Origin of the sequence: Lysobacter niastensis, assembly GCF_015453285.1 — a bacterium.
Classification (GTDB): domain Bacteria; phylum Pseudomonadota; class Gammaproteobacteria; order Xanthomonadales; family Xanthomonadaceae; genus Lysobacter_J; species Lysobacter_J niastensis.
Genome location: NZ_JADLZT010000010.1, coordinates 112,373 through 166,207, shown reverse-complemented (window position 1 = coordinate 166,207; position 53,835 = coordinate 112,373). Strand labels below are relative to the sequence as shown.

The following is a 53,835-nucleotide window of genomic DNA, read 5'->3' as shown; positions in this document are numbered from 1 at the left end:
ACGTACCCGCCCTGAACCCACCCCCTCCCATGACTTCCGCCACGCCCCTGCAGGCCACCGTCCCCGATAGCGCCGCCGGGCGCCGCTTCGATGCCGTCCTGGCCGAGCTGTTCCCTGATTTCTCACGTTCGCGGCTGGCGACCTGGATCAAGTCGGGCGACGCCCGGCTGGACGGACGCGAGGTCCGCCCGCGCGATCCGGTCCGTGGCGGCGAGATCGTCACCCTGAATGCCGCCCTCGAGGTCCAGACGCATTCCGAGCCCGAGGACATCGCGCTCGACGTGCTCTACGAGGACGAGCACGTCATCGTCATCAACAAGCCGCCGGGCCTGGTCGTCCACCCCGGCGCCGGCAATCCGGCCGGCACGCTGGTCAACGCGCTGCTGCATCGCGATCCCTCGCTCAACACCTTGCCGCGCGCCGGCATCGTGCACCGGCTGGACAAGGACACGTCCGGCGTCATGGTGGTCGCGCGCACGCTGCAGGCCCACACGGCGCTTGTCGAGCAGTTGTCTTCGCGCGAAGTGCACCGCCAGTACCTTGCAATCGTGGTCGGTTCGCTGGTCTCGGGCGGCACCGCCAATGCGCCGATCGACCGCCATCCGCGCGACCGCATCCGCATGGCCGTGCGCGAGGATGGCCGCGATGCGGTGACCCACTTCCGCCTGCGCGAGCGCTTCCGCGCGCACACGCTGCTGGAATGCCGACTCGAAACCGGCCGCACCCACCAGATCCGCGTGCACATGGCGCATCTGAAGCATCCCATCGTCGGCGATCCGCTGTACGGCGGTCCGCTGAAGCTCCCCAAGGGCGCGACCGAGGAACTGATCGCCGAACTGCGTGGCTTCAAACGCCAGGCGCTGCATGCCGAGACGCTGGAGTTCCAGCATCCGGTCAGCGGCGAGGCGATCCGCTGCAGCGCGCCGGTGCCAGCGGACATGCTGCGCCTGGTCCAGGTGCTGCACGACGACACGCGCGCGGCCGCCGAGCGGGAGCGTTGAGGATGACCGCGTCCTGGCGACTGGACGCGCAGTGGCCCGTGCCAACGGGCGTACACGGCTTCACCACGCTGCGGCACGGGCTGGGTATCTCGAAGGCCCCGTTCGACGGCCTCAACCTGGGATTGCGCGCGGGCGACGAAGCAGGCGATGTGCTGCGCAATCGCGAATTGCTGGTCGAGCATGCCGCGCTTCCATCGTCACCGCGGTGGTTGAAGCAGGTGCATGGTGTTGCGGTCCGCCGCTTCGACGACGCCACCAGTATCGACGCCGACGAGCCGGAGGCCGACGCCTCGGTGACCTCCACGCCCGGCACCGTGCTGGCGATCCTCACCGCCGACTGCATGCCGGTCCTGTTCTGCGCCGCTGACGGCAGCGAAGTCGGCGCCGCGCACGCAGGCTGGCGCGGATTGGCCGGCGGCGTGCTCGAGAACACCGTGAAGGCGATGCGCACCGCACCGGATCGCCTTCATGTGTGGCTTGGGCCCTCTGCAGGCCCTGAAAACTACGAGATCGGCGAGGAGGTCTACGACGCCTTCGTTTCGCAGGACTGGGGCGCGGGTTCCGCCTTCGTCACGACTCGGCCGCACCACTGGCGCGTCGATCTGTATGCACTGGCGCGCCGACGCCTGCAGGCCCTCGGCATCGCGCCGGATCGCATCCACGGCGGTGGGCTGTGCACGATCGCAGATCCGCAGCGCTTCTTCTCCCACCGCCGCGACCAGCGCACCGGTCGCATGGCGTCGCTGGTCTGGATCGAGCCGCGCGGATGACCCGCCCGCCGCCGCCCGCAACGCTGTTCCAGCGGCTGCTCGCGGCGCGATTCGACGCACTCCCGCCCAGCGTGCGCGCGCTGCATCAAGGCCACGGCCGCCGCCGCTACCACGGCAAGGTCGAGGTCGATCGCGGCCGCGGCGTGCTGGCCTGTCTGTGCGCGTGGGGCGCACGGCTGCCTCGGGCCGGACGGGGCGCGATCCAGGTCGACATCGACGCGGACGAGTCCCTCGAACGCTGGTCGCGTGCGTTTCCCGGCAGCGTCATGCGATCCCGATTGTGGATGCGCGACCGGCGCTTGTGCGAGCGCCTCGGTCTGGCGCGTCTGGCCTTCGATCTCGGCGTGGAAGAGCTGCCAGGCACCGGCAATGCCATCGTCTGGCGAGTGGCGAGCGTGCGTGTGCTGGGCCTGCCGCTGCCGCGACATTGGTTCCGCGGCGTCGTGGCGCGTGAGTACGAGCGCGACAGGCGCTATCGTTTCGATGTCGCCGCGACGCTGCCGGTGGTGGGGCTGCTGGTGCATTACCGGGGGTGGCTCGATGTCCACTGAAAGCACGCAAACGGAAGGCGCGATCATCGTCTTCGACGGCATCTGCGTGCTGTGCAACGGATGGGTGCGGCTCCTGCTACGGCACGACCGTCGCGGGCGCTACCGCTTTGCCGCGATGCAGAGCGAGCCTGGCCGCCAGTTGCTGGCCGCGCACGGACTGGATCCGCTGGACCCGGTGTCCTTCCTGCTGGTTGAAGGCGAACGCGCATGGACCGATACGGATGCGATCGCGCGCGTCCTGGCCGGACTGGGCGGCGCCTGGCGGCTGTCAGGAATCGTCTCGGTCATCCCGCGCACGATCCGCGATTCGCTGTATCGCCTGGGGGCGCGCAATCGATATCGCTGGTTCGGCCGTCATGAGCAGTGCACGGTGCCGTCGCCGGAACAGGCGTCGCGCTTCCTGACATGAGCAGCGTGCGCGCGATCCGCCACGGGGTCCTGGCCGCGCTGCTGGCATTGCTCGCGGGCTGCGCGACAGCGCCTGTGACGCCCGCCATGCGCGGCGATGCCGAGCGTCCGGCGCAGGCATCGGGCTGGATGCGCAGCGAACTGTACTTCGCGGTCGGCAACGAAGACGGCAACGGTACGATCGACGATGCGCGCTGGCGCGACTTTCTCGATCGCGAAGTGACGCCGCGCTTTCCCGATGGCCTGACCGTGCTCGATGGCTACGGCCAATGGCGCTTCCGCGAACAGGGACGGCTGGTGCGACAGCGCTGCAAGGTGCTGGTGCTGCTGCACGAGGACACCGCGCAACGCCGCACCGATATCGATGCCATCCGCCAGGCGTGGAAGCGCGAGACCGCGCACGAGTCGGTGCTGTGGGCGCGGCAGACGGTGGAAGTCTCGTTCTGACAATCCAACGAAAAGCCGGCCCGAAAGCCGGCTTTTCGCATCGACGCCTTATGGCGCGCGTCACTTCATCACGTTGAACTCGATGCGCCGGTTCTTGGCGCGGCCTTCCTCGGTGTTGTTGTCGGCGATGGGCTTGTCCTGCCCGTAGCCCTTGGCGGTCAGCGTGCCGCCGGCGACACCGAGTTCGCCCAGCTTGGCGGCGACGGCATCGGCGCGTTGCTGGCTCAGCGTCACGTTGGAGGCGGCATCGCCGGTGTTGTCGGTGTGGCCACCGATTTCGATCCGCGTGCCGGCTGGCGCCGCCTTGATCGCCTCGGACGCGCGCTGCAGCACTTCCATGCTGTCGGCGGTGATCCTGGCCGATCCGGTCTCGAAGTAGATGTTCATCAGGTTCAACGCCTTGACCAGGTCGCCGGCGCTGAATCCGCTCTTCAATCCCGCCAGTGCCGCGGTCGCGCGATCCCACAAACCGGTGATCGCATAACCGCCGAACACCGAGCGCAGCTTTTCGGTGATGGTGAAGCGCTGGTCTTCGGGCAACGCGGAGGTGTCGATCGACAGCTTGTCGCCATCGAAGCTGAACTTCAGCCCCGCCGCCTTCAGGTCGGGCAGCACGCTGATCAGTTTGTCGATCCATCCGGCCGGCAGGGTGTTGGCGTCGACGGTGACGTCGCCCGAGACGTTGCCTGCGCCGAACGCGGCGGTCAGCGCGTCCATCAGGCGTTTCTTGTCGGCATCGCTGGCGAGCTGTCCACTGATCGCCACCTTGCCACCCGCGTTCTCGAAAGCGAAGCGCGCGTTGGCCTGTGCGGCGGGCGCCGGTTGCGGTGCGGTTTCTGTCGCGGCTGGCGGTGGCGTCGGCACCGGTTCTTCACGGCGGCAACTGCGGAACAGGAAGATGAGTCCGAGCACGATCAGCAGCGGAATCAGCCATTTCAGCCAGCCGGGCATGCCGGATGGACGGGCCATCTCGGGGGCGCGTGCCTGCGGGGCCGGACCGAGCAGCGACGTGAACTCGGCGGGCATCGACGTGGGAATGCGTCCGCCGGGCGTCAGGAAGCCGATGATCTTGGGCAGGATCGCTGCGCCGACCAGGTTGATCATCGCCGGCGGCACGCCGAGCAGGTTGGCGATGCGGCCACTTTCCTGCTGGCCGAAGCCTGCGCTGAACTGATCGGGTTGCAGCACGTTGTCGCCCGGTGTTCCGCCGACCCAGCCCTTCAGCAGCGCTCCAAGGCCCGCCTGGTCGAAGCGTTGGCCGAAGCCGGCAAAGCCGCCCGTGCGGGGATTGAAGATGGATTCGACGAGAAGCCCGATGAAGCGCCGGGCATTGCTTCCCAAACCAAGCTGTTCGGCCTGGCGGATGAGTGCGTCTAGCATGGCAACCTCCTGACGTGGGGAGTGCGTGGGGTCTGCCGTCGTCGGCGAGGCCCGGGGTCTGCGCGCATTCGCAGCGTGCTCCGGGCGGGGGCGTGAAGGCGCGGAAGGGTCCGGCGCAGGGCCTCGAAGCGCGGGAATTGTGCGTTCGCAGGGCGTTAGCAGACCGTGAGCCGCCAGTGCAGGCTCGGCAGCCCTTGAAAGACGGCGGGCTGGAACGCCTTCATGCTGCGCTGCGATATCCTCCCGGCCCAAAGCGCCGCAATTCGCGGCAGCGGAGAGATCGGCATGGCAGCGGTATCGACGCGGCGCTGGTTCGTCGCCGGCGACCTCAACGGATTCTTCGGGCTGGTGGTCGACAACCTGTCGATCCTGGGCTTCATCGCCGCCGCGCTGATCGGCATCTTCGGCTTTCCCGCCGACGTGGTGTACACACGCATGTTCCCCGGCACCGCGTTCGGCGTGCTCGTGGGCAACCTGATCTACACGTGGATGGGACGCCGGCTCGCGCAGCGCACCGGGCGCGACGATGTCACTTCGATGCCGCTGGGCCTGGACGCGCCGACCAGCATCGGCATGGCGCTGCTGGTGCTCGGCCCGTCTTTCGTCGCATACAAGCAACAGGGCATGGACGAGCAGGCCGCGGCGATCGCGACGTGGCAGCTCGGCATGGCCTCACTGATGGTCATGGGCACGCTGAAGCTCGTGCTGTCGTTCTTCGGCGATGCGATCACGCGTGCGGTGCCGCGCGCAGCGCTGCTGGGTTCGATTGGCGGTGCGGCGCTGACGTTGCTCGGCTTCCTGCCTTTGATCGAAACGTTGCGCTCGCCGGTGGTCGGCTTCGTCACGTTCGGCCTGCTGCTGTACGTGCTGGTGGCGAAGGGCCGCCTCCCGATCCGCATCCCGGGCGTGCTGCTGGCCTTCATCGTCGGCACGCTGCTGTACTACGGGCTCGGCCTGGCCGGGCTGGGCACGCCGGGCTTCAAGATGCCCGAGGCCGCGCCGATGCGCTTCACGCTGCCGCTGCCGACGCTGGGCTTCCTGGAAGGCCTGCCGCAGACGGTGCCGTACCTGCCGCTGCTGCTGCCGTTCGGCCTGCTGATGGTGGTGGGCGGCATCAACGTCAGCGAAAGCGCGCGCGCCGCGGGCGACGACTACCGCACGCGAGACGTGCTGCTGGCGGAAGCCGTGTCCACGCTCGCTGCGGGCCTGTGCGGCGGCGTCGCGCAGACCACGCCCTACATCGGCCAGCCCGCCTACAAGCACATGGGCGCGCGCATCGGCTACACGCTGCTGACCGGTTTGTTCATCGGTCTGGGTGGCGTGCTCGGCTACGTCTCGGGCCTGGTGCAGTGGCTCCCGATCGCGGTGCTGGCACCGATCATCGTCTACGTCGGCATGGACATCACCGTGCAGGCGTTCCACGACAGCCCGCGCCGGCACGCGCCGGCGGTGGCGCTGGCGTTCCTGCCGTCGGTTGCCTACCTGCTGGTGATCAAGCTCGGCAATCCGGCGTGGATCGCACCGGACCGCTTCGCTGCGCTTTACAGCGCCGTCGACGGCCACGGTCTGCCGGACTTGGCGGCCATCGTCACGCTCGGCAACGGCTTCATCATCACCGCGATGATCTGGTCCAGCGCGCTGGTGGCGATGATCGACCAGCGCTTCCGTCGCGCCGCGGCGGTGCTGCTGGTGGGTGCGGGGCTCACGCTGTTCGGCTTCATCCACTCGGTGGATCCGCGCGGCAGCATCTACCTGCCGTGGACGCTGGAGGGTCTCCCTCGTGCCATCGCCTGGCAGTTCGCCGGCGCCTACGTCGCGCTGGCGTTGCTGCTGGGCCTGCTGTCGTTGCAGCGCCATGCCGATCCTGCCGGAACGGAGACCGGGGCGCGCCCGGACCATTGATCCGGGCGCAGGCGACCGCATTGTTGTCCTGATCCCACACGTGAACATTCCGATGTCCCTGCAGGAACAGCTCAACGCCATCCCCGGCGTCGCCACCGGCCGCGATGCCGCCACTCTGGGCTTCGTGTTCAACCACACGATGCTGCGCGTCAAGGATGTGGCGAAGTCGCTGGACTTCTACACCCGCGTGCTCGGCTTCACACCGGTGCGCAGGCGCGATTTCGACGAGGCCAGGTTCAGCCTCTACTTCCTGGTGCTGGTCGACGATCCCTCGGCGATCCCGGCCGACGAGCCGGCACGCGGCGAATGGCTGCTGAGCCAGCGCGGCGTGCTGGAGCTGACCCACAACCATGGCACCGAGAACGATCCGGACTTCGCCTACCACGATGGCAACAGCGAGCCGCGCGGCTTTGGCCACATCTGCGTGTCGGTACCGGACGTCGAAGCCGCGTGCGCGCGCTTCGAGCAACTCGGCGTGCCGTTCCAGAAGCGCCTGACCGACGGACGCATGAAGAACATCGCCTTCATCAAGGATCCGGACGGCTACTGGGTGGAGATCCTGCAGGCGACGGCGCGGGTCTGAGACCCCACCGTCAGCCCTCCCGCAAAGCAGCAAGATAGCTGCGCCGCCACGCAGTGATGTCGTGCGCGCGCAGCAGCGCCATCATCGCCTCCCAGCGCTCGCGCCGTTCCTCCAGCGGCATCGACAGCGCGGTCGAGAGCGCATCGGCGACGCCGTCCAGGTCGTAGGGATTGACCAGCAGCGCGCTGTCGAGCTCGCGCGCGGCGCCGGCGAAGGTCGACAGGACCAGCACGCCGGGATCCTCCTGCGCCTGCGCGGCGACGAACTCCTTGGCGACCAGGTTCATGCCGTCGCGCAGCGGCGTGACCAGGCCGATGCGGGCCAGACGGTAGTAGCCGGTGAGCAGCGGGTGCGGATAGTTGCGGTTGACGTAACGAACCGGCGTCCAGTCGGGTTCGGCGTGCACACCGTTGATGTGGCCGGCGAGCTGTTCCAGCTCATGGCGAAGATGCTGGTATTCGGCGACCTCGCCGCGCGACACCGGAGCGATCTGCAGGAACGTCAGCTTGCCGCGATGCTCGTGATGGCGCTTGAGGAAGCGCTCGAACGCGCGAAAGCGTTCCGGCAGGCCCTTGGAGTAATCGAGCCGGTCGGCGCCGATCGCCAGCGACCGTCCGGACAAGCTCGCCGCCAGCCGCTTCACACCGGGCCTGGCCGCCGATGAGGCCGCCTGTTGGGCGATGCGCGCCGTATCGATGCTGATCGGGAACGCGCCGGCCCGCAGGCGGCGGCCGCGCTGTGTCTCCAGCACGCCGTGTTCGATCACGCGGCCACGCCCGAAGAGGCGCACGTAATCCTGGAACCGCTCCAGGTCGCGCTCGGTCTGGAAGCCGATCAGGTCGTAGGACGACAGGCCTTCGAACAGACGCGCGTGCTGCGGAAGCGCCGCAAGCAGGTCCGACGAGGGCATCGGCACGTGCAGGAAGAAACCGATCCGGCTGCGCACGCCCAGTTCGCGCAGCAGCTTGGCCATCGGGATAAGGTGATAGTCGTGCACCCAGATCAGGTCGTCTTCGCGCAACAGCGGCGCCAGCTTTTCGGCGAACAGCGCGTTGACGCGGCGATAGCCTGCGTAGGTTTCGCGGCTGTAGTCGACCAGGTCGACGCGGAAGTGCAACAGCGGCCATAGCGTGCGGTTGGCGAAGCCGTTGTAGTAGTCGTCGTGGTCGCGCTTGGACAGGTCGACGGTGACGTACCGGATGTTGCCGGAGACCTCGTCGTGCAGGCGGCCCGAATCGTTCGGGTCGATGTTGCCGCTCCAGCCGAACCAGAGTCCGCCGGTTTCTTCCAATGCTCCCTGCAGCGCCACGGCCAGCCCGCCCGGCTGGGCGATGCCGGGCAGGGCGACGCGGTTGGAAACGATCACGAGGCGCTTCATCGGTGCTCCGCACCCGGCAGGCGGGCCTCCGCGGCAAGCGTCACGTCGCGTCCTGCCACGGACGCGACAGGCGCATGGCGGCGTTGATCAGCCCGACGTGCGAGTAGGTCTGGGGGAAGTTGCCCCACGCCTCGCCGTCGCCGAACTCCAGGTCCTCCGACAGCAGGCCGAGCGGGTTGCGCCGGTTGAGGATGCGTTCGAACAGCGCGCGCGCCTCCTCGGTGCGCCCGATCGAGGCGAGTGCATCGATGTACCAGAACGTGCAGATCGTGAAGCTGGTTTCCGGCGAGCCGAAATCATCAGGGGCGATGTAGCGGAACAGCGCGTCGCCGCGCTTGAGGCCCTTGCCGATCGCTTCGACGGTGCTGACGAAGCGCGGGTCGTCGGCCTTGATGAAGCCCAGGTCGGCAAGCAGCAGCAGCGACGCATCGAGGCGATTGCCGTCGAGCGCTTCGACGAAATGCCCGAGTTCCGAGTTGTACGCATGTTCGGTGATGCGGGCATGCATCTCGTCGGCACGGCCGCGCCAGTACGTCACCTTGTCCGGCAGTTTCAGATGCGCGGCGATCCTGGCGAGCCGGTCGCAGGCTGCCCAGCACATCACGCTGGAATAGGTATGTACTTCGGCGCGCCCGCGGAACTCCCACAAGCCGGCATCGGGCTGGTCGTGGAGTTCGTAGGCGCGTTCGCCCAGCGGTTCGATGCGCGCGAAGATCGCTTCGTCGCCCACGCGCGCCAGGCGCTGGTCGAAGAACAGCTGGGTCGCGGCCAGCACCACGCTGCCGTAAACGTCGTGCTGCTGTTGCAGCCATGCCAGATTGCCGCGCCGGACCGGTCCCATGCCGCGGTAGCCGGCCAGCGAGGCCACTTCCTCCTCGGCCAGTTCCTTCTCGAAACCGATGCCGTACAACGGCTGCAACAGGCCCTCGTCGGAGGCGACATTCGCGACGTAGCGCAGGTACTCCTCCATCGTGCGCGTGGCGCCGAGGCGGTTCAGCGCGCGCACGACGAACGCCGAATCGCGCAGCCAGCAGAAGCGGTAGTCCCAGTTGCGCACGGTGTTGGCCGCTTCCGGAATGGACGTGGTGATCGCGGCGACTATCGCGCCGGTCTCGTCGTACTGGCACAGCTTCAGCGTGATCGCGCTTCGAATCACGGCCTCCTGCCATTCCAGTGGGATCGACAGGTTGCGCACCCAGTCGCGCCAGTATGCGATGGTCTTCTCCTCGGACTGGCGCACGAAGGTCGCCACCGGCTGCGTCAGCGTCTCGTCCGGGCCCACGATCAGATGAAGCTCGCGGGTCAGCAGAAATGGCAATGCTTCGCGCACCATCCGCACCGGCGCATCGCTGGTCAGACGCAGCGTGAAGCCGGGCACGAGGAAGCGGACGTGATTGCTGCCCCAGGTGATCTCCGGCTTCGCGGCGCCGTACTCGGCCAGCGGACGCAGCACGATGCGGATGCGTGGCATGCCCTGCAGCGGGCGCACGCGCCGCAGCAGCATCAGCGGCCGGTAGAAGCGCTCGTGCTGGTGCCAGCGTGGCGCGCAGTCGGTGATCTCGACGGCGCCGCCGTTGCCGTCGCGCAGCACCGTGCGCAGCACCGCGGTATTGGGCAGGTAGGACTGCTCGGAGGACACCATGCCCTCCAGTTCGATCGCGTAGTCGCCGCCTTCGTGCATGCGCGGCGAAAGCAGCGCGCAGAAGATCGGATCGCCATCGAAGGCCGGCACGCAGCCCCAGACGACCCGTCCGCGGGCGTCGACCAGGGCCGCGATGCTGCCGTTGCCGATGAGGCCGAGGTCGAGGCTGGCCTGGGGTTGGGCGCTATGGGTCATCCCGTCTCCTTTGTTCGTCGCCGGCAATGGCCACCGCGTCGTCCAGCCAGGCGCGCACCGCTTCCGGGTCGTGCAGCGCATACCGCGCCGCACTCGGCTGGCGCCGGCCGACCAGCACGCCGAATCCGCCGTGACTGGCGACGGCCGCGAAGCCGTGTTCGTCGGTGAGGTCGTCGCCGACGAATACCGGTCGGCGGCCCTGGAAGGGTGGATGGGCCAGCAGCGACAGCACCGCGGCGCCCTTGTGCGCGCCGTCGGGTCGCAGCTCGATCACGCTGTTGCCGGGTTGCAGGTGATAGCCGGGCAGATCGATCAGCGCCGACGTGGCGAACTCGTGCAGCGGCTCCTCGGCCGCGGGGGCACCGCGCCAGTGCAGCGCGATGGTCGTTCCCTTGTCCTCGGCCAGCGCGCCGGGGTACTTGGCGGCCAATGCCTGCGCGGCGGCCAGCACCGCGTCCAGCGCGGGTGCGCGGCGATGCAGGTCGAGGTGGCCGTTGTCACGCTGCTCCAGGCCGTGCAATCCGACGGCCGGCAGCTTCAATGGCGAGAACAGCCTGTCCAGCTGCGCCAGCGTGCGTCCGCTGATCAACGCCAGCGCGCCGTCGAGGCGGCGATGCAGGACGGCCAGGGCATCGACCAGGCCGGGCTCGACGTGGACGTCGGCCGGCGCGGCGGCGAAATCGAGCAGTGTCCCGTCCACGTCGAGGAACAAGGCCCAATCCGGGGCGACACACGGCGGCTGCGGGAGCGGGGGGGTCTCGGCGGCCATGCACGCGATTGTGAACACCCCCATGTAAGCATCAGGTGGACGTTGTTGAACGCGCTTGAAACAAGGCCTCCCCAGCCGCATTTCGTGGGCATTGCGGCCGGGGCCGCCACAGTATCCGAGGTCAATCTCCATGCGAATGGACAAACTCACCTCGCGCTTCCAGCAGGCGATCGCCGATGCGCAATCGCTGGCCGTGGGGCGCGATCACAACGTCATCGAGCCGGTGCACCTGATGACCGCATTGCTCGAACAAAGCGGCGGCAGCACGCGGCCATTGCTCGCGCAGTCTGGCGTCAACGTGCCGCTGCTGCGCGAACGTCTCGGCGAAACGCTCGAGCGCCTGCCCAAGGTCACCGGACAGGCCGGCAACATCAGCATCGGCAACGACCTGGCGCGGCTGCTCAACGTCACCGACAAGCTGGCGCAGCAGCGTGGTGATGCGTTCATCGCCAGCGAGCTATTCGTGCTGGCCGCGCTGGACGATAGCGGCGACGTCGGGCGGGCGCTCAAGGCTGCCGGTGCCAGCAAGCAGAAGCTCGAGGCGGCCATCGACAAGGTGCGCGGAGGCGAGAGCGTGCAATCGGAAAACGCGGAAGATCAGCGCCAGGCGCTGGAGAAGTACACCATCGACCTGACCGCGCGCGCCGAGCTGGGCAAGCTCGATCCGGTCATCGGCCGCGACGAGGAGATCCGCCGCACCGTGCAGGTGCTGCAGCGCCGGACCAAGAACAATCCGGTGCTGATCGGCGAACCCGGTGTCGGCAAGACCGCCATCGTCGAGGGGCTGGCGCAGCGCATCGTGAACGGTGAAGTGCCCGAAGGCCTGCGCGGCAAGCGCGTGCTCTCGCTCGACATGGGCGCGCTGATCGCCGGCGCCAAGTTCCGCGGCGAGTTCGAGGAGCGCCTGAAGGCGGTGCTCAACGACCTGGCCAAGAACGAAGGCCAGATCATCCTCTTCATCGACGAGCTGCACACGATGGTCGGCGCCGGCAAGGCCGAGGGCGCCATGGACGCGGGCAACATGCTCAAGCCCGCGCTGGCGCGCGGCGAGCTGCACTGCATCGGCGCGACCACGCTCGACGAGTACCGCCAGTACATCGAGAAGGATGCCGCGCTGGAGCGCCGCTTCCAGAAAGTCCTGGTCGGCGAGCCGAGCGTGGAGGACACCATCGCGATCCTGCGCGGTCTGAAGGAGAAATACGCCGTGCACCATGGCGTGGAGATCACCGATCCCGCCATCGTCGCCGCTGCAACGCTCTCCAACCGCTACATCACCGATCGCCAGCTGCCCGACAAGGCCATCGACCTGATGGACGAGGCCGCGTCGCGCATCCGCATGGAGATCGATTCCAAGCCGGAGGAGCTCGACCGCAAGGAGCGCCGCCTGATCCAGCTCAAGATCCAGCGCGAGGCGCTGAAGAAAGAGAAGGACGAGGCCAGCAAGCAGCGGCTGGCCGACCTGGAAAGCGAGATCGCCACGCTCGAGCGCGAATACAACGACCTCGAGGAAGTGTGGAAAGCCGAGAAGGCGACATTGCAGGGCGCGACGAAGATCAAGGAACAGATCGAGGCCGCCAAGCTCGAACTCGAGGCCGCGCAGCGCAAGCAGGACTTCGCGAAGATGAGCGAGATCCAGTACGGAAGGCTGCCGGAGCTGGAGAAGCAGCTCCAGGTCGCGCAGGAGGCCGAGACCAAGGGGTTCACGCTGCTGCAGGACAAGGTCACCGACGAGGAAATCGCCGAGGTGGTGGCGCGCTGGACCGGCATCCCGGTCAGCAAGATGCTCGAAGGTGAGCGCGAGAAACTGTTGCGCATGGAAGACCAGCTGCACACGCGGGTGGTCGGGCAGGAAGAGGCGATCAAGGTCGTGTCGGATGCGGTGCGCCGCTCGCGTGCGGGCCTGGCCGATCCGAACCGCCCGTCCGGGTCCTTCCTGTTCCTCGGTCCCACCGGCGTCGGCAAGACCGAGCTGTGCAAGGCATTGGCGGAGTTCCTGTTCGACTCATCCGACGCGATGGTGCGCATCGACATGAGCGAGTTCATGGAGAAGCACTCGGTCAGCCGCCTGGTCGGAGCGCCTCCGGGCTATGTCGGCTACGAGGAGGGCGGCTATCTCACCGAGGCGGTGCGCCGTCGCCCGTACAGCGTGATCCTGCTCGATGAGGTCGAGAAGGCGCATCCGGACGTGTTCAACATCCTGCTGCAGGTGCTCGACGACGGTCGTCTGACCGATGGCCAGGGCCGCACGGTCGACTTCCGCAACACCGTGATCGTGATGACCTCGAATCTGGGCAGCCAGATGATCCAGGACATGGCGGCCGACGACACGCCGGAGGGCTACACGCAAATGAAGGCGGCGGTGATGGGCGTGGTGCAGTCGCACTTCCGTCCTGAGTTCATCAACCGCCTCGACGACATCGTCGTGTTCCATCCGCTGGACAAGGCGCAGATCCGCCAGATCGCGGGCATCCAGCTCAAGGGACTGGATAAGCGCCTGGGTGAGCGCGGCATGAAGCTGTCGGTATCGGACAAGGCCATGGAGCTGCTCGGCAACGTCGGCTTCGACCCGGTCTACGGCGCGCGGCCGCTCAAGCGTGCGATCCAGCAGCAACTGGAGAATCCGCTGGCACAGAAGATTCTCGCCGGCGAGTTCGCCAGCGGCGATGTCGTGCAGGTCGAGGCCGAAGGCGGGCACCTGGTGTTCCGCAAGGGCTGACCGCGCGCTTCAGCCTCAAAGCTCCCTCACCCCAACCCCTCTCCCGCGCTTGCGGGAGAGGGGCTCAGGAAGTGGCGAACTGGTTGATTGCGGCCGGGGCTCAGTACTGAGGCGGCTTGATGGGGTGAGTTCCCTTCTCCCGCCTCGCGGGAGAAGGTGGCCCGAAGGGCCGGATGAGGGCCGCTTTGCCTCAGGTGTTTCGCTCGTCCGACAGGCGCGACAGTCTCGCCTCCAGTTCCGCGACGCGTGCTTCCAGCGCCTCGATGCGTTCCTCCAGCGCCGATGCGCTGGACGTGGAGCGTGTGCTGGCCTCGTAGGCCGGCACGACCGGTTCGCCGCTCAGCAGGTGCGCATAGCGATCCTCGCGCTGGCCGCCCTGTCGTGGAATCTCGCGCACCAGTGACGGCTCACGCTGCGCCAGCCGTTCCAGCGCGTACTTCACGTCTTCGGCGCCGTTGAAAGTGGCCATCCGATCGCTGCGGCTCAGCAGCTCGTTGACGGTCTGCGGGCCACGCAGCATCAGCAGGGCAAGCAAGGTCGCCTGCGCACGGGTGACGCCGAGCTGGGCGTCGAGCCGGTGCTCGTAGCGATCGGCGCGGCTGCCGTGCTGCGACTTCACCCAGCCACGCCCTTCCAGTTGCCGGAGGGCGTGGCCGACGTCGCCGGTTTCCAGCTGCATCACCGGTTCGCGCGAGGTCTTCTGGTTGCATGCCAGCACGACGGCATTGAGCGTGAGCGGATAGACGTCCGGCGTGGTGGCCTGCTTTTCCAGCAGGCTTCCGACGATGCGGGCCTCGATGGCGCTGAGTTGTGCGGCCGGTGCGGTGTCTTCGGGATCGTTCATGGCATTCGACTCAGACGGTGGCCGGCGGCAGGTGGCGGCTGCCGCGATAGAGCGGCGTCGCCATCACCATCTCGGCCAGGCTGTGCGCCAGCTCGCGTTCGGCCATCACCGCGCCATCGGCGCCGTGGTCGAGCAGGTGGCGCACTTCGGTGTCGCTGTGGGCACGCGCGACGATGGTCAGCGCGGGGTTGATCGTCCGCAGCTTGGCGATGATCTCGCCAGCCTCGAGCGCGTTGGGGATCGCCAGCATGACGGTGTGCGCGCTGTCCGGCATGGCCTCCTTCAGCGCGCGCTCGTCGGCGGCGTGGCCGCGCACGGTCGGGATGCCGGCGGCGCGCGCGCGATCGACGCGGTCGTCCTCTTCCTCGATGACCACCACCGGCACGCCGTGCTCGGTGAGCAGGCGGCCGAGCTCGCTGCCGACGCGGCCGTAGCCGACCAGGATGACGTGGTCGCGCAGGCCGTCGGGAATCGGCGGCACCGCATGGTCCTCGGCCTCGCGCCGGGCGGCGAGCTCGCGCGCTTCGCGCCGGTCGAGCCACGCGAACAGAAGCGGATTGACGATGATCGACAGCAGTGCGCCGGCAAGAATCAGGTCGTGTCCTTCCTTGGGCAGGACCTTCAACTCCATGCCGAGGCCGGCGAGGATGAAGGAGAACTCGCCGATCTGCGCCAGGCTGGCCGAGATCAGCAGCGCGGTCGAGTTGGGTTTGCCGAAGGCGCGGACGATGGCATACGCCGCGATGGACTTGCCCAGGACGATGATGGCGAAGGTCGCCAGCACCGGCACGGGCTGCTCGATCAGGATCATCGGGTCGAACAGCATGCCGACCGAGACGAAGAACAGCACCGCGAAGGCATCGCGCAGCGGCAGCGTCTCGTTGGCGGCCTGGTGGCTGAACTCGGACTCGTTGAGCATCATGCCGGCGAAGAACGCGCCCAGTGCGAACGACACGCCGAACAGCGCGGCGGAACCGAATGCCACGCCCAGCGCGATCGCCAGCACGCACAGCGTGAACAGTTCGCGCGATCCGGTCCCGGCGACGCGCTCCAGTATCCACGGGATCACCCGGCGGCCGACGAGCAGCATCACCGCGACGAAGGCACCGACCTTGGCGAAGGTCTTGAACAGCGCCGTCCACACCTGGATCGGGTCGCCGCCTTCGCCACGCAGCACATCGGCCAGCGCGGGCAGCAGTACCAGCGCCAGCACCATCGCCAGGTCCTCGACGATCAGCCAGCCGACCGCGATGCGTCCACGCGTGGTGTCGACCAGGCGCCGCTCCTCCAGCGCACGCAGCAGCACCACCGTACTGGCCACCGACAGGGCCAGGCCGAACACGATGCCGGTGCCGTGCGACCAGCCGTACAGCCGCGCCAGGCCCCAGCCCAGCACGGTCGCGGCCAGGATCTGCACCACCGCGCCGGGCAAGGCGATCGCCTTCACGTCCAGCAGGTCGCGCATCGAGAAATGCAGGCCGACGCCGAACATCAGCAGGATCACGCCGATCTCGGCGAGCTGCGGAGCCAGCGTCTGGTCGCCGACGAAGCCGGGCGTGAACGGACCGGCGACCACGCCCGCCAGCAGGTAGCCAACCAGGGGTGACAGCCGCAGGCGCTGCGCCAGCGAGCCGAACACGAACGCCAGTACGAAACCGGCTACGAGGATCGCGATCAGGGACGTATGGTGCATCGGCTCTCCAGCGGGGACTCCGGTTCAGGATGTGGGCCGATGCCGGGAGATGCAACCCGCGCGAGGCTTGCGAGCAGGCATGCTGGGCCTCGCCGTGGCAAGCGGATGTCAACACGGTCAACATCGACGGCGCGAAGGGCAAGCCCGCCCCGGTACAATGGCCGGATGATCTCTTTCCGCAATTTCGCCCTGCGCCGCGGCGAACGCCTGCTGTTGTCCAACGTCGATCTCGCCCTGCACGCCGGCTGGCGCGTGGGCGTCATCGGCCGCAACGGCACCGGCAAGTCGTCGCTGTTCGCTGCCATCCAGGGCCAGGTCGAAGCCGATCGCGGCGATATCGACGTGCCGGCGCGCGTGCGCATCGCCAGCGTCGCGCAGGAGACCCCGGCGCTGGATGATCCTGCCCTCGACTTCGTGCTGTCCGGCGATGCCCTGGTCCACGCGGCGATCATGGCCGAGCGCGAAGCGGTGGAACGCGAGGACTGGGAAGCCGTCGCCGAGGCGCACCACCGGCTGGAAGAGCTCAACGGCTACGATGCCACCGCCCGCGCCGGCAAGCTGCTGCATGGCCTGGGTTTCACGCCCGATACCCACGAGCGTGCCGTCAAGGAGTTCTCCGGCGGCTGGCGTGTTCGCCTGAACCTGGCGCGCGCACTGATGACGCCCAGCGACCTGCTGCTGCTCGACGAGCCGACCAACCACCTCGATCTCGACGCGGTGCTGTGGCTGGAGCAGTGGCTGCTGAAGTACCCCGGCACGCTGCTGCTGATCTCGCACGATCGCGAGTTCCTCGACGAAATCACCACCCACACGCTGCACCTGCATGACGGCAAGGGCAAGCTCTATACCGGCGACTACACCGCGTTCGAGCGCCAGCGCGCCGAGCACCTCCGCCTGCAGCAGATCACCCACGAAAAGGTGCAGGCCGAGCGCGCGCACCTGCAGAGCTTCATCGATCGCTTCAGCGCCAGCGCGGCCAAGGCCAAGCAGGCGCAGTCGCGGGTCAAGCGCCTGGCCAAGATGGCCGATACCGAGGCGGTGCGCGTCGAGCGCGCGCTGCGCATCGAGTTCCCTGCGCCGGCGAAGCTGCCGCACGCGCTGCTGCGCGTGACCCATGCCGATTGCGGCTATGGCGATCACACCGTGCTGCACCAGATCGGATTCATCCTCGAGGCCGGCGACCGCGTCGCGCTGCTCGGGCCCAACGGCGCCGGTAAATCGACCCTGGTGAAGTCGCTGGTGGGTGAGTTGCCGTTGCTGGGCGGCGAACGCGGCGGCCATCCCGACCTGCGTATCGGCTACTTCGCCCAGCACACCGTGGAGTCGCTCCGCGAAGGCACGACCGCGATCGACCATCTGGCCGATATCGCACCGGGCGTCGCCACGCAGCAGTTGCGCGACTTCCTCGGCAAATGGAACTTCCCCGGCGACCGTGCGTTCGAGAAGGTCGACGTGTTCTCCGGCGGCGAGCGCGCGCGCCTGGCGCTGGCGCTGATCGCCTGGCGCAAGCCCAACGTGCTGCTGCTCGACGAGCCGACCAACCACCTCGACCTGGACATGCGCGAGGCGCTGGCCGAAGCGCTGAGCATCTTCGAGGGTGCGATCGTTCTGGTCAGCCACGACCGCCACCTGATCGGCCTGGTCTGCGACACGTTCTGGCGCGTCGCGGACGGCGTCGCGCAGCCGTTCGACGGCGACCTCGACGCCTATGCGGTGTGGCTTCGCACGCGCGACAGCAGCGCCGACGGCAAGGCCCCGGCCAAGGTGGTGGCAGCACCGGCAGAGGCGGTCAAGCCCGCCGCCAAGCCGGCCAAGGCCAATGCACACAAGCTGGCGCAGGCCGAGGCTCGCGTCGCTGAGCTGGAATCCAAGCTGCACACGCTGGATATGGACCTGGCCGATCCCGATCAGTACGCCGGCGGCGGCACGGATACGGCCGAACTGGCGCGCCGGCGCGATCAGGTGGCCGCACAGCTGGCTGAAGCGGAAGAAGCGCTGCTGGCGTTGTACGAAGTGGCCTGACGCGCTTGCCGCGCCGATGAATGATCAGCGCGGCCGTTCGCTGTGGTCGGCCAGCACCGCGCGCCCTTCGATGGTGACCGCGACCGGCTCGCCACCTTCGACCTGCACGCTCACGTCGACATAGCCGCGGCGGCCGTTGCCGGCCTGCTGCCGGCCGCGGAAGCGGGCGACGCCGTCGACCGCCTCGAGCAGACCGTGGCGGACCAGGTAAGCGCCGAGCGGACCGTTGGCGTTGCCGGTGACCGGGTCCTCGTCGACGCCGATCGCGGGCGCGAACATGCGGCCGTGCGACAGCGCGTCCTCGCCTTCATGCGTGTCGAGGGTGAAGACGAAATAGCCGTTGGTGCCGACGCGCGAGCCCAGTTCGACCAGGTGCGCGAGGTCGGGCTCCATGGCACGAAGCCGTTCGCGGCGGCGGATCGCGACCATCAGCTTGCCGTGGCCTGTGCTGACGAATTGCGGCGGGCAGCGCAGGTCCAGGTCGGACGGTTCCAGGCACAGCGCAGCCAGCAGTTCCAGCACCATGTCCGGCGCCAGGGGTTTGGCGAACGTCGGCGGGCTCTGGCGGATCCGGATCGCGAAGTCGTCTTCTACGTAGCGCGTTTCCACGACCTGCACGCCGGCGCCGGTGAGCTGGCGGCGCACGCCCATGGCCCCACCCTCCAGCGCCAACGCGTAGTGGGCCGCGACCGTGGCGTGACCGCACACCGGCACTTCGGTGATGGGAGTGAAGAAGCGGATGTGGACGTCGTGGCTGGCGTCGCGCGCCGGCAGCACGAAGGCGGTCTCCGAATGCCCGAGTTCGGCCGCGATGGCCTGCATCTGCGCCTCATCCAGCCCGTGGGCGTTGCTGACTACTCCGGCCGCGTTGCCGTGCCCCCGTTCGGTGGTGAAGGCGTCGATCCGGTAGATGCGCAGGTTGTCCATCGAGTGATGCGGGGGAGACATTCGAAATTCGTGCGGGATGACAATGCCAATGATGTCCGCGTTGCGTCGTGACGCGCATCGCAGTGAGGTGGTTCAGGGGCATGAACGGCAGCGGCGGGCCGACCGCCGTTGGCCCGGGCAAGCTGAACAGGCATTGTCCCTTGATTTGGCGGCCGCTGCCTCCAAAATGCCGGCCTGCCTTCGCGATTGTGTCCCCTCCATGCCGATCTACGCCTTCGAATGCGCCGCCTGCGGCCATCGTTTCGACCGCCTGCAGAAACTCTCCGACGCGGATCCGGCGCAGTGCCCGGCCTGCGGCGAGCCGCAGGTGCGTCGTCAGGTGACCGCGCCACAATTCCGCCTGGCCGGCGGCGGCTGGTACGAGACCGACTTCAAGAAGGACGGCGACAAGAAGCGCAATCTGGCCGGCGAAGGCAGCGGCAAGGCGGCCGAGTCGAAGCCGGCCGAGAGCAAGCCGGCCGAGAAGAAAGCAGACCCCAAGCCGGCGGCCTGAGCGGCGTTAGCGGCGCTGTCAGTTGGCGCCGACCCGCACGAACACCGCGCCGCAGCCCTGGTCGACCCAGACGGCGCCTTCGCGCCAGCCCCAGTTGCGGTTCTCGATGCAGCGGGTGCTGCTGACCTCGCGCGATACCGAGACGCGGCCGTGGAACGGCGTCATGCATTCGCGATAGCCGTGGTCGTCGCTGTGGCATAGCACGGCGTTGCGCGAGGCCGGGTAGCCCAGGCTTGCGGGCTCCGGTAACGGCGCATCGGACGCCTGTTCCTGCGGTGACACGATCGTCAGGCCGATCAGCATGCGCCCGCTCGTGGCGTCGGCCAGCATCAGCGGGGCCGCGGCCTGCATCGGCCTGCGTTCGGCGAAAGCGCGCTCATCGCGGCCGATGTGCGCGGCCGCGGGAATGGTCAGCAGGGTCAGGCCGAAGGCCCAGCCCGTGTGTTTCCATCGAGTCGTCATGACGGTGACCTCCTCATGGGGCGCGACGCAGCCGGCTGCACGCGCGATCGCCGGCGACGGAGCCGGTCGCCGTTGCCGATCCCCGGACTTCGCCTCATCAACGGCGCAGGCGAGGGGAACTTGAGCGGCCCTGAAGGGGTGGTGTGTCGTCCATGGGACTGGCCTTGCGCCGTGGCGATGTCACCGTGCGCGGTGCGTGTGCATCAGTTGCCGAAACGGCCGCGGCAGCCCTGGCTGACCCAGATCGCCGTCGCCGACTGGATGCCCCAGGTCTGGCCCTGGATGCAGGGCGAGCGAGAGAGCTGCTCAAGCAAACGCGGCGTGCCATAGCTGGGCGGCCAGGGGCAGGTGACGCGGCGGTTGTCGTTGCTGGAGCAGGTGGTCGAGTAGCCGTTACCCGGCCCGCCGTTGCCGCTGGCGGCAACGAATTCGGCGCGGCAGCCGCCCCCGACATAGACTTGGCCACGCTGCGACTGCCAGGTGCGGCCTTCGACGCAGGCCGTGCCGGACAACTGGCGCGACAGCCGCGAGGGTCCGGACCAGGGCACGCGGCAGATCTGCGCCTGGTTGTTGACGCTTTCGCAGCGGACGGAGCCGCCGACCGGGCCGGGCAGCGGCGTGGGCAGCGGCGTGGGGCCAGGGTCGTAGGCCGGGCCGAACTCGGCGCGGCAGCCGTTGCCGACGTAGACCTGGCCGCGCTGGGATTGCCAGGTGCGGCCCTCGTCGCACGGCGCGCCGGACAGTTTGCGGACCAGCCGCGACGGCCCGGACCACGGCACCCGGCAGGTCTGCGCCTTGTTGTTGACGCTCTCGCAGCGGACCGTGCCGCCCTGGGGCGGCATCGGCGAACCGCCCAGCGACTGGGCGATGTCGGCCTTGATCTGGCTGAAGCCCCAGTTGGAGCGGTTGACCTGGTCGAGATAGAACCGCAGCTGGTCGTCCGGGATGCGGCGGCCGCCGGACTGTTCCTCGTATTCCAGGCTGATCACGCGGACCTGGTCGTTCTGGGAGAGCGTGCGCAGGTTTTCCGGCGCGTAGGCGCGCTGTTGAGACAGGGCGGGCGTGGCGAGGGCGCCGAGGCAGGCGGTCAGTGCCAGTGCGTGGAGGAGTCGGTTCATGATTCCGTTCCGGATCAGGGCTGCGTGGCGATACCGGCCACGCCCGGCGGCTCCCCAAGGGTGATCTCCCCCGGGCAAGTAATCCGCCCATGCCGTTAAAATGACGTGTTCTCCGGCCCGTGGCCGGACCGTTCGACCCCGGAGCCCCCATGCGTACCCATTTTTGCGGCCTCATCGATGAGGCCCTGATCGGCCAGACCGTGACCCTTTGCGGCTGGGCCGACGTCGCCCGCAACCTCGGCGGCCTGTGCTTCATCGACCTGCGCGACCACGAGGGCATCGTCCAGATCGTCGCCGAGCCGTCGGATGCGCCGGGCAACGCCGACGTGCTGGCCGCCGCCGCGCACGTGGGTTACGAGGACTGTCTGCGCATCACCGGCGTGGTGCGTGCGCGCCATGCCGTCAACGACAAGATCCGCACCGGCAAGGTCGAGATCGTCGCGACGAAGGTCGAGGTGCTCAACAAGGCCGAGCCGCTGCCGTTCCACGCCCATGAGAATCCGGGCGAGGACATCCGCCTGAAGTACCGCTACCTCGACCTGCGCACGCCGGAGATGCAGCGCAAGATGCGCACGCGCATCAAGCTGGTGCAGGCGCTGCGCCGCTGGCTCGACGCGCGCGGGTTCCAGGACGTGGAAACGCCGATCCTCACCAAGGCCACGCCCGAGGGCGCGCGCGACTTCCTGGTGCCGGCGCGCATGCACGAAGGCGAGTTCTACGCGTTGCCGCAGTCGCCGCAGCTGTTCAAGCAGATCCTGATGATGGCGGGCTTCGACCGCTATTATCAAATCGCGCGATGCTTCCGCGACGAGGCTTTGCGCGCCGACCGCCAGCTCGAGTTCACCCAGCTCGACATGGAGTTCGCGTGGGTGTCCGAGCGTGACGTGCAGGACCTGGTCGAAGCGATGATCCGCGACGTGTTCCGCGAGGTCATGGACGTCGAACTGGCGAGCGAGTTCCCGCGCATGACCTACGCAGAGGCGATGCGGCGCTACGGGTCCGACAAGCCGGACCTGCGCATCGCGATGGAGTTCACCGACATCGCCGAGCTGGTGAAGCACTGCGAGTTCAAGGTCTTCACCGACTGGGCCAACCACGAGGACGGCCGCGTGGTCGCGCTGCGCGTGCCGGGCGCCGCGACGCTGAGCCGCAAGCAGATCGACGACTACGCCGCCCACGCCGCCAAGCACGGCGCCAAGGGCCTGGCGTGGATGAAGGTCGAGGACGCCGCCAAGGGCCGCGACGGCGTCAACTCGCCGATCGCCAAGTTCCTCGACGACGCCACGCTCGCCGCGATCGTCAGCGCCACCGGTGCAACGACCGGTGATGCGATCTTCTTCGGCGCTTCGACGTACAAGACCGCCTCCGACTTCATGGGCGCGCTGCGCCTGAAGCTCGGCAAGGACCTGGGCATGGTCGCCGCAGGCTGGGCGCCGCTGTGGGTCACCGACTTTCCGATGTTCGAGTGGGACGACGAGGAGAAGCGCTACGTCGCCCTGCATCATCCCTTCACCGCGCCGGCGGTCGACGACATCGCCGACCTGCGCGCCAACGCGAAGACCGCCGTGTCGCGCGGCTACGACATGGTGCTCAACGGCAACGAGATCGGCGGCGGTTCGATCCGCATCCACAGCTCGGCGATGCAGAGCGCGGTGTTCGACCTGCTCGGCATCGGCGCCGAAGAAGCGGAGCTGAAGTTCGGCTTCCTGCTCGACGCGCTGAAGTACGGCGCGCCGCCGCACGGCGGCATCGCGTTCGGCATCGACCGCATCGCCGCGCTGATGGCCGGCACCGAGTCGATCCGCGACGTGATCGCGTTCCCCAAGACCACCACCGCGCAGTGCCTGATGACCGGCGCGCCGTCGCCGATTCCGGACGCGCAGCTGGCCGAAGTACATGTGATGGTTCGCCCCAAGACCAAGGCTTAAAGGAGCCGTTTCGAATGACCGAGTATGCGTTTTCGCTGGAATGGGAAAGGTTGGGCAATGAGGGTTCTGACGCCGGCCTGGTGACCGAGCGCGCCCGCGTGTTCGGCGGTTGGCTCGTGCGCGTCGGCACTTCGCCGAGCGCGATGGCGCTGACCTTCGTGGTGGACGGCGAGGGCCGCTGGGACGGCGAGGACTTCGGCGTCGAAGATTACGAGGACGAGGAAGGCGAAGAAGGCGACGACGAAGAAGAGGAAGAGGACGAGGACGCCGAGGAAGAAGAGGCGTAATCCGTGCTCATCCGGCGTGCCGGCCCCGGCGATGCGCAGACACTGTCACGCATCGCCGCGCGGACCTTCACCGACACCTTCGGGCACCTGTATCCGCCGCAGGACCTGCAGGCGTTCCTTGACGAAAGCTATTCGTTGCAGGCGTGCAAACAGGTGTTGGCCGACGAGGCCTGCGCGGTGTGGTTGCTGGAGGCCGACGGCGTCGCCGTCGGCCATGCGCTGGCCGGGCCGTGCACGCTGCCGCATGCGGAGGTCGCACCCGGCGACGGCGAGCTGAAGCGGCTGTACGTGCTGCGCGACCACCAGGGCGGCGGTTGGGGCGGGCGTCTGCTCGATACGGCGCTGCAATGGCTGGAACGCGACGGGCCGCGCACGCTGTGGATCGGAGTGTGGTCGGAGAACCACGGTGCCCAGCGCCTGTACGCGCGCCTCGGTTTCGAACTCGCCGGCACTTACGACTTCATCGTCGGCAACATCCGCGACCACGAGTTCATCCTGCGCCGGAAGGCATAAACCGGACGACTCTTTCTTGTGGAAGAAGTTGTCCGGAAGCTCGATCTGGACGCATTGCCCTTGCCCCTCCTTCTCCCCTTGTGGGAGAAGGTGCCCGAAGGGCAGAAGAGAGCGCTTGCTCAAACCATGGTCACCACCACTCAACGCGTCATCCTGACCCACGGCCTGTGGATGAACCGCCTGTCGATGCAGGCGATGGCCGCGCGCCTGCGCCACGCCGGGTTCGCGCCCGAGATATTCGGTTACGCCACGGTCGTCGGTGGCCCCGATTCCGCGATACCGCGCCTGGTGAAACGCCTGGAGCGCGGACCCGCACACGTGCTGGCGCACAGCCTGGGCGGCCTGGTCGTGCTGAGCGCGCTGCAACGGCATCCGGAACTGCCGGTGCCACGCGTCGTCTGCCTGGGCTCTCCGTTATGCGGCAGCGCTGCGGCCGGTGGCATGGCCGGGCGTGTGTGGACGGCGGCTTCGCTGGGACGCAGCGCCGACCTGCTGCGGCGGGGCTGCGAGCCCTGGGCCGGACCGGCCGAGATCGGCATGATCGCCGGCCGTTCGCCCTACGGGCTGGGGCGTTTCGTCGGCCGGATCCACGGCGAGAACGACGGTACCGTCAGCGTCGCCGAGACTCGGTTGCGGGGTCTGGCCGACCATGTCGTGCTGGAAACCAGCCATTCCGGCCTGTTGTTCTCGGCCGAGGTCGCGCGCCTGGCGGTGTCGTTCTTCCAGAACGGCCGCTTCGACGGACCCGGTCCGGCCAATCTGTGACGGCTGCCTGCGAATCGGGCCGATCAAGTAAAATCTCCCCCTCTTCAAAGCAACAGCCCGGAACAGCACCATGGGTCGTGGACCGTCGATCGAAGCCCGCAAGAACGCCGTAGACGCCCAGCGCGGCAAGATCTTCACCAAAGTCATCCGCGAGATCGGTGTGGCCGCCCGCGCAGGCGGCGGCGACCCGGCCGGCAACCCGCGGCTGCGCGCGGCCATCGACAAGGGCCTGGCGGTCAACATGTCGAAGGACGTGATCGAGCGCGCCATCAAGAAGGCCACCGGCGAGCTGGAAGGCGTCGTGTACGAGGAAATCCGCTACGAGGGCTACGCGCCGGGCGGCGTCGCGGTCATCGTCGATTGCCTGACCGACAACAAGGTTCGCACCGTCGCCGACGTGCGCCATGCGTTCGGCAAGTTCGGCGGCAACCTCGGCACCGACGGTTCGGTGTCCTTCATGTTCAAGAAGCTCGGCGTGCTGTCCTTCGCCACGGGCGCGGACGAAGAGAAGATCACCGAGGTCGCGATCGACGCGGGCGCCGACGACGTCGTGGTTTACGACGACGGCGCGATCGACGTGGTCACCGCCCCGGACGCGTTCGAGCAGGTCAAGGCGGCGATGGACGGCGCCGGTCTCAAGGCCGACCTGGCCGAGGTGACCATGCGCGCCGACAACGACATCGCCGTGACCGGCGAGACCGCGCAGCAGGTGGTCAAGCTGCTTCGCTGGCTGGAGGACATGGACGATGTCCAGAACGTCTACTCCAATGCCGACCTGGGACAGGACGCCTACGCCTGATCGGCGTACGCTGACCCCGTGATCCGAATCCTGGGAATCGACCCCGGCTCGCAGCGGACCGGCATCGGCGTCATCGACGTCGCTGCCGACGGCCGCTGCAGCTACGTGCATGCGCAGGCGCTGAAGCTGCTCGACGCGGAGGATTTCCCGTCGCGGCTGGGCTTGCTGTGCGAAGGCCTCGAGGCGCTGCTCGACGAATGGCGCCCGCAGCAGATCGCGATCGAGACGGTTTTCATGGACAAGTCGGCGAGTTCGGCGCTCAAGCTCGGCCATGCCCGCGGCGCGGCGCTGGCGACCGTGGTGCGCCGGCGCCTTCCGGTCAGCGAGTACGCACCACGCGTGATCAAGCAGTCGCTGGTCGGCCGTGGCGCGGCCGAGAAGGAACAGGTGCAGCACATGGTGCGCCTGCTGCTGAACCTGCCGGACCAGAAGCTGCAGGCAGACGCCGCCGACGCGCTGGCCGTCGCCCTGACTCACGCCCACATGAGCGCCACCGTGGCGCGCACCGGCGTGTCGGCCCAATTGTTGCGGAGACGGAATACGTGATCGGACGCCTCAAGGGCACCCTGGTGATGAAGCAGCCGCCGTGGCTGGTGGTCGACGTGCATGGCGTTGGCTACGAGCTGGAGGCGCCGATGAGTACCTTCTACGACCTGCCCGAACTCGGCCGCGAGGTGTCGTTGTTCACCCACTACGCGCAGAAGGAAGACAGCGTGTCGCTGTACGGCTTCCTGCGCGAGGCCGAGCGCAGGCTGTTCCGCGACGTGCAAAGGGTGTCCGGCATCGGCGCCAAGATCGCACTGGCGGTGTTGTCGGGCGTGCCGGTCGAGGAGTTCGCGCGGCTGGTCCAGACCGGCGACGTGACCGCGCTGACGCGCATTCCCGGCATTGGCAAGAAGACCGCCGAACGCATGGTGGTCGAGCTGCGCGATCGCGCGGCCGACCTGGCCGGTGCCGGTGGGACGTCCCTGTCGGGTGCCGGTGCGCCGGCCGATCCGCAGAGCGAGGCCGTCAGCGCCTTGCAGCAGTTGGGCTACAAACCCGCCGAAGCCTCGCGCATGGCGCGCGACGCCGCCGCGGCCGGCGATGACGCCGCCGCCATCATCCGCAAAGCGCTAAAGTCCGCGCTTCGCTGAGCCCCCGGCGGCTTCGCCCGCCCAAGCAGACGCAACCATGCCCTCTTCCATTCCTTCTTCCGCCCCGACCAGCGCGTCCGATGCCGGCCATCACGGCCACGGACGGCAGGGGCTGCCGGGCCTGGTGATCGGTGCCATCGGCGTGGTGTTCGGCGACATTGGCACCAGCCCGCTTTACACGTTGAAGGAGGCGTTCTCGCCGCACTTCGGCCTGGTCGGCAACCACGACACGGTGCTCGGCATCCTGTCGCTGGTGTTCTGGGCGCTGATGATCGTGGTGACGCTCAAGTACGTCAGCATCATCATGCGCGCCGACAACGAGGGCGAGGGCGGCATCATGGCGTTGATGACGCTGGCCCAGCGAACCCTGGCCAAAGGGTCGAGGTCGGCCTACATCGTCGGCATCCTCGGCATCTTCGGTGCGTCCCTGTTCTTCGGCGACAGCGTGATCACTCCCGCCATCACCGTGCTCGGCGCGGTGGAAGGCCTGGAGGTCGCCGCGCCCGGGCTGCACCGCTTCATCGTGCCGATCGCGGTGGTCATCCTGATCGCGGTGTTTCTCGCGCAGCGCTTCGGCACGGAAAAAGTCGGCCGCGTGTTCGGGCCGATCACCATGGTCTGGTTCATCGCGTTGGCCCTGATCGGCATCCACAACATCATCGAGGCGCCGGAAGTCCTCAAGGCGCTCAACCCGATGTGGGGCGCCCGGTTCTTCGTCGAGCACGGCTCGCATTCGGTGCTGATCCTGGGCGTGGTCGTGCTGGCAGTGACCGGCGGCGAGGCGCTGTACGCCGACATGGGCCACTTCGGCGCGCGGCCGATCCGCTTCGGCTGGTACACGGTGGTGCTGCCGTGCCTGACGCTGAACTACCTGGGGCAGGGCGCGTTCGTGCTCGGGCACCCCGACGCGGTCGTGAACCCGTTCTTCGAGGCCGTGCCGTCCTGGGCTTTGTATCCGATGATCGTGCTGGCGACGATGGCGGCAGTGATCGCATCGCAGGCGGTGATCACCGGCGCCTACTCGGTCGCGCGCCAGGCCATGCAGCTGGGCTACATCCCGCGCATGCAGATCAAGCACACCTCGCACGCGACGATCGGCCAGATCTACGTGCCGTACATCAACTGGGTGCTGATGCTCTCGGTGCTGACCGTGGTGCTGATGTTCCGCAGTTCCACCGCGCTGGCCTCGGCCTACGGAATCTCGGTGTCGGCGACGATGCTGATCGACACCCTGCTGCTGGCTCTGGTCGCCAATGCCCTGTGGCCGCGCTGGCGCCTGTGGGTGCTGCCGCTGTGCATCGTCTTCTTCATCGTCGATGTCGGCTTCGTCATCGCCAACGGCGCCAAGTTCTTCGACGGCGCCTGGTTCCCGGTGCTGCTGGGCCTGGTGGTGTTCACGCTGTTGCGCACTTGGCGCCGCGGCCGCGAGCTGCTGCACGAGGAGGTCCGCAAGGAGGGCATCCAGCTCGATACGTTCCTCCCCGGCCTGATGCTGGCCCCGCCGGCGCGCGTGCCGGGCACGGCAGTGTTCATGACCGCCGACACGGGCGTGGTGCCGCATGCCTTGCTGCACAACCTCAAGCACAACAAGGTGCTGCACGAGCGCAACGTGTTCCTGACCGTGGAAACATTGAAAGTACCGTATGCGCCACGCGAGAAGCGGTTGAAGATCGAGGCGATCGGCGGCGAGGACTTCTATCGCGTGCTGGTGCGGTTCGGCTTCATGGAGATGCCCGACGTGCCGCTGGCGCTGATGCGCTCGTGCGATGCCGGCGGCATCTACTTCGACCCGATGGACACCACGTACTTCGCCAGCCGCGAGACGGTGGTGGCCAGCCGCCACCGCGGCATGCCGATCTGGCGCGACAAGCTGTTCGCCTTCATGCACCGCAATGCGGCGCCGGCGACGGGCTTCTTCCGGATCCCGGGCAACCGCCTGGTGGAGCTGGGCGCGCAGGTCGAGATCTAGCGTCAGGGCGCTTCGCGCCACTCCTCATCCGGCGCTTCGCGCCACCCCGTATCAGGTACGGGGCAGGCTCTTCTCCCGCAAGAGGAGAAGGGATTGCCGCCTTGAAGGGGGCGCATTGCTCCCTCTCCCCTTGCGGGAGAGGGACAGGCCGCGCAGCGGCCAGGGAGAGGGGCTGACATAATGTCCCCATGAACGATCAACGCATCATCGCCGCCGGCGCGACCCGCGAGGACGAGGCCATCGAAGCCTCGATCCGTCCCAAGCGGCTGGACGAGTACCTCGGCCAGCAGCCCGTGCGCGAGCAGATGAAGATCTACATCGAGGCCGCTAAGGGCCGCGGCGAGGCGCTCGACCACGTGCTGATCTTCGGGCCGCCGGGCCTCGGCAAGACCACGCTCAGCCACGTCATCGCCAACGAGCTCGGCGTCAACCTGCGCCAGACCTCGGGTCCGGTGATCGAGAAGGCCGGCGACCTGGCCGCGCTGCTGACCAACCTGCAGCCGCACGACGTGCTGTTCGTCGACGAGATCCATCGCCTTTCGCCGGTCGTCGAGGAAGTGTTGTATCCGGCGATGGAGGACTACCAGATCGACATCATGATCGGCGAGGGCCCGGCCGCTCGCTCGATCAAGCTCGACCTGCCGCCTTTCACGCTGATCGGCGCCACCACCCGGGCCGGCCTGCTGACGGCGCCGCTGCGCGACCGCTTCGGCATCGTCCAGCGCCTGGAGTTCTACAGCGCCGAGGAGCTGACCCGGATCGTGCGCCGTTCCGCGCAGATCCTCGGCATCGCCTGCGAGCCCGAGGGCGCGGCCGAGATCGCGCGCCGCTCGCGCGGCACGCCGCGTATCGCCAACCGCCTGCTGCGCCGCGTGCGCGACTACGCGCAGGTGCGCGCCGATGGCGCGATCACGCGCGAGACCGCCGATGCGGCGATGGCGATGCTCAAGGTCGATCCGCAGGGGTTCGACGAGCTCGACCGGCGCCTGCTCGGCACGATCATCGAGGCCTTCGACGGCGGCCCGGTCGGCGTGGAATCGCTGGCCGCGGCGCTCAGCGAAGAGCGCGGCACGCTCGAAGACGTGATCGAGCCGTACCTGATCCAGCAGGGCTACCTGGTGCGGACCGCGCGCGGCCGCATGGCGACGCCGAAGGCCTACCGCCATCTGGGCCTTGCCGTACGCGGGCGCGACGGCGGACTCTTCGACGCGGCCGGCGAGCAGGGCGGCTGACGTCCGCCGCAGGAGTGTGACCAGCGTCGCTGCGGCCTGCGCAGCACCGGTCCCGCACATGTCCTGCAGCAAGCGCGCAAGCCTTTGCCACGCCTGTCATCCCGACCCCACACCCTCCATTTCTTAACGAATGTTCAGCCTACCCGTACGCATTTACTGGGAAGATACCGACGCAGGCGGCGTGGTCTACCACGCGCAGTACCTGGCCTTCCTGGAGCGCGCACGCACCGAATGGATGCGTGCACAGGGCTACGGCCAGGAACTGCTCCGGCTTGATTACGATCTGGTGTTCGCGGTGCGCGCGATGACCCTGGATTTCCTCAAGCCGGCGCGTCTGGACGATGCGCTCGCCGTGACCGCGCAACTGGTCGAGTGCCGCCGCGCGAGCGCGGTGTTCGCCCAGTCGATCCTGCGCGGCGACGACGTGCTGCTCACCGCCCGCGTGCGGGTGGCCGCGCTCGATGCCGGGACCTTCCGCCCGCGCGGGATCCCGCAGCCGCTGTACGACGAACTGAAAGCTTTAGAACAAGCAACGCCCGAGGCAACGGGCACGGAGAAACAAGCATGATGTCACTGCTGACCGCACTGCAGGCCACGACGGTCGAAGCGCTGCCCGAGGACGCCACCACCACGGCCGCTGCCGCGGTCGCGCCCGCCGCAGGAGACAACAGCCTCAACCTGCTGAACCTGGTCCTGCACGCCAGCATCCCGGTGCAGCTGGTGATGCTGCTGCTGCTGTTCGGCTCGGTGGCGTCGTGGGTGATCATCTTCCGCAAGAAGCGCGTGCTCGACCGCGCCGCGCGCGAAGCCGAACAGTTCGAGGAGCGCTTCTGGTCCGGTGCCGAGCTGTCCAAGCTCTATGCCGGTTCGACCGAGCGCAACCGCGACATCTCCGGCCTGGAGGCGATCTTCGAAGCCGGCTTCCGCGAGTTCGGCCGCCTGCGCCAGCGTCGCGGCGCCGACAGCCGCATGCAGCTGGAGGGCGCGCAGCGCGCCATGCGCGCGACCGGCTCGCGCGAGATCGACGGGCTGGAGCACAACCTCGAGTTCCTCGCCAACGTTGGCTCGATCAGCCCGTACGTCGGCCTGTTCGGCACGGTGTGGGGCATCATGATTTCGTTCCAGGGCCTGGCGAACATGAAGGAAGCGACCATCGCCACGGTCGCGCCGGGCATCTCCGAGGCGCTGATCGCCACCGCGATGGGCCTGTTCGCCGCGATCCCGGCGGTGTGGGCCTACAACCGCTTCGCCACCAAGGTCGAGCGCCTGAGCGTCCGCTACGACGCGTTCTCGGAAGAGTTCTCGTCGATCCTGCAGCGCCAGGCGAACCTCGACGAGCCGTAACCCGCATGGCCCACCTCGGGCGTTGAACCACTGACTACGAGAGGAAGGTCATGACCGGCATCGCCGCACGCCGCCATCGCAAGCGCAAACTGAAAGCCGAGATCAACGTCGTTCCGTACATCGACGTGATGCTCGTGCTGCTGATCATCTTCATGGTGACCGCTCCGCTGTTGAACCTCGGCGTCGACATCGACCTGCCGCAGTCCAACGCCAAGTCGATCCAGGAGAAGAAGGATCCGGTGATCGTCAGCGTCGACCCGGAAGGCCACTACTTCCTCACCGTGAAGGCCGGAAGCAACGAGGCCGTCACCGCCGAAACGCTGCAGGCCAAGGTCGGCGCGATCGTCGCGCAGAACCCGGACGTGGCGGTGTTCGTCGCCGGCGACGCCAAGGCCAATTACCAGAAGGTGATGGACGCGCTGGTGCTGCTGCAGAGCGCGAACGTCAAGAAGGTCGGCCTGATGAGCCAGCCCGATCAGGCTGCTCAAAGCAAGGCCGCGCAGGGCGGGGCCGGCAAGGGCGGTCGCTGATGCGCGAGACGCGCGCCGACACCGCGCAGGCCATCGTCTGGGCGCTGCTGCTGCATGTGCTGCTGTTCGGGTTGATGTTTCTCGGCCTGCTTTGGACGCGCAATGCGGCGCCGGTTTCGGCTGCCGGCGTGCCGGTGGCGGCTGAGCTGGTCGACGCCGACGCGTTGTCGCCGGCGATGCAGGCCACACTGCGCAAGCGTCCCAAGCCGGTCAAAGAGCTTCCGCCGCCGGAGCCGGAGGAGGCCGCGCCGTTGCCGCAGCCGCTGCCCGAGCCGGTGCCGCAGGACGCCGCCGCGACGCCGCAACCGCAGGCGCAGGACTTCATTCCGATCCCCGACAACGTCAACCAGGACGCGGTCGTGGAGACGCCGACGCCGACGCCGGCCGAGGAGACCAAGGCACAGGAAGCCAAGCGCAGGCAGGAGCAGGTCGATCTGACCGAGCGGAAGCGCCAGCAGGAAGTCGAGCAGCAGCGCCGGCTGGCGGAGCAGCAGGAGCAGGAGCGCCAGCAGAAGCTGGCCGAGATCCGCCGCCTGCGGCAGAAGGCGTCGCGCGACGCCGAACTGGCCGAGCAGCGCCTGCAGCAGATCGCCGACGCGCGTGCCGTGCAGTCTTCTGGCAGCACCTCGTCGGCCAGCCCGCCGGCGGGCAACTACGGCACCGACACCGGCTTGCAGGCGCGCTACATCGCCGCGATCCAGGAGGCCGTCCTGTCCAAATGGACGCGGCCGGAAACCGTTCCGCTGGGCTCGCGCTGCCGCATCGTCATCCGCCAGGTGCAGGGCGGCTCGGTCATCTCGGCCGAGGTCACCTCGCCCTGTGACTATGATGAGGCCGGCCGCCGCTCGATCGAGGCGGCCGTGCTGAAGGCGCAGCCGCTGCCGTACGCAGGATTCGAATCGGTGTTCAACCGCCAGCTCAACATCAACTTCACCGCGCAGGACCGCTGAGTGGTGCGGCCGTCGCCGGGCCGAAAGGGCAGGCACGGCCGAATCCTTGAGCCGCCATTCACCGAACGGCTGTTTAAGTATCCGGGCTGTACCGACAAGACATGAGTAATGGAGTGCCGATGAACATGCCGATGAACGTGCCGATGAAACGCCGCCGCCGACATCTGACCTGGCTGGTGGCGCTGCTGTCGCTGCTGCTTCCTTTGGCCGCCGCTGCGCAGCAGCAGGGCCTGGAGATCGACATCGTCGGCGGCAACGCCGCGGCCCTGCCCATCGCGGTCGTGCCGATGCCGTACCAGGGCAGCGCCGCCGCCCCGACCACCGACGTCGCCGAAGTGGTGGCCGCCGACCTCAACCGCTCGGGCCAGTTCCGTAGCCTGCCGGCGGCGCAGGTCGTCGAGAAGCCGACCCGCGGAGCGGAGGTCAACTACCCGACCTGGCGCGCGCTCAACCAGGATTACATCCTCGTTGGCCGCGTGCTCGATGCGGGCGCTGGCAGCTACCGCGTCGAGTACGAACTGTTCGACGTCGCCAAGCAGGAACGCCTGCTGGGCTTCGCCCTGACGGCGCGGGCCAATGCGATGCGCGACGTCGCCCACCAGGTCGCCGATGCGGTCTACGAGAAGATCCTCGGCGTGCGCGGCGCGTTCTTCACCCGCATCGCCTACGTCACCGCCACCGGCAGCGGACAGGGCTCGCGCTATGCGCTGATGGTCGCCGACTCCGACGGCTTCAACCCGCAGACCGTGGTGCGCTCCTCCGAGCCGCTGCTGTCGCCGTCATGGAGTCCGGACGGCAACCGCCTGGCCTACGTCAGTTTCGAAGGCGGCAGCTCGTCGATCTACATCCAGAACATCGGCACCGGCGCGCGTGACCTGATCGCCAAGTTCCGCGGCATCAATGGTGCGCCGTCGTTCTCCCCTGACGGCCGCAAGCTGGCGCTGACGCTTTCGCGCAGTGGCAACCCCGAGATCTACGTGATGGACCTGGGCAGCCGAGCGCTGACGCAGCTGACCAACCATTTCAGCATCGACACCGAGCCGACCTGGAGCGCCGACGGCAGCACCGTCTACTTCACCTCCGACCGCGGTGGCCGTCCGCAGATCTACCAGGTGCCGGCAGCCGGCGGCAGCGCCACCCGGGTGACGTTCCAGGGCAGTTACAACGCCAGCGCCAGCGTGTCGGCCGATGGCAAAAAGATTGCGACGGCCCAGGGTTCGGGCAACAACTACCGCATCGCCCTGATGGATAGCAGCCTCGGTTCTGCGCGCTGGAGCACATTGTCGCCAGGTTCGCTCGACGAATCGCCCAGCTTTGCCCCGAATGGCGCCATGATCATTTATGCTGCGCGCGAAGGCCGCCGCGGCGTCCTTTATGCCGTGTCCGCCGATGCCCGGGTGCGCCAGCGCCTGGTGCTCGCCGATGGCGATGTGCGCGAACCGGCTTGGGGACCCTTCCGTTTGCCGCGCTGAGCCGAATCACTTTGCTTGCCCCTGCCACGCATTGAATAAAAGACAAGGAACGACCATGAACACCACCTCCCGCATCCTGCTTACCGCCGTGCTGTGCACCGCGGCCGTCGCCTGCTCGAAGAAGGTCAAGGAAGAGGCCCCGCCGGCCGAGCCGACCCCGAGCGCGCCGGTCACCGAAGCCCCGGCTCCGTCGGGCCTGTACGGTCCGGAAGACCTCGACACCGACGCCTGCCTGCGTCAGCGCGTCGTGTACTTCGATTTCGACCAGGACGCGCTGCGTCCGGAGTTCCAGAACATCGTCGCCTGCCACGCCAAGTACCTGCGTGACCGTCCGTCCTCGCGCATGACGCTGGAAGGCAATGCCGACGAGCGCGGCAGCCGCGAGTACAACGTCGGCCTCGGCGAGCGCCGTGGCAACGCCGTGTCGTCGGCCGTCCAGGCCAATGGCGGTTCGGCCAGCCAGGTCACCGTGACCAGCTACGGCGAAGAGCGTCCGGTCTGCACCGACTCGAACGAGGACTGCTGGGCCAAGAACCGTCGCGTCGAGATCATCTACACCGCCAAGTAAGGCGGCGTCGGCAGATCGATGCGCAAGTTCGCACTACCTATCGCGTTCGCGGCGGCCCTCGTGGCCGCCGCGCCCGCGTTCGCGCAGCGCGCCAGCCTGGCCGATCGCGTCACCGCGCTCGAACAGCGGGCCGCCGACAACCAAGGCAACGTCGACCTGCTCAACCAGGTCAGCCAGCTGAAGTCCGAGATCCAGGCCCTGCGTTCGCAGGTCGAGGAACTGCAGCAGCTCAACCAGCAGCTGCAGCAGAGCGGCAAGGCCCAGTACCTGGACCTCGACGGTCGCCTCAACCAGCTCGAGTCCGGTGCGGTGACACCGCCGCCCGCGGCTCCGGCGACGCCGGCCAAGGCTCCGGCGACCAAGCCGGCGGCGGGCAAGCCCTCGGCATCGACCACGGACCGCCAGCCGGCGGTCTACGGCGACAAGGGCGCCATCGCCAAGGACGCCGGTGAGCGTAGCGCCTACGACACCGCCTTCAACGCGCTCAAGGCCGGGCAGTACGCCGAGTCCGCGCGGCTGTTCCAGGCATTCCTCGAGGCCTACCCGAACGGCTCCTACACCCCGAACGCGCTGTACTGGCTGGGTGAGAGCTACTACGTCACCCAGAATTACCAGCTGGCCGCCGTGCAGTTCCAGGCGCTGCTGGACCGCTTTCCGACCCACGACAAGGCCCCGGGCGCGATGCTCAAGGTCGGCCTGTCGCAGCTCGGCCTCAAGCAGGTCGAGGCCGCCGAGCGCACGCTCGCCGAGGTTTCCACGCGTTATCCGGGCAGCGACGCCGCCCGCACCGCCAGCGACCGCCTCAACGCGATCCAGCTCGGCCGTCTCCGTTAAAATAGACCCATGAACGCCGTCCCCGCCGAAGCGGCCGCAGCGTCGCCGGAGCGGCTGCGGATCACCGAGATTTTCCTGTCCCTGCAGGGCGAAGCCCGCAGCATCGGCTGGCCGACCGTGTTCGTGCGCCTGACCGGCTGTCCGCTGCGCTGCCAGTACTGCGATACCGCCTATGCCTTCCACGGCGGCGACTGGTGGCAGATCGACGACATCCTCGCCGACGTCGCCCGCCACGGCGCACGCCACGTCTGCGTGACAGGCGGCGAGCCGCTGGCGCAGAAACGCTGCATCGGCCTGCTGCGCCGCCTGTGCGACGCGGGTTACGAGGTGTCGCTGGAGACTTCCGGCGCGATCGATATCTCCGACGTCGATCCGCGCGTGTCGCGCGTGCTCGACATCAAGACGCCGGGCTCGATGGAAGTCCATCGCAACCTGTGGTCCAACCTGCCGCTGCTGACGCCGCACGACCAGGTCAAGTTCGTGATCTGCTCGCGCGAGGACTACGAGTGGTCAAGGGACATCGTCGCCGAGCACAAGCTGGCCGACGTCTGCGACGTGCTGTTCTCGCCGAGCTTCCACCAGATCAAACCCAGCGACCTCGCCGACTGGATCGTCGCCGACAAGCTGCCGGTGCGCTTCCAACTGCAACTGCACAAGATCCTCTGGAACGACGAGCCGGGACGCTGACGTCCCGCTTCGCTGCCCAGTCCGCAATGCCACGTCTCCATCGATTCCCGCCATCGCGGGAATGACGAATCCACGTTTTCAGCGCAGACCATGAAAAAAGCCGTCGTTCTCGTTTCCGGAGGCATGGACTCCGCCGTCGTCGTCGCCATCGCCCGCGACCTGGGCTATGACGTGCATGCGCTGAGCGTGCGCTATGGCCAGCGCCACACCTCCGAGCTGGATGCCGCCGACCGCGTGGCGCACAAGCTCGGCGCGATCGAGCACAAGACCGTCAACGTCGACTTGCGCAGCATCGGCGGATCGGCGCTGACCGACGAGGCGATCTCGGTGCCCACCGATGCCGACGGCCACGCGGTCGGACAGGCCGCGGCGAAAGACGCGATCCCGGTCACCTACGTGCCGGCGCGCAACACGATCATGCTGTCGGTCGCGCTGGGCTGGGCCGAGGTGCTCGGCGCCGCCGACATCTTCTGCGGCGTCAACGCGGTGGACTATTCGGGGTATCCCGATTGCCGGCCCGAGTTCATCGCCGCCTTCCAGGCGCTGGCCAACCTCGCAACCAAGGCAGGCGTCGAAGGCGCTGGCCTTCGCGTGCACGCGCCGCTGCAGTTCATGAGCAAGGCCGACATCGTGCGCGAGGGCATTCGCCTGGGCGTGGATTTCGCCGACACCGTGTCGTGCTACCAGGCCGACGGGCAGGGCCGTGCCTGCGGTCATTGCGATGCCTGCCGCCTGCGCGCGGAAGGCTTCGCCGCGGCCGGCGTCGCCGATCCGACCCGTTACTTCTGAGGCGGCAGGGAGTCAGCGGCACGCGAGCCGGCCATCCTCCTGCAGCAACGCAAGTGTCTTTGTTAGAATGCACCGCCGGCGCAATGCCGGCCGCGCTCGATGAGCGCCATGCGTCACCCCACGTGGGCCGTTAGCTCAGTCGGTAGAGCATCGGACTTTTAATCCGCTGGTCGATGGTTCGAATCCATCACGGCCCACCATCTAGTCCACATCCGTCGTTTCTCTCTCCCGCATCTGCGCAAAAGGCCTTGATTAGTCAAAGGCTTGGACACTCTCCTTTTGTCCCAGAGAGTCATAGGGATGGGGAGGGTGGCCGCCCAATCGTACCCGGGCTCCGCCCTCGGCGATGGGTGAACTCGAGAGTCAACGAACGCGTTCGTGCGTCGAACCACATTTGGACGCGGCGCCCGAACGGGCTACAGTTTTGGTACTGGGCGCTTGGCCGCAACGCAGCCAACTCGGCCGCCCGCACTATGACTGCCTAGCCGCCCGCCATGGTCGCACCACAGCACACGCCAACTCGAATCATGTTGCTCGAGGACGACGCGGAGCTGCTGCAGGACGTGCTGTTGCCTGGTCTGGCCGACTATGGCTTCGTCGTCGCAGGCGTGCAGTCGGCCGCCAAGCTGTATGAAGCACTTCGTATCAGCGACTTCGATGTCGTCGTGCTCGACGTGGGATTGCCGGATGCGGATGGCTTCAGCGTGGCCTAGGCGATCCGCGCGATGATGCCCGGCATCGGGATCATCATGCTCACCGGCCACGGTGCAACGTCCGACCAGGTGCGCGGCCTGAGCCAGGGCGCGGATGCCTACCTGGTGAAGCCGGCGCAAGTCGAGTTATTGGCCGCCACCGTGCACAGCCTGATGCGCAGACTGAAGGGACTTGCGCCACCCAGGGCGAGCAAGCAGTGGCAGTTCGAGATCAATGACTGGAGCATCGTGTCGCCCATGGGGTGCGCGATTCCGCTCACCAATACCGAGCAACGGGTAATGACGCGGCTGGTGTCGAGGCTTGGCCAGCTGGTGACGCGCGATCAACTGGTCTCGGCGGTCGCGGACAACGTGCACGACTTCGACCCGCACCGCATCGAGATGGTGATTCACCGCTTGCGGCGCAAGGTCCAAAGCCGATGCGGCGAACCGTTGCCACTGACATCCGTGCACGGCAAGGGTTACGTGCTGGAAAATGCGGTACGAACGGTCGACCGGCCGCCTGGAAAATGATCGGCGGGCGGCCGGTCGGCCGACCACTCGTTTCAACTCATCTCTGCGGACGGCAGGGTGATGCAGAACGAACTTCCTTGCCCCGGCGAGCTCTCGACCGTGATGTCGCCGCCCGAGGCAAGTACGATGTCGCGGATCACCGCCAAACCCAACCCTGTGCCACCGACAGCGGTCTTGGTGCTGAAGAACGGCTCGAAGATCTGGGCCTGCACGCCCGCATCCATTCCGTGGCCCGTATCGGACAGGACGATGCGTGCAGTGCCTGCAGCATTCCGCGACAGGTCGATCCGGAAACGTCCGCCTTCGGGCATCGCGTCGCGTGCGTTGGACGCGATGTTGATGATCATCAGCTCGAACTCGCTGCGGTCGAAGCGTATTGGCAGCGGCGCTGCGGCTTCTGGCAGTTCCAGGCTTACCGCATGCGGAAACAGTTGCCGCAGCATGGGCTGCATTCCGGCGACGGCCTGGACCGCGTCGAAAACCTGCGGCCTGGTCATGTCATGTCGGCTGAAGGACAGCAGCTTGCGCGTGATCGCAGTCCCGCGCTCCGCGGCACCTCCGATGTTGCTCAGCGTCTTGTCGATGGCGGCTTCCTGTTCGTCTCGTCGTTCGATATCGAGAATGCGATCGCGCTGTGACGCGTATCCGGTGATGACATGGAGTATGTTGCCGAAATCGTGGGCGATTCCGCTGGCGAGGCGGCCTGTAGCCTCCAGTTTCTGTGCGTGTATCAACTGCGATTGTGCGCGTTCGCGCGCCTGCATCTCGCGCTGCAGGTCGCGTCTATGCCCCTCAGACTCGGCCAGCGTCTCGCGCATGGCATTGACGGCGCGATCGAGGATCAGGGCAAGTACCAGTTGGCTTGCCACCACCGACAGCAAGTTGGCGAAGGATGCGTCGACTTCGGCAGCGCGTAGCAGATCGACCGCGAATCCCGCGGCAATGATCAGCTGCAGTGTGGCGAAGACCAGCCATAGAGACCGCCTGCCCAGCACCAGCCCGCTGATGACCAGCGTCATGAAAGGATCTATCTGTCGCGTTGACATCGCCTTGAAGCCGCCGAGCAGATAGTCGGCCAGCATTGCAATCAGGGCGGTGACCAGGTACAGCCTGATCGCCGACCTGAAGCGTCCAAGACGAATCATTCGTACAGCGAACAATTCCGTCATGGCAAGCGTCAGGGACATGACCATCGCCAGCGTGCCGCCTGTCGGCATGCCGACAAAGGCAACGTGGTAGCCCCACAACACGGGTGTCGCAATGCCCATGAACAGGAACAGCACCTGCATGGCCGGCGCGTTGCGCCGATCGACGGGGTCGCTGATCGGCACATCGTGCAGCCAGTGAAGAAATCGGTGCCAGGGGCTCAATGTGAGAATCCGGGAATAGGTACCGGGCCGGCGCATGCTTGCATGTTAAGAGGGCAATCCCATCGCCGGAACGTCGCCGCCGTACTGGGTGCGACATGTGAGCATTTGGTGAGCATGTCGTGAAGTTGGTGTGCGTGACAACGACATTCCCACCCTCTACGTTCGCAAGCACAGCCGGTGCCGGCTGCCCACGAACGACATGGGCAGGGTATCGGATGTCGTGCAGTCCCAGGAGTACTTAACCGGCTGCGCGCCCATCGACTTTGCCCAGGGTAGGGGCGGGTCCTAAACCGCAAACGACAAACCACGGCGATGACCGGCCTTATGTCCCGGCATCCGGGCCGGATGGCGTCGCTTGCCTTGGCGAACCGACGGGGTGTGGCGTTGATGAACATGTGTGACCGGCGGAACTGTTTCGTGGCGATTTCTTTTTCTTCTTGGGGAGTAACGAAGTGAGCAAGTGCATGAACATTCTTGGCGCCAGTGCGTTGGCGGTTGCCGTCGTCGGCGTGCTGTCTGCAACCCCGGGCAACGCTGCTCCGTCTTCCGCGGCGCCGCGTGTCAAAGGCCTCGTTGCCGAGCGCGTGCAGACCCAGTTCGACCGCTTCATCGTCCGCTACAAGGATGGCGCCGCCGCCCCGCGCACGCAGGCTGCCATCATGAGTTCGTTCAACACTCATGCCCAGCGCGCCGGCGTGGCCGGCCTGAAGATGGGCGCCAACGGCGTCGCCGTCGGGCTCACCTCACAGTACGTTCGCAAGATGGGCGTCGGTGCCGACGTCATCAAACTGTCGCGCAAGCTCGACGCCGCCGAAGCCAATGCGCTGCTCGCGCAGCTGCGTTCCGATCCGGCTGTCGCCTACGCCGAACCGGACCTGATGATGCAGGCGGTGGACTTCAATCCAAACGACAACCACTACGGCACGCTGCAGTGGCACTACCGCAATGTCTCCGGCGCCATCGGTGCCGGCGCTCCGCCGAACAGCGCCGGCGGCATCAACATGCCGAAGGCCTGGAGTGCAGCGATCACCAATGCCGGCAACACGGTGCCGACGCCCAATGGCGCAGGTGTGGTCGTGGCCGTGCTGGACACCGGCTATGTCGATCACGGCGACCTCGCCGCCAACATCGTGCCGGGCTACGACTTCATCAGCGCCTACGGCCAGGACCCGCAGAACCCGAACGTGGCCGGCGACGGCGGCGGCCGTGACGCTGACGCGCACGACCCCGGCGATTGGGTCGACAGCACGATGGCCTGGTGCGGTGGCTCGAGCAACAGCTCCTGGCATGGCACTCACGTGGCCGGCACGATCGCAGCGGTGACCAACAATGCGAAGGGCGTCGCGGGCGTGGCCTACAACGCCAAGGTCATGCCGGTGCGCGTGCTCGGTCATTGCGGCGGCCTGACCTCCGACATCGCCGATGCCATCACCTGGGCCTCGGGCGGCACCGTGCCGGGCGTGCCGGTCAACAATGACCCCGCCGAAGTGATCAACATGAGCCTGGGTGGTTCGGGCACCTGCCTGTCCACCTCGGTCACGCAGCTGGCCATCAACGGCGCGATTTCACGCGGCACTACCGTCGTCGTGGCCGCGGGCAACAACAACGCCGATGCATCGAGCAAGACGCCGGCGTCCTGCGCGGGCGTGATCACCGTCGGTGCCACCGGCGTCGACGCCTCGCGTGCGTACTACTCCAACTACGGCCTCAACGTGACCCTGTCCGCACCGGGCGGCGGCGCCACGGCCAGCGGCACGGCGCTGGATGCCAGCAACGTCATCTGGTCCACGCTCAACAGCGGCACCACCACTCCGGTGGCCAGCGCCGATGGCGGCGACATCTATGCCGGCTATGTCGGCACGTCGATGGCTTCGCCGCACGTGGCGGGCGTGGTCGCGCTGATCCAGAGCACCGCGGTGGCCGCCGGCCAGCCGGCGCTGACGCCGGCCCTGGTGCGCCAGGTGCTGACCAAGACCGCGCGCAGCTTCCCGTCTGCGGTGACGCCGCCATACCCGATGGGCGTGGGCATCGTCGACGCCAATGCGGCGGTGCTGATGGCCAAGGGCGTAGTGACGCCGGACCCGGCGACTGTGCTGACAAACCGTTCGGCGCGCCAGATCACCGTCGCCAGCAAGAGCCCGGTCTTCAACACGACCGCGGGTAGTAGCAACCTGTTCCTGCTGAGCAACGTGCCGGCCGGCAAGGCCAGCATCAACTTCCGCACCTACGGCGGCACCAGCACCAGCGACGTGGCCATTTACGTCAAGCGCGATGCGGCGCCGACGACCACCGACTACGACTTCAAGTCGGACAAGGCCGGTACCGCCGAAACGGTGATGCTGACCAATCCGGCGGCAGGCAATTACTACGTGCTGGTGGTGAACACCAAGGCCTCCGCGGACGAGTACGTCCTGGCCGCGTTCTGATCGCACCGCACGGCAGGTGAGTCGACCGGGGAGGCGTATCTCCTCGGTCTCTGCCTTCGAAATCCGCCGTCAGCGAAGCAATGCACCTGTCATCTGGCTCCATCGGCGCCGGAGCGGGCGGTTGCGTCGCTGACTTCAGGGGAAACGGGCTTCCGACGACTGGCCAGAGCGCCATCCGGGCCCGATATCCGCGAGAGGAAAACTACGTGAACAAGATCTACAGCAAGGTTTGGAACGCGGCGCTCGGCCAGGTGGTCGTGGCGTCGGAACTGGCCAGCAGCGACACCGTCGGCACGACCGGAGCCGCACGCGCATCGCTGGCCCGGCATCCCCTCGCGATTGCGCTGGTACTGATGCTGTCATCGGGCGCCGCAAAGGCCGGCGAGGGCGTCTATATCAGCGATGGCACCGACGCGGACTGCGTCGCCGTGCACGATGACGGCACCGCCGCGGTGACGCCGGTATCCGATGCCGTGCGTTGCGGCACCGCCGATGCCTCCACTCAGACCAGCCGCGTACTGTTCTACGGTAGCGGCTCGGACGCCAACTCGCTCAGCCTGGGCGGCGTGCTCAGCGTCAACAGCGGCCACGTCAACCTGGGTGGCGGCGCGAGTGGCAACATGAGTATCGGCAATGACGTGACCTCGGCCACGGGTGGCAATGCCACCGCGATCGGCTCGGCGGCGTCGGCGGCCAATATCAACACCATCGCGATCGGAACCGGCGCGACGTCGCTCGGCACCAGCGCGATCGGCATCGGAGACGGTGCGTTTGCGCTCGATGACAACAGCATGGCCTTTGGCGTTCGCAGCGCCTCGCTCGGTCTGGAAAGCACCGCGGTCGGCTTCCAGAGCAACACGCTCGCCAACTATGCCACCGCGATCGGCGGCAACAGCTTCGCAATGAGCCTGGGCAGCACGGCGTTGGGCTACAACACGACCGCCACCGGTACCAAGAGTTCGGCCGTCGGCTACGGCGCATCCGCGACGAACACCAACGGCGTCGCCATGGGCCAGTCGAGCCTGGCGAATGGCTATGAGTCGATCGCGATCGGCTCGGCCACCCGCGCCCTCGGCACCTGGAGCGTGGCCATTGGCGGGCTCAGCCAGGCCAATGGCACCAGCACCACCGCCGTGGGTGACTCCTCGTCGGTCAATGGCCACGAGTCCACGGCGTTGGGCGCGGGTGCGCGCGTCGGGCGCATTGCAAGCACGGCTGGCGGTGCGGATTTCGTCGGCCAGGGCACCGCAGTCGGTGTGGGGGCGAGTGTGTACTCTCAACAAAGCGTCGCGCTGGGCTACGCATCAACGGCCGGCCAGTTGGCCAACCCGGGCGACTTCGGCAATGTCGCGATCGGTTCGCAGTCCAAGGCGTCCTACGTGTATTCGGTTGCAATCGGATACCTGTCCAGCGCCAACGCATTCGGTTCCACCAATTTCGGTGAAGAGTCCTATGGCGGCGTTGCGCTCGGCACCGATACCGCTGCAGGCCGCGTGGGCACGGCAGTGGGTACCCGAGCCAAGGCGCTTGGCGACCAGCAGGTCGCGATCGGCTATGAAGCGGGTCAATTCGCCACCCCGGATGGCACGCTGAACAACAGCGTCAACAATGCCGCGGTGGGTGCGCAGGCGGGCCAGAAGGTGGACGGCTTTGGCAACGTCGCCATGGGCGGCGACGGCGCGATGACGCAGGGGGCGATTGACAAGAACGACATCGCTGGCGCCGGTTCCGATGTCTTCGGCAACGACAACGTCGGCATAGGCACGCTTGCCGGCCAGCATGTTACGGGCAACGACAACATCGCTCTCGGCCGCGCCGCCGGCAGCGGCGTCGCAGTCCCGGTCGACAGCAACGGTGACGGCATCATCGACATCAACGACGACCCGCTGATCACGACGCTGACGGTCGACGACACTGTCGCCATCGGCAACGGCGCGCTGGCCAACCAGGACCGCGCGATGGCGCTGGGGACCAACGCAAAGGTCACCGTCACCGACGGTGTCGCCATCGGCAGCGGCTCGCTGGCCAGCACCGCCGCCGGTGCGATCGGTTTCGATCCTTCGACGGGCTTGCCGTCCACGAACACCGGCAGCGCCTGGGTCAGCACGCTCGGCGCGGTCAGCATCGGCGCCGATGCCAATGGCGACGGCGTGTTCGAGAGCACTCGGCAGGTCAGCGGCGTGGCCGCGGGCACGCAAGCCACTGATGCGGTCAACGTCGCGCAGCTGCAGGCAGCGCAGGCGGAAGCAACTTCTCACTACGCCAGCGTCAATGACGGCGGTACCGCCGGCGGCAACTGGGCCAACGACGGCGCTATCGGCATCAACAGCGCGGCGATCGGCGTGAATGCCGCAGCCATCGGCGACGACAGCGCGGCCGTCGGCAGCAGCAGCGTCGCCGTGGGCAGCCAGAGCGTGACGTTCGGCTATCAGAGCAATGCGCTGGGTAACCAGTCGATGGCGATGGGCGGCCAGAGTTTCGCGCTGGGGGCTGGCTCGGTCGCGCTCGGCTACACCTCCACCGCGGTCGGCGACTACAGCATTGCCCAGGGTTACGGAGCGGCCGCAGGCAACTTCCGCGACATCGCCATCGGCTACATGGCCGCGTCCGATGCAGGCTCCACCGTCATCGGCCAGGGTGCCTACGGCAACGGGCAGAGCGTGGCCGCCGGTTGGAACGCGCGCGCGAACGGCGGCGTGTCGGTCGCGATCGGCTTCAACGCCAAGACCACGGGCGCCTACGGCATCGCCGTCGGCATCAATACCGAGGCCTACGTCGGCGCCGTGGCGATGGGCAACGGCTCCCTGGCTACTGATTACGGCGCCTCTGCCATCAATGCCGTTGCCCGGGGCAGATACTCGACCGCGATGGGTTACGGTGCCAAGGCGATGACCCACTACTCCGTCGCGCTCGGCGCGGCCAGCGTGGCCAGCGGTCAGTCCACGGTCGCCATCGGCGGCAACTTCGATGCGTACACCTCGGCCGCAGCGACCGGTGCGTTCGGCGTGGCGCTCGGTGCAGGCAGCACCAGCACCGCCCGCTACGCGACGGGCCTGGGCACGCACAGCCTGGCTGGCAAGGACCTGCAGAGCGCCACCAATGCCGATTTCACGACGGCGGTTGGCGGGGAAGCATGGGCCACCGAAGACGGTGCCAGCGTGTTGGGCTACAACAGCTACGCGCAGGCCGTGAACTCGACGGTGCTGGGTTCCAATGCCTGGACCACGAAGGGGGCGACGAACAGCGTCGTGCTCGGTGCCGGCTCGCTGGCCGATCGTGCCAACACGGTGTCGGTCGGTGCCGACAACAACTGGACCGATGCGGCCGGCGTGGTGCACGCCGCCATCGACCGCCAGATCACCAACGTCGCGGCCGGTACGGAAGCGACCGACGCGGTGAACAAGGGACAACTGGACGACGCCATCGCCACCGTCGGCGGTAACGTCGGCGTGCTCGATGCCGCTGCGGTCAAGTACGACGACTCGACGACCAAGGATGCGATCACGCTGGGTGGCGCCGAAGGCACCGTGCTGAACAACGTCAAAGCCGGCACCAGCGCGCTGCAGGCGGTCAACTTCGAGCAGTTGTCGTCGGTGGCGGCGCTCCTCGGTGGTGGCGTCGAGTCCTATGGCAACGGCCTGTTCGGAAGCCCTGCGTATGCCATCCAGGGCAGCACCTACGGCAACGTGGGCGATGCGTTCGCGGCCGTCGATGGCCTTCTGGGCAGCCTGACCACGCGAGTGTTCAATCTCGAGCAGGCGCCGGGACTGGGCCTGCCGATGGGCGATGGTGCCGGCCTGGCGATTGGTGAAGGCAGCCATGCGCAGGACGGCCGCGACACGGCTTATGGCACCGGCGCCCGCGTCGATGCCGACGGCAGCACGGCGGTCGGCAGCAATACGTCGATCAGTGCAGCGGCGACCAACGCGGTCGCGGTCGGTGCCGATGCCAGCGTGACCGCGGCCAGCGGTACGGCAGTGGGACAGGGTGCCTCGGTGTCCGCGCAGGGTGCGGTTGCGCTCGGCCAGGGCTCGGTGGCGGATCAGGCCAACACCGTGTCGGTGGGCAGCGCGACGCAGCAGCGCCGCGTGACCAACGTCGCCACTGGCACCTCTGCGACCGATGCTGCCAACGTCGGCCAGATGCAGGCCGGTGATGCGCAGGCCGTGGCCACGGCCCGTGCCTACACCGACACCACCGCGACGCAGACGTTGACGCGTGCCAATACCTACACCGACGGCCGCTTCCAGGCGCTGAGTGACCAGTTCACCGGCCTCAGCAACGAGATCGGCATGCGCCTGGGCAAGCAGGACGAGCGCATCGACCGCCAGGGTGCAATGAACGCCGCAATGATGAACATGGCGATGAACGCTGCGAACACGCGCAGCGAGCGTGGCCGCCTCGGTGTCGGTGCTGGCTGGCAGAACGGCGAAAGCGCGCTGTCGGTCGGTTACTCGAAGGCGATCGGCGAACGCGCGTCGTTCTCGATCGGCGGCGCCTTCAGCAGCGACGACCAGTCCGCCGGCGTCGGCTTCGGCGTGGACCTGTAAGCAGCAGAGCGTGAAGTCCTCCGGCCGGCCGGTCTCCGGCACCGGCCGGCCGCGAGGATCCACGATTACCGAAGATGGCTTTTTTTCTGGTTGGAACCGCATGAAACGTGCAGTAGCTATCGTCCTTCCCGCCGTGCTTGTCGCGAGCTTGCTTGGCGCCGCACCGGCTTCGGCACAGAGCCGTCAAGCGCAGCCTTCGCAGCCCTCGCCACAGGCCCAACGGGTGCCGCCTGCGGCGGCTGTCGTCGATCCCAACTCGATTGCCGGCTGGGCTGGTCAGGCGATCGCGCTGATCGACGCCGGCCAACTCGCGCAACTTTGGGACGGCGCCTCCGCTGTCGCGAAGAAGCAGGTGAAGCGTGAGGAATTCATCGCGGCCGTGCAGGCTGCGCGCAAGCCGCTGGGCGCGGTCTCGGCGCGTGAGTGGAGCGTGGTGCGCCGGCAGCGCAATCCCGGCAATGACGACGTTCCAGCCGGCGAGTACGCCAGCGTCGAAACCATCGTGCAGTTCGCGGGCAACCGCGTCGGAACCGAACTGGTGACATTCCGCAAGGACGAGGACGGAACCTGGCGCTTCGCAGGCTACGTCCTGCGTTGATAGGTGGCACGCAGGTCAATCAATGCGGCCGCGTCAGCTCCAGCAGGTCGCGGATGCGCGTGCCTTGGCCCGGGTCGAACGACAGTCCCATGTGGTCCACCGCGATGCGCGCGACGTGGGCGTGGACCATGATCGGTTCATCGTTGTCCTTCTGGAAGAACAGTTTCAGCGGCGCACCGTCGCCGGGCATCCAGTCGGTGGGCAATGCGACGCACGCCCCGCCACGGGAGAGGTTCAGGATGGTGGCCTCGTGCTGCCCGCCGTTGGGCGTGACCATCGCCGCCATCAACACGTCCTGGCGGGGATTGCGGCGTCGGTCGGTGTCCTTGCTCATGGGCCGTTGCTCGTGCCGTGGCTTCGCGTTAATGCGTGGAGAAAATCGTGCCGACGCATCACGCCACGCGGGAAACGCTCCCGCACGGCAGGTCTAACGGGGCGCGCGAAGGGCCCCGGACATGGGCTCAGCGTCCCAATGCCGGCGATGGCGACGGGTGCACCTCATCCCTGAGCCATGCGGCGGTGTTCAGGGCACGTGGTCGAACAGGTGCTGCAGCACCGCGTCGCCGTAGCGGTCCAGCTTGCTCGCGCCGATGCCGGGCACCCGCGCCAGTTCATCCAGGTCGTCCGGCGCTGCCTCGGCGATCGCACGCAGCGTGCTGTCGTGGAAGATCACGTAGGCCGGCACGTTTTGCTCGCGCGCAGTGGCCGCGCGCCATTGCCGCAACGCGTCGAAGCGGATCTGAGAGTCCATGTCCAACTCAATCGCCGCGCCGGCCGACACGCTGCCGCGGGATTTGCGGCCGCGTGGCGCCTTGGGCGCTTCGGCGCGGAACATCAGCGAGCGTTCGCCACGCAGCACCGGGCCGCTCAGCGCGGTCAGTCGCAGCGCACCGTGGTGCTCGACGTCCGCCTCCAGCAATCCGCCCGCAACCAGTTGGCGGAACACGCCGCGCCATTGCCGCTCGTCCAGGTCAGCACCGATGGACCAGGTGCTCAGGCGCTCGTGCCCGTACTGCTTCGCCTTGTCGGTGGCGACGCCGCGCAGCACGTCGATAAGATGTCCGGCGCCGAAACGCTGGCCGGTGCGGTACACGCAGGACAGCGCCTTGCGCGCGGCCTCGGTGCCGTCCCAACTGCGTGGAGGTTCGAGGCAGTTGTCGCAGTTGCCGCAGGCGCCGGGATGCGGTTCACCGAACCAGCCAAGCAGCGCCTGGCGCCGGCACTGCGTGGATTCGCAGTAGCCGAGCAGGGCGTCGAGCTTGCCGAGTTCCAGGCGCTTGCGCTCCTCGCCGGCCTCGCCCTGCTGGATCAGCTGGCGCAGGTTGACCACGTCGCCGAGTCCGTAGCTCAGCCAGACCTCGGAGGCCGCGCCATCGCGTCCGGCACGTCCGGTTTCCTGGTAATAGCCTTCGATCGACTTGGGCAGGTCGACATGCGCGACGAAGCGCACGTCGGGCTTGTCGATGCCCATGCCGAAGGCGATCGTCGCGACCATCACGATGCCGTCCTGCTGCAGGAAGCGGCGCTGGTTGGCCGCGCGCAGCGAGGCCTCCATGCCGGCGTGGTAGGGCAATGCATCGATGCCGGCGATCTGCAGTTGCTCGGCGACGGACTCGACGCGCTTGCGCGAGAACGCATAGACGATGCCGCTCTCGCCGCGATGGCTCGCCAGGAAATCCAGCAACTGGCGCACGCCTCCACCGTCCTTGTGCACGACGCGGTAGCGCAGGTTCGGGCGGTCGAACGAGCTGACGAACTGGCGTGCATCCTCCAGCGCCAGCCGTTCGGCGATCTCACGCCGGGTCGGCGCGTCGGCGGTGGCGGTCAGGGCGATGCGAGGAATGTCCGGCCAGCGCTCGTGCAGCACGGTGAGCTGGCGGTACTCCGGGCGGAAATCGTGGCCCCATTGGGAGACGCAGTGGGCTTCGTCGATCGCGAACAGCGCGATGCGCGCGCGTTCGAGTAGAGACAGGAAGCGGCCGGTCAGCAGGCGCTCGGGGGCGACGTAGAGCAGGTCGAATTCGCCGGCGAGCAGCTGTCGCTCCACCTCCGCTGCCGCGGACGCGTCGAGTGTCGAATTGAGGTAGGCCGCGCGCACGCCGAGCTGGCGCAGCGCTTCCACCTGATCCTGCATCAGCGCGATCAGCGGCGAGACCACGAGGCCGCAGCCATCGCGCAGCAGGGCGGGGAGCTGGTAGCACAGCGACTTGCCGCCGCCGGTGGGCATCAATACGAGGGCGTCGCCACCGCCGGTGACGTGTTCGACGATCTGCGCCTGTTCGCCGCGGAATCCGGTGTGGCCGAAAATCCGGCGGAGCAAATCAAGGGCAGCGTCTGACATGCGCCTAGTTTACCGGTGGCGAGGGCCGGGGCTGCCGGAAATACCTGAACTGCCGGAGGGCGGTTGCCGCATTCACCCTCACCCGACCCTCTCCCGCGCGCGGGAGAGGGGGGCAATCCGCTCCTTTGGGTTACTCCAGCAGCGAGCGCAGCATCCAGGCGTACTTCTCGTGGGTCTGCAGGCGCTGGGTCATCAGGTCCACGGTCGGATCGTCGCCAGCATCGTCGGCGATCTTGAGGACCTTGCGCGCGGTGCGCGCCACGGCTTCGTTGCCGACCGTCAGCTGGCGTACCATCTCGCGCCAGTCCAGGGTCTCGGTGAGGCCCGGTTCCTCGGGGATCGAGCTCAGCCGGATGAACTCCGCGTACGAACCCGGTGCGTTGTAGCCCAGTGCGCGGATGCGTTCGGCGGTCTCGTCCAGCGCGTTCCACTGTTCGGTGTACTGCGCCTCGAACATCACGTGCAGGCTGTTGAACATCGGGCCGGTGATGTTCCAGTGGAAGTTGTGGGTCTTCAGGTACAGCGTGAAGCTGTCGGACAGGAAGCGCGACAGCCCTTCGGCGATCTTCTTGCGGTCGCTGCCGCTGATCCCGATATCGATGGCGGGCGAGGCGTTCCCGGCCGGGGCCTTGGGGCTGCTGGTCTTGGCGGTCTTCTGTTTTGCCACGGGCATCTCCCTGGGGGGTATTGCGGTGACAATAGGCATTGCCGCCCGCGGTGTGAAATGGTTTTTAGCTTGCAGTGCGATCGATGAAATCAATGGATCCGGCGCAGTCTAGGCAGGACGATGTCAGCAATGCGTTACGCCAGGCCCGGCGCGCCATCGATGGCGCGCTGAGCCGCGACCGTGGGCGGCTGCACGGCCTGTGGTCGCGCTGGAGCGGCAAGCCCGGCGATGGCCGCGCCCGCGACGCGTTCGCGCAGGCACTGGCGGCCTCGGTCGCGCAACGCGAGGCGCGCGCGCTGGCGCTGCCCAAGGCCGAGGTCGATCCGGCTTTGCCGATTGCGGCGGAAGCGCAGCGCATCGTAGAACTGATCCGCGCACACCCGGTGGTGGTCATCGCCGGCGAAACCGGTTCGGGCAAGACCACCCAGTTGCCCAAGCTCTGCCTCGCCGCCGGCCGCGGTGCGGCGGGCATGATCGGCTGCACCCAGCCGCGCCGCATCGCCGCGCGAGCGGTTGCCCGTCGCGTCGCCGAGGAGCTGCAGACGCCGCTCGGCGCCGCCGTCGGCTACCAGGTGCGTTTCACCGAGAACGTTGGCGAGCAGACCGCGGTGAAGTTCATGACCGACGGCATCCTGCTGGCCGAGATCCAGTCGGACCGCTGGCTGTCGCAGTACGACACGCTGCTGATCGACGAGGCACACGAACGCAGCCTCAACATCGACTTCCTGCTGGGCTACCTCAAGCAGCTGCTGGTCAAGCGCAAGGACCTGAAGGTCATCGTGACCTCGGCCACGATCGATACCGAGCGATTCTCCGCGCACTTCGGCGATGCGCCGGTGGTGAACGTGGAGGGTCGCGGCTATCCGGTGTCGGTGCGTTATCGGCCCTTGGAGGGCGAGGGGGAGGACGATGGCGACCGCACCGTCAACGAAGGCATCGTGTCTGCCTGCGACGAGATCACCAGGGAGGACCCGCGCGGCGACGTGTTGATCTTCCTGCCGGGCGAGCGCGAAATCCGCGATGCCCACCTGGCGCTGGAGCGCCGCAAGTACCGCGAGACCGAAGTGCTGCCGCTGTACGCGCGGCTGTCGGTGCGCGACCAGGACCGTGTGTTCAACCCCGGCCCTAAGCGGCGGATCGTGCTGGCCACCAACGTCGCGGAAACGTCGCTGACGGTGCCGCGCATCCGCTACGTCGTCGATCCCGGACTGGCGCGCGTGAAGCGCTACAGTCCGCGCGGAAAGCTCGACCGCCTGCACATCGAGCCGGTGAGCCAGGCCAGCGCCGACCAGCGCAAGGGCCGCTGCGGCCGCATCAGCGAGGGCACCTGCTACCGGTTGTATTCCGAGGCCGATTTCGACTCACGCCCGCGCTACACCGATCCGGAAATCCGCCGTGCCGCGCTGGCAGGCGTGATCCTGCGGATGTTGTCGCTGGGACTCGGCGGAATCGAGGATTTCCCGTTCCTCGAACCGCCGGATCCACGTGCGATCGCCGACGGCTGGCAGCAACTGGCCGAACTCGGTGCGGTCGACGCCGGCACCGATGACAGCCGGCGCAAGCTCACCCCCACCGGCAAGCTGATGGCGCGCCTGCCGGTCGACGTGAAGCTGGGACGCATGCTGGTCGCGGCGCAGCACCACGGCGTGCTGCGCGAGATGCTGGTCGTGGCTTCGTTCCTAGGAATCCAGGATCCGCGCGAACGGCCGGCCGACCAGCGTGCCGCCGCCGACAACGCGCATGCGCAGTTCGCCGATCCGCGTTCGGAGTTCGTCGGCATCCTCAAGCTGTGGGACGCCTACCAGAGCGCACACGAGGAACTCACCCAGTCGAAGCTGCGCGGCTGGTGCGAGAAGCATTTCCTCGGCTTCCTGCGCATGCGCGAATGGCGCGAACTGCATCGCCAGCTCAAGTTGATGGCCGAGGAGCTGGGGTGGACGGGCCAGCGAGGCGGTGAGGCGTCTGCCGGCGATCCGAAGCCCGCAGCGTCCCGTCGAGCACGTCAGCCGCGCACGACACAGGAGCAGCAGGTTGCACAGGAGCCACAAGCTTCCGAGTTCGACCAGGCCGCCTACGCGCAGCTCCATCGCGCGCTGATGGCCGGTTTGCCGACGCAGATCGGCTTCCGCGGCGAACGCGGGCTGTACGACGGCCCGCGCGGCCGCAAGTTCCAGTTGTTCCCGGGCTCGCCGCTGTCGAAGAAGCCGCCGCCGTGGGTGCTGTCGGCGACGCTGCTCGACACCGAGCGTGTCTGGTCGTTGACCAACGCCTCGATCGAGCCCGACTGGGCGATCTCCGAACTGTCGCACCTTCTGGCGCGGCGCCAGCACGATCCACGCTGGTCGCGCTCACAGGGGCGCGTCATCGGCAGCGAGCAGATCAGCCTGTTCGGGCTGGTGCTCGCGCCGAAGCGGCCGGTGCATTACGGCGCGTTGTTCCCCGAGGAGAGCCGCGCGATCTTCGCACGCGATGCGCTGGTGACCGGCGAGATCAACACGCGCTGCGCGTTCCTGCCGCGCAACCTCGCCACGCTGGCGAAGGCGCGTGAGGAGGAGGCCAAGCAACGCCGCGGCGGCCTGGTCTCCGACGAGGACTGGATGGCGCAGTGGTACCTCGACCGGTTGCCTGCGCATGTCCACAACACGCAGGCGCTGGATGCCTGGTACGGCAAGCTCGGCGCCGCCGAAAAGGCAGCGCTGGAATGGTCGCTGTCCGACCTGATGGCCGGCGACGAAAGCGATGCGGTGCGGTTCCCGCCGTACCTCGCGCTCGGCAATTCGCGCCTGGCCGTGAAGTACCGCTTCGAGCCCGGCTCGCCTGACGACGGCATGACGCTCGCGGTACCGCTGCACCTGCTCAATGCGCTGGATCCGACGCGGCTGTCGTGGCTGGCGCCGGGTTTTGCCGCGGACAAGGCCGCGGCGCTGATCAAGACGCTGCCGAAGACGCTGCGCCGCAACTTCGTGCCGGCACCGGACTTCGCGCGCGCCTTCCACGAAGCCCATTCGCAGCCCAGCGCCGACAGTTTTTCCGGCGAGCTGGCGCGCTTCCTGCACAAGCTCACCGGCGTGGCGGTGTCGGCAACCGACTTCGATGAGCCCTCGCTGGAGCCGCACCTGCGCATGAACCTGCGCCTGCTCGATGCAGCGGGGAAGGGCGGCGGCCAGGTGCTGGCGGAGTCGCGTGATCTCGACGACCTGCGCCGCCGCTTCGGCGAACGCGCCGCTGCCGCATTCGCGGCACGTGCGGCCGAAGGCCTGGCGCAGCAGCAATTGACCGCGTTTCCGGAAACGCCGATCCCTGCCTCGGTGGCGGGCGCAGGTGGCGTACCGGCGTATCCGGCGCTGCACGACGATGGCGCGAGCGTTTCGCTGCGCGTGCATGCCGAGCGCGACGTGGCCCGGCGCGAGCACCCGCGCGGCGTGCGGCGGTTGCTGGCGATCGCACTGGCCGACAAGCTCAAGCAGGCGCGCAAGCAACTGCCGGTGACGCCGAAGACGGGTTTGCTGTATGCCTCGATCGAATCGGCAGC

The 53,835-nt window shown here is 67.7% G+C and carries 46 protein-coding genes, 1 tRNA gene and 2 pseudogenes (1 of these 49 running past the window's edge); 36 read left to right on the top strand and 13 right to left on the bottom strand.

Annotated elements, in window-relative coordinates:
• Positions 1-29: 29 nt before the first annotated feature.
• From rluD to IU514_RS16810, 5 genes are read left to right on the top strand one after another with little or no spacing between them, the layout of a single operon-like run.
• Positions 30-1,001, top strand: a complete 972-nt coding sequence (gene rluD / locus IU514_RS16830) for a 23S rRNA pseudouridine(1911/1915/1917) synthase RluD (RefSeq protein ID WP_194932293.1) — start codon at positions 30-32, stop codon at positions 999-1,001.
• 2 nt (positions 1,002-1,003) lie between these two features.
• Entirely contained in the window at positions 1,004-1,771 is a 768-nt protein-coding gene (gene pgeF / locus IU514_RS16825; protein ID WP_194932292.1) for a peptidoglycan editing factor PgeF, read from the top strand.
• The gene (locus IU514_RS16820; protein ID WP_194932291.1) at positions 1,768-2,322 is read left to right on the top strand and encodes a DUF4166 domain-containing protein; all 555 of its coding nucleotides are present in this window, start codon (positions 1,768-1,770) and stop codon (positions 2,320-2,322) included. The genes pgeF and IU514_RS16820 overlap by 4 nt, the downstream gene beginning before the upstream one ends.
• Entirely contained in the window at positions 2,312-2,731 is a 420-nt protein-coding gene (locus IU514_RS16815) for a thiol-disulfide oxidoreductase DCC family protein (RefSeq protein ID WP_194932290.1), read from the top strand. The genes IU514_RS16820 and IU514_RS16815 overlap by 11 nt, the downstream gene beginning before the upstream one ends.
• Positions 2,728-3,177 (top strand): DUF3574 domain-containing protein, encoded by a 450-nt coding sequence (locus IU514_RS16810; protein WP_194932289.1) that lies wholly within the window; start codon positions 2,728-2,730, stop codon positions 3,175-3,177. Before IU514_RS16815 ends, IU514_RS16810 begins: the two co-directional genes overlap by 4 nt.
• Positions 3,178-3,237: 60 nt before the next feature.
• Here IU514_RS16810 and IU514_RS16805 read toward each other — a convergent pair whose 3' ends face one another.
• Positions 3,238-4,557, bottom strand: a complete 1,320-nt coding sequence (locus IU514_RS16805; protein ID WP_194932288.1) for an OmpA family protein — start codon at positions 4,555-4,557, stop codon at positions 3,238-3,240.
• Between the two features lie 285 nt (positions 4,558-4,842).
• On the opposite strand from IU514_RS16805, the gene IU514_RS16800 reads away from it, so the two are divergent.
• Positions 4,843-6,459 (top strand): SulP family inorganic anion transporter, encoded by a 1,617-nt coding sequence (locus IU514_RS16800; RefSeq protein ID WP_194932287.1) that lies wholly within the window; start codon positions 4,843-4,845, stop codon positions 6,457-6,459.
• 52 nt (positions 6,460-6,511) lie between these two features.
• On the top strand, positions 6,512-7,042 hold the full coding sequence (gene gloA, locus IU514_RS16795; protein WP_194932313.1) for a lactoylglutathione lyase: 531 nt from the start codon (positions 6,512-6,514) through the stop codon (positions 7,040-7,042).
• 10 nt (positions 7,043-7,052) lie between these two features.
• On the opposite strand, the gene otsA is transcribed toward gloA, so the two are convergent.
• From otsA to otsB, 3 genes are read right to left on the bottom strand one after another with little or no spacing between them, the layout of a single operon-like run.
• Positions 7,053-8,420, bottom strand: coding sequence for an alpha,alpha-trehalose-phosphate synthase (UDP-forming) (gene otsA / locus IU514_RS16790; RefSeq protein WP_194932286.1), 1,368 nt, complete (start codon positions 8,418-8,420; stop codon positions 7,053-7,055).
• A 40-nt stretch (positions 8,421-8,460) separates the two neighbouring features.
• A complete protein-coding gene (locus IU514_RS16785) occupies positions 8,461-10,257 on the bottom strand; it encodes a glycoside hydrolase family 15 protein (RefSeq protein WP_194932285.1) in 1,797 nt (598 codons plus the stop codon).
• Entirely contained in the window at positions 10,247-11,026 is a 780-nt protein-coding gene (gene otsB / locus IU514_RS16780) for a trehalose-phosphatase (RefSeq protein WP_194932284.1), read from the bottom strand. The genes IU514_RS16785 and otsB overlap by 11 nt, the downstream gene beginning before the upstream one ends.
• A 130-nt stretch (positions 11,027-11,156) precedes the next feature.
• Here otsB and clpB point away from each other — a divergent pair, with 130 nt between their 5' ends.
• Positions 11,157-13,742, top strand: coding sequence for an ATP-dependent chaperone ClpB (gene clpB, locus IU514_RS16775; RefSeq protein ID WP_194932283.1), 2,586 nt, complete (start codon positions 11,157-11,159; stop codon positions 13,740-13,742).
• Between the two features lie 190 nt (positions 13,743-13,932).
• On the opposite strand, the gene IU514_RS16770 is transcribed toward clpB, so the two are convergent.
• Positions 13,933-14,586, bottom strand: coding sequence for a YceH family protein (locus tag IU514_RS16770; RefSeq protein ID WP_194932282.1), 654 nt, complete (start codon positions 14,584-14,586; stop codon positions 13,933-13,935).
• A 10-nt stretch (positions 14,587-14,596) separates the two neighbouring features.
• Positions 14,597-16,279 (bottom strand): YbaL family putative K(+) efflux transporter, encoded by a 1,683-nt coding sequence (ybaL, locus tag IU514_RS16765; RefSeq protein WP_194932281.1) that lies wholly within the window; start codon positions 16,277-16,279, stop codon positions 14,597-14,599.
• A 165-nt stretch (positions 16,280-16,444) separates the two neighbouring features.
• On the opposite strand from ybaL, the gene IU514_RS16760 reads away from it, so the two are divergent.
• On the top strand, positions 16,445-18,301 hold the full coding sequence (locus IU514_RS16760; RefSeq protein WP_194932280.1) for an ABC-F family ATP-binding cassette domain-containing protein: 1,857 nt from the start codon (positions 16,445-16,447) through the stop codon (positions 18,299-18,301).
• Between the two features lie 24 nt (positions 18,302-18,325).
• Here IU514_RS16760 and IU514_RS16755 read toward each other — a convergent pair whose 3' ends face one another.
• Positions 18,326-19,249 carry a PhzF family phenazine biosynthesis isomerase gene (locus tag IU514_RS16755; RefSeq protein WP_228760812.1) on the bottom strand — a complete coding sequence of 308 codons (924 nt, stop codon included), beginning with the start codon at positions 19,247-19,249 and terminating at the stop codon, positions 18,326-18,328.
• A gap of 199 nt (positions 19,250-19,448) precedes the next feature.
• Between IU514_RS16755 and IU514_RS16750 the strand changes: the two genes are divergently transcribed.
• Positions 19,449-19,742: an FmdB family zinc ribbon protein gene (locus IU514_RS16750; protein ID WP_194932311.1), complete on the top strand. Its 294-nt coding sequence runs from the start codon at positions 19,449-19,451 to the stop codon at positions 19,740-19,742.
• A gap of 18 nt (positions 19,743-19,760) precedes the next feature.
• On the opposite strand, the gene IU514_RS16745 is transcribed toward IU514_RS16750, so the two are convergent.
• Both IU514_RS16745 and IU514_RS16740 read right to left on the bottom strand, forming a co-directional pair.
• Complete coding sequence (locus IU514_RS16745; protein ID WP_194932279.1) at positions 19,761-20,204, bottom strand: DUF3011 domain-containing protein; 444 nt, start codon at positions 20,202-20,204, stop codon at positions 19,761-19,763.
• 203 nt (positions 20,205-20,407) lie between these two features.
• The gene (locus tag IU514_RS16740) at positions 20,408-21,322 is read right to left on the bottom strand and encodes a DUF3011 domain-containing protein (protein ID WP_194932278.1); all 915 of its coding nucleotides are present in this window, start codon (positions 21,320-21,322) and stop codon (positions 20,408-20,410) included.
• 149 nt (positions 21,323-21,471) lie between these two features.
• On the opposite strand from IU514_RS16740, the gene aspS reads away from it, so the two are divergent.
• From aspS to IU514_RS16640, 21 genes are all read left to right on the top strand, one after another.
• Positions 21,472-23,250: an aspartate--tRNA ligase gene (gene aspS / locus IU514_RS16735; protein ID WP_194932277.1), complete on the top strand. Its 1,779-nt coding sequence runs from the start codon at positions 21,472-21,474 to the stop codon at positions 23,248-23,250.
• 14 nt (positions 23,251-23,264) lie between these two features.
• Entirely contained in the window at positions 23,265-23,537 is a 273-nt protein-coding gene (locus tag IU514_RS16730; protein WP_194932276.1) for a DNA primase, read from the top strand.
• 3 nt (positions 23,538-23,540) lie between these two features.
• On the top strand, positions 23,541-24,050 hold the full coding sequence (locus IU514_RS16725) for a GNAT family N-acetyltransferase (protein ID WP_194932275.1): 510 nt from the start codon (positions 23,541-23,543) through the stop codon (positions 24,048-24,050).
• A gap of 126 nt (positions 24,051-24,176) precedes the next feature.
• Positions 24,177-24,815 carry an esterase/lipase family protein gene (locus tag IU514_RS16720; RefSeq protein WP_194932274.1) on the top strand — a complete coding sequence of 213 codons (639 nt, stop codon included), beginning with the start codon at positions 24,177-24,179 and terminating at the stop codon, positions 24,813-24,815.
• Positions 24,816-24,885: 70 nt separating this feature from the next.
• Positions 24,886-25,614, top strand: a complete 729-nt coding sequence (locus IU514_RS16715) for a YebC/PmpR family DNA-binding transcriptional regulator (protein ID WP_194932273.1) — start codon at positions 24,886-24,888, stop codon at positions 25,612-25,614.
• 18 nt (positions 25,615-25,632) lie between these two features.
• The gene (ruvC, locus tag IU514_RS16710; RefSeq protein WP_194932272.1) at positions 25,633-26,160 is read left to right on the top strand and encodes a crossover junction endodeoxyribonuclease RuvC; all 528 of its coding nucleotides are present in this window, start codon (positions 25,633-25,635) and stop codon (positions 26,158-26,160) included.
• Positions 26,157-26,750, top strand: coding sequence for a Holliday junction branch migration protein RuvA (ruvA, locus tag IU514_RS16705; RefSeq protein ID WP_194932271.1), 594 nt, complete (start codon positions 26,157-26,159; stop codon positions 26,748-26,750). The genes ruvC and ruvA overlap by 4 nt, the downstream gene beginning before the upstream one ends.
• A 37-nt stretch (positions 26,751-26,787) precedes the next feature.
• The gene (locus tag IU514_RS16700; RefSeq protein WP_194932270.1) at positions 26,788-28,719 is read left to right on the top strand and encodes a potassium transporter Kup; all 1,932 of its coding nucleotides are present in this window, start codon (positions 26,788-26,790) and stop codon (positions 28,717-28,719) included.
• 188 nt (positions 28,720-28,907) lie between these two features.
• Positions 28,908-29,951 (top strand): Holliday junction branch migration DNA helicase RuvB, encoded by a 1,044-nt coding sequence (ruvB, locus tag IU514_RS16695; RefSeq protein WP_194932269.1) that lies wholly within the window; start codon positions 28,908-28,910, stop codon positions 29,949-29,951.
• A 130-nt stretch (positions 29,952-30,081) separates the two neighbouring features.
• The gene (ybgC, locus tag IU514_RS16690; protein ID WP_194932268.1) at positions 30,082-30,519 is read left to right on the top strand and encodes a tol-pal system-associated acyl-CoA thioesterase; all 438 of its coding nucleotides are present in this window, start codon (positions 30,082-30,084) and stop codon (positions 30,517-30,519) included.
• On the top strand, positions 30,516-31,295 hold the full coding sequence (tolQ, locus tag IU514_RS16685) for a protein TolQ (protein ID WP_194932267.1): 780 nt from the start codon (positions 30,516-30,518) through the stop codon (positions 31,293-31,295). The genes ybgC and tolQ overlap by 4 nt, the downstream gene beginning before the upstream one ends.
• 50 nt (positions 31,296-31,345) lie before the next feature.
• Positions 31,346-31,825 (top strand): protein TolR, encoded by a 480-nt coding sequence (tolR, locus tag IU514_RS16680; protein WP_194932266.1) that lies wholly within the window; start codon positions 31,346-31,348, stop codon positions 31,823-31,825.
• Complete coding sequence (gene tolA / locus IU514_RS16675) at positions 31,825-32,775, top strand: cell envelope integrity protein TolA (RefSeq protein ID WP_194932265.1); 951 nt, start codon at positions 31,825-31,827, stop codon at positions 32,773-32,775. Before tolR ends, tolA begins: the two co-directional genes overlap by 1 nt.
• Before the next feature lie 143 nt (positions 32,776-32,918).
• Entirely contained in the window at positions 32,919-34,247 is a 1,329-nt protein-coding gene (tolB, locus tag IU514_RS16670; protein ID WP_194932310.1) for a Tol-Pal system beta propeller repeat protein TolB, read from the top strand.
• A gap of 55 nt (positions 34,248-34,302) precedes the next feature.
• Entirely contained in the window at positions 34,303-34,815 is a 513-nt protein-coding gene (pal, locus tag IU514_RS16665; protein ID WP_194932264.1) for a peptidoglycan-associated lipoprotein Pal, read from the top strand.
• Between the two features lie 18 nt (positions 34,816-34,833).
• Positions 34,834-35,649 (top strand): tol-pal system protein YbgF, encoded by an 816-nt coding sequence (ybgF, locus tag IU514_RS16660; protein ID WP_194932263.1) that lies wholly within the window; start codon positions 34,834-34,836, stop codon positions 35,647-35,649.
• Between the two features lie 9 nt (positions 35,650-35,658).
• Positions 35,659-36,336, top strand: a complete 678-nt coding sequence (gene queE / locus IU514_RS16655) for a 7-carboxy-7-deazaguanine synthase QueE (RefSeq protein WP_194932262.1) — start codon at positions 35,659-35,661, stop codon at positions 36,334-36,336.
• Between the two features lie 90 nt (positions 36,337-36,426).
• Positions 36,427-37,125 (top strand): 7-cyano-7-deazaguanine synthase QueC, encoded by a 699-nt coding sequence (queC, locus tag IU514_RS16650; RefSeq protein ID WP_194932261.1) that lies wholly within the window; start codon positions 36,427-36,429, stop codon positions 37,123-37,125.
• 124 nt (positions 37,126-37,249) lie between these two features.
• A tRNA-Lys gene (locus IU514_RS16645) sits at positions 37,250-37,325 on the top strand.
• Positions 37,326-37,652: 327 nt separating this feature from the next.
• Entirely contained in the window at positions 37,653-37,838 is a 186-nt protein-coding gene (locus tag IU514_RS19050; RefSeq protein ID WP_228760811.1) for a response regulator, read from the top strand.
• A gap of 12 nt (positions 37,839-37,850) precedes the next feature.
• Positions 37,851-38,351, top strand: coding sequence for a response regulator transcription factor (locus IU514_RS16640; protein ID WP_228760810.1), 501 nt, complete (start codon positions 37,851-37,853; stop codon positions 38,349-38,351).
• Positions 38,352-38,383: 32 nt separating this feature from the next.
• Here the strand turns inward: IU514_RS16640 and IU514_RS16635 are convergent, their stop codons facing one another.
• Positions 38,384-39,721: a sensor histidine kinase gene (locus IU514_RS16635; protein ID WP_194932260.1), complete on the bottom strand. Its 1,338-nt coding sequence runs from the start codon at positions 39,719-39,721 to the stop codon at positions 38,384-38,386.
• 464 nt (positions 39,722-40,185) lie between these two features.
• On the opposite strand from IU514_RS16635, the gene IU514_RS16630 reads away from it, so the two are divergent.
• The 4 genes and pseudogenes from IU514_RS16630 (at position 40,186) to IU514_RS16620 (ending at position 47,295) form a co-directional block, all read left to right on the top strand.
• The gene (locus tag IU514_RS16630) at positions 40,186-42,147 is read left to right on the top strand and encodes a S8 family peptidase (protein ID WP_194932259.1); all 1,962 of its coding nucleotides are present in this window, start codon (positions 40,186-40,188) and stop codon (positions 42,145-42,147) included.
• A gap of 80 nt (positions 42,148-42,227) precedes the next feature.
• Positions 42,228-45,563: pseudogene (locus IU514_RS16625) on the top strand (ESPR-type extended signal peptide-containing protein); the annotation flags it as partial.
• A 378-nt stretch (positions 45,564-45,941) separates the two neighbouring features.
• A pseudogene (locus IU514_RS19300) lies at positions 45,942-46,697 on the top strand (YadA-like family protein); the annotation flags it as partial.
• A 10-nt stretch (positions 46,698-46,707) separates the two neighbouring features.
• Positions 46,708-47,295 carry a DUF4019 domain-containing protein gene (locus tag IU514_RS16620; RefSeq protein ID WP_194932257.1) on the top strand — a complete coding sequence of 196 codons (588 nt, stop codon included), beginning with the start codon at positions 46,708-46,710 and terminating at the stop codon, positions 47,293-47,295.
• 19 nt (positions 47,296-47,314) lie between these two features.
• On the opposite strand, the gene IU514_RS16615 is transcribed toward IU514_RS16620, so the two are convergent.
• From IU514_RS16615 to IU514_RS16605, 3 genes are all read right to left on the bottom strand, one after another.
• Entirely contained in the window at positions 47,315-47,629 is a 315-nt protein-coding gene (locus IU514_RS16615; RefSeq protein ID WP_194932256.1) for a PilZ domain-containing protein, read from the bottom strand.
• Positions 47,630-47,818: 189 nt separating this feature from the next.
• On the bottom strand, positions 47,819-49,636 hold the full coding sequence (gene recQ / locus IU514_RS16610; RefSeq protein ID WP_194932255.1) for a DNA helicase RecQ: 1,818 nt from the start codon (positions 49,634-49,636) through the stop codon (positions 47,819-47,821).
• A gap of 130 nt (positions 49,637-49,766) precedes the next feature.
• Positions 49,767-50,303, bottom strand: a complete 537-nt coding sequence (locus IU514_RS16605; RefSeq protein WP_386760719.1) for a Dps family protein — start codon at positions 50,301-50,303, stop codon at positions 49,767-49,769.
• A gap of 92 nt (positions 50,304-50,395) precedes the next feature.
• Here IU514_RS16605 and hrpA point away from each other — a divergent pair, with 92 nt between their 5' ends.
• Positions 50,396-53,835, top strand: the 5' portion of a protein-coding gene (gene hrpA / locus IU514_RS16600; protein ID WP_194932309.1) for an ATP-dependent RNA helicase HrpA. Its footprint extends 622 nt past the window's final position; only the first 3,440 of its 4,062 coding nucleotides appear in the window; the start codon lies at positions 50,396-50,398; the stop codon falls past the right edge of the window.

What these genes read in the sequence shown, in the direction of transcription:
- rluD (WP_194932293.1), top strand. Translation starts at nt 30, where the DNA reads ATGACTTCCGCCACGCCCCTGCAGGCCACCGTCCCCGATAGCGCCGCC.
- pgeF (WP_194932292.1), top strand. Translation starts at nt 1,004, where the DNA reads ATGACCGCGTCCTGGCGACTGGACGCGCAGTGGCCCGTGCCAACGGGC.
- IU514_RS16820 (WP_194932291.1), top strand. Translation starts at nt 1,768, where the DNA reads ATGACCCGCCCGCCGCCGCCCGCAACGCTGTTCCAGCGGCTGCTCGCG.
- IU514_RS16815 (WP_194932290.1), top strand. Translation starts at nt 2,312, where the DNA reads ATGTCCACTGAAAGCACGCAAACGGAAGGCGCGATCATCGTCTTCGAC.
- IU514_RS16810 (WP_194932289.1), top strand. Translation starts at nt 2,728, where the DNA reads ATGAGCAGCGTGCGCGCGATCCGCCACGGGGTCCTGGCCGCGCTGCTG.
- IU514_RS16805 (WP_194932288.1), bottom strand. Translation starts at nt 4,557, where the DNA reads ATGCTAGACGCACTCATCCGCCAGGCCGAACAGCTTGGTTTGGGAAGC.
- IU514_RS16800 (WP_194932287.1), top strand. Translation starts at nt 4,843, where the DNA reads ATGGCAGCGGTATCGACGCGGCGCTGGTTCGTCGCCGGCGACCTCAAC.
- gloA (WP_194932313.1), top strand. Translation starts at nt 6,512, where the DNA reads ATGTCCCTGCAGGAACAGCTCAACGCCATCCCCGGCGTCGCCACCGGC.
- otsA (WP_194932286.1), bottom strand. Translation starts at nt 8,420, where the DNA reads ATGAAGCGCCTCGTGATCGTTTCCAACCGCGTCGCCCTGCCCGGCATC.
- IU514_RS16785 (WP_194932285.1), bottom strand. Translation starts at nt 10,257, where the DNA reads ATGACCCATAGCGCCCAACCCCAGGCCAGCCTCGACCTCGGCCTCATC.
- otsB (WP_194932284.1), bottom strand. Translation starts at nt 11,026, where the DNA reads ATGGCCGCCGAGACCCCCCCGCTCCCGCAGCCGCCGTGTGTCGCCCCG.
- clpB (WP_194932283.1), top strand. Translation starts at nt 11,157, where the DNA reads ATGCGAATGGACAAACTCACCTCGCGCTTCCAGCAGGCGATCGCCGAT.
- IU514_RS16770 (WP_194932282.1), bottom strand. Translation starts at nt 14,586, where the DNA reads ATGAACGATCCCGAAGACACCGCACCGGCCGCACAACTCAGCGCCATC.
- ybaL (WP_194932281.1), bottom strand. Translation starts at nt 16,279, where the DNA reads ATGCACCATACGTCCCTGATCGCGATCCTCGTAGCCGGTTTCGTACTG.
- IU514_RS16760 (WP_194932280.1), top strand. Translation starts at nt 16,445, where the DNA reads ATGATCTCTTTCCGCAATTTCGCCCTGCGCCGCGGCGAACGCCTGCTG.
- IU514_RS16755 (WP_228760812.1), bottom strand. Translation starts at nt 19,249, where the DNA reads ATGTCTCCCCCGCATCACTCGATGGACAACCTGCGCATCTACCGGATC.
- IU514_RS16750 (WP_194932311.1), top strand. Translation starts at nt 19,449, where the DNA reads ATGCCGATCTACGCCTTCGAATGCGCCGCCTGCGGCCATCGTTTCGAC.
- IU514_RS16745 (WP_194932279.1), bottom strand. Translation starts at nt 20,204, where the DNA reads ATGACGACTCGATGGAAACACACGGGCTGGGCCTTCGGCCTGACCCTG.
- IU514_RS16740 (WP_194932278.1), bottom strand. Translation starts at nt 21,322, where the DNA reads ATGAACCGACTCCTCCACGCACTGGCACTGACCGCCTGCCTCGGCGCC.
- aspS (WP_194932277.1), top strand. Translation starts at nt 21,472, where the DNA reads ATGCGTACCCATTTTTGCGGCCTCATCGATGAGGCCCTGATCGGCCAG.
- IU514_RS16730 (WP_194932276.1), top strand. Translation starts at nt 23,265, where the DNA reads ATGACCGAGTATGCGTTTTCGCTGGAATGGGAAAGGTTGGGCAATGAG.
- IU514_RS16720 (WP_194932274.1), top strand. Translation starts at nt 24,177, where the DNA reads ATGGTCACCACCACTCAACGCGTCATCCTGACCCACGGCCTGTGGATG.
- IU514_RS16715 (WP_194932273.1), top strand. Translation starts at nt 24,886, where the DNA reads ATGGGTCGTGGACCGTCGATCGAAGCCCGCAAGAACGCCGTAGACGCC.
- IU514_RS16700 (WP_194932270.1), top strand. Translation starts at nt 26,788, where the DNA reads ATGCCCTCTTCCATTCCTTCTTCCGCCCCGACCAGCGCGTCCGATGCC.
- ruvB (WP_194932269.1), top strand. Translation starts at nt 28,908, where the DNA reads ATGAACGATCAACGCATCATCGCCGCCGGCGCGACCCGCGAGGACGAG.
- ybgC (WP_194932268.1), top strand. Translation starts at nt 30,082, where the DNA reads ATGTTCAGCCTACCCGTACGCATTTACTGGGAAGATACCGACGCAGGC.
- tolQ (WP_194932267.1), top strand. Translation starts at nt 30,516, where the DNA reads ATGATGTCACTGCTGACCGCACTGCAGGCCACGACGGTCGAAGCGCTG.
- tolR (WP_194932266.1), top strand. Translation starts at nt 31,346, where the DNA reads ATGACCGGCATCGCCGCACGCCGCCATCGCAAGCGCAAACTGAAAGCC.
- tolA (WP_194932265.1), top strand. Translation starts at nt 31,825, where the DNA reads ATGCGCGAGACGCGCGCCGACACCGCGCAGGCCATCGTCTGGGCGCTG.
- tolB (WP_194932310.1), top strand. Translation starts at nt 32,919, where the DNA reads ATGAAACGCCGCCGCCGACATCTGACCTGGCTGGTGGCGCTGCTGTCG.
- pal (WP_194932264.1), top strand. Translation starts at nt 34,303, where the DNA reads ATGAACACCACCTCCCGCATCCTGCTTACCGCCGTGCTGTGCACCGCG.
- ybgF (WP_194932263.1), top strand. Translation starts at nt 34,834, where the DNA reads ATGCGCAAGTTCGCACTACCTATCGCGTTCGCGGCGGCCCTCGTGGCC.
- queE (WP_194932262.1), top strand. Translation starts at nt 35,659, where the DNA reads ATGAACGCCGTCCCCGCCGAAGCGGCCGCAGCGTCGCCGGAGCGGCTG.
- queC (WP_194932261.1), top strand. Translation starts at nt 36,427, where the DNA reads ATGAAAAAAGCCGTCGTTCTCGTTTCCGGAGGCATGGACTCCGCCGTC.
- IU514_RS19050 (WP_228760811.1), top strand. Translation starts at nt 37,653, where the DNA reads ATGTTGCTCGAGGACGACGCGGAGCTGCTGCAGGACGTGCTGTTGCCT.
- IU514_RS16640 (WP_228760810.1), top strand. Translation starts at nt 37,851, where the DNA reads ATGATGCCCGGCATCGGGATCATCATGCTCACCGGCCACGGTGCAACG.
- IU514_RS16630 (WP_194932259.1), top strand. Translation starts at nt 40,186, where the DNA reads ATGAACATTCTTGGCGCCAGTGCGTTGGCGGTTGCCGTCGTCGGCGTG.
- IU514_RS16615 (WP_194932256.1), bottom strand. Translation starts at nt 47,629, where the DNA reads ATGAGCAAGGACACCGACCGACGCCGCAATCCCCGCCAGGACGTGTTG.
- recQ (WP_194932255.1), bottom strand. Translation starts at nt 49,636, where the DNA reads ATGTCAGACGCTGCCCTTGATTTGCTCCGCCGGATTTTCGGCCACACC.